The sequence below is a fragment of the Paracoccus sp. P2 genome (assembly GCF_046335115.1).
Classification (GTDB): domain Bacteria; phylum Pseudomonadota; class Alphaproteobacteria; order Rhodobacterales; family Rhodobacteraceae; genus Paracoccus; species Paracoccus pantotrophus.
On sequence record NZ_JBGOSN010000002.1, the window covers coordinates 166,044 to 220,940 of the forward strand.

The following is a 54,897-nucleotide window of genomic DNA, read 5'->3' on the forward strand; positions in this document are numbered from 1 at the left end:
GCGGCCAGCGACAGCGGCGCCTTGCCGTCCCAGCCCTGCAATTCGGGATAGATCCGCACCAGCATGGCGCGGAAATCCATGAAGGACTTGGCCTGGCCGCCGATGAACAGGAAACCGGCCTCGGCATGGTCCAGCGCATAGACCAGGTCCGCCTCCTTGAAGCGGGCGTTCAGCGTGATGGCGCAAGCCCCGATCATGCCCGCCGCGTAAAGCAGCTTGACATATTCCACCGAGTTCGGACCCAGGATGCCGATGCGCGTGCCCGGCCCCGCCCCCTGCGCCAGAAGCGCCGCGGCATAGCGTTCGGCCTCGGCCAGCATCTGCGCATAGCTCAGCCGCTCGCCGTCCAGCAGCAGCAGCGGCCGGTCGGGCCAGCGGCTTGCGGATTGCGCCAGCACCCGCGCATTGGTGTGCTGCCCCGCGGCCTCGACTTCGGCCGGGGGCGCCAGGGTGGTTTCGCTTTGCGACATGGTCTTTCCTTAAACTTGGGCCGGCGCGCCCGCCGCCCATTCGCGCGCGGCAGGGCTCAGCAGCCAGTCGAGGGCGTTTCTCAGCAGCTTGCGGAATGCCGGATGGGCGAAGGTCGCACCGTCGTTGCCGCATTGCAGCGTGACCGTGGGCGACCGGCCGGAAACCTTGGCCCAGCCGATCAGGTCGGTGCCCCGCGGCGGCGTCCAGCCGTCCGAAGTCCACATCCGCGCCGCAAGCGCATTCCTGGCAGAGTGGAACCGCGCCGGGTCGAAATCGGCCCGGGCGCGCAAAAGCGGCACCACCTCTTCCAGCATCTCGAAAAGGTAAAGCTCGTCGGTCAGTTCGAAACCATCCTCGAGCCCCCGGGTCACGGGATGCGCGCCCACCGGCTCGGCCCGGTAGGTGACGGGGAACAGGTAGCCGGAATCGGGATATGCCCGGCCCTTGTAGCACCCCGGCTGATAAAAGAACCGCGCGCCGATGGCCTCGGCATATTCGTCCCAAAGCGGCCAGCCCGCGATGGCATGGTGCAGAAACAGCAAGGGCTTGCCGCTGGTCAGCAGGGCGCGGAACCCGGCCTTGAAGCCCTCGTCCGGCTCGATCAGGTCGGGCGGGTTCGGGGTGCGGAACTGGATGCCCGGCACGTCGTAGAACAGGATCAGGTCATGGTCCTGCCCGCCGCCGCAGGCGATCAGCTGCGCGGCGGCGGGCTGTTCCACATGCGTCCAGCTGATGCCGTTGAGCGAATCGAAAAGCGCGCAAAAGGCCGTGCGATCATAGGGATGCCCCTTGGTCACGACCAAAAGCCTCACCTTGGCATCGTAACGGATCAGCATGGGCGGGGCCGTCAGAACTGGACGCGCTTGGTGAAGCCGCCGTCCACGACCAGGTTGACGCCATTGATCCAGCTTGCCGCGTCCGAGGCCAGAAAGGCGATGGCGCGGGCCACCTCATCGGCCTCGCCCATGCGGCCGTCGGGCTGCTGCGCCAGGATCGAACGGAAGAACGCCTCGTCCTGCTGGCGCACCTGGTCCCAGGAGCCGCCCTCGATCATGATCGGGCCGGGCGAGACCGTGTTCACCCGCAGCCCGCGCTTGGCATGGGCCTGCGACAGCTGCTTGCCATAGGTGATCAGCGCGGCCTTGAGCGCGTTATAGGCCATCGGGCCGATGAAGGTCTCGACCGCGGCCGTGGTCGAGATGAAGACGACATTGCCCGAGCCCTGCGCCTTGAAGGTCGGGAACAGCGCATCAAAGCCGCGCACGCAGCCCATCAGGTCGATCTCGAAGGCCTTGTACCAGCTTTTCTCGCCATCCATGCCGCCGCCGGCCGAAACGCCGGGCACGAAGATGTCGACGCCGCCCAGTTCCTCGGCGGCCTGTTGCAGCCAGGTCTTGTAGCCCTCGGCATCCTTGACGTTGGCGGTTCCCCCGATGATCCGCGTGCCGTAGGGCTTCAGTGCCTCGACGGTGGCATCGACCTCGTCCTGCTTGCGGGCGCAAAAGGCGACATCGGCGCCTTCCTGAGCCAGGATTTCCACCAGGCTGCGGCAGATGCCACGGGTCGCTCCCGTCACGATGGCGCGCTTGCCCTTCAGTCCCAGATCCATGCTTTCCTCCTTGGTTTCGCGCGCGCCACGGGCATACGCGCCAATGGGGCAGGCCGGCGCGATTCCGGCCGGTCGCCGCAGATGAAGCCAAAACTGCACCGGATCGGGCGGAATTGCAATATACAATTATGGCATTCTTTGTATAACAAATCCCAGAATCGCCTGAAACAGAGGAAGCCATGCAGGATTATGATGTCATCGTCGTGGGTGCCGGGCCGGGCGGCTATGTCGCGGCGATCCGCGCAGCGCAGCTGGGCCTGAAAACCGCCATCGTGGAGCGCGAGCATCTGGGCGGCATCTGCTCGAACTGGGGCTGCATCCCGACCAAGGCGCTGCTGAAATCGGCCGAGGCGCTGGAAACCGCCCGCCGCGCCGCCGATTACGGCGTCCGGGTCACGGGCGAGGTCGCGGCCGATCTGGCGGCGATGGTCGAACGCTCGCGCGGGGTCGCGGGCCGCATGGCCGGTGGCGTCGCCATGCTGATGCGCAAGAACCGCATCGACGTGATCTGGGGCAAGGCGCGGCTGGACGGTCCGGGCGCCGTGACGGTCGAGGCGGCCGCGCCCCATCCCCGCAACGCCGGAGCCCAGCCGCCCAAGGGCGCGCTGGGGGCCGGCCGCTATGCCGCGCGGCATGTCATCCTGGCCACCGGGGCGCGCCCGCGCGTCCTGCCGGGGCTGGAGCCCGACGGCCGGCGCGTCTGGACCTATTTCGAGGCTCTGGCCGCGACCGACCTGCCCGGCCATCTGCTGGTGGTCGGCTCGGGCGCCATCGGCATCGAGTTCGCGTCTTTCTTCGCCGCGCTTGGCGCGCCGGTGACGGTGGTCGAGGCGGCGCCGCGCATCCTGCCGGCCGAAGATGCCGAGATCGCGGATTTCGCCCGCCAGCAATTCGCCCGGCGCGGCATCGCCTTTCATACCGGCTGCACGGTGACGCAGCTTGACCGGGGCCCGGCCGGCGTAACCGCCACGCTGCGGGGCGGCAAGGGCGAGACGCGCAGCATCGAGGCCAGCCATGTCCTGGTCGCCGCGGGCGTCGAGCCCAACAGCGAGGATCTGGGTCTGGCCGAGGCCGGCGTGGCGCTGGAGCGCGGCTTCGTGCGCACCGACGCCCTGGGCCGCAGCAATGTTGCGGGCATCCATGCCATCGGCGATCTGGCCGGCGGGCCGATGCTGGCGCACAAGGCCGAGCATGAGGCGGTGATCTGCGTCGCGGCCATCGCCGGCCAGAACCCCCATGCGCTGAACCGCGACCGCATTCCCGGCTGCACCTATTGCGATCCGCAGATCGCCTCGGTCGGGTTGACCGAGGAACGGGCGCGGGCCGAGGGGCGCGACGTCGCGATCGGCAAGTTCCCGTTCCTCGCCAATGGCAAGGCCATTGCGCTTGGCGCCGACCAAGGGCTGGTCAAGGTCATCCACGACCGCAGGACCGGCGAGCTTCTGGGCGCGCATATGGTCGGGGCCGAAGTGACCGAGATGATCCAGGGCTTCGTCCTGGCCATGGAGCTGGAAGGCACGGATCGCGAACTGGCCGAGGCGGTCTTTCCGCACCCGACCCTTTCCGAGACGATGAAAGAGGCGGTTCTCGCCGCCATGGGCCGGGCGATCAACATCTGACGGCCGACAGCCGGGGCCCGGATCGTCCCGGCCCCGGCGGTTTCGTCAGGCGCCGCCGGGCACCTCGCGCCCTGCCTGCCGGGTGATGTCGCGCGCGGCGATCCAGCCGAAGGTGACGGCCGGGCCGATGGTCGCACCCGCTCCGGGATAAGAGCCGCCGAACACGTTCGACTGGTCGTTGCCCGCCGCGTAAAGCCCGGCGATGGGCCGGCCGCCCCGCCCGATCACCCGCGAATGTTCGTCGGTCTTCAGGCCCTTGTAGGTGCCGATCTCGCCCGGATAGATGCGCACCGCGTAATAGGGGCCCTTGTCCAGCGGCCCCAGCGCCGGGTTGGGGCCGTGGTTCTCGTCGCCCTGATAACGGTCATAGGCGGATTCGCCCCGGTGGAACTCGGGGTCGCGCCCCTCGGCGGCATGGCGCGAGAAATCGCGGATCGTGTGGGCCAGCGCCTCGGGGTCGATGCCCAGCTTGCGCGCCAGCGCCTCGGGCGTGGCGGCGCGCGTCAGGTAGCCGTTGCGCAGGTAACGCCCCTTGGGAATCGGGAAGGGCCGGACGAAGCCCATGCCCCAGCGGCGGATCGCCCGGTCGTCGCCGATCAGGAAGGCGCGGTCGGCGCCGCGGCTTTCGAAGGCGTCCAGCATGGCGGGCACCAGGTCGTGATAGGGCGCGCTTTCATTGGCAAAGCGCCGGCCGTCCGGCAGCACCATGATGAAGCCCGGCTTGTTGCGGTCGGTCAGGTGCGGCCAGACGCCGTTCTGGTCCACCGCCCCCGGCAGGCGCGAGGTCGGCAGCCAAGCGGCGGGCTGCAGCAGCTCGGCATTGAACTGCGCGCCGACCTCCTCGGCCATGCGGATGCCGTCGCCGACATTGGTGACGGGCGCGGGCGTCACCGGCTCCATGGTCCGGGCATGGCCGGGATATTGCCGGGCGCGGCGGTCCTTGTCGCGCGGAAAGCCCCCCGCCCCCAGCACGACGGCATGGCGCGCCAGCACCCGCACCGGCTTGCCGTCGCGCAGGATCTCGGCGCCGACGACGCGGTCGCCCTCGCGGATCAGCCGCTCTGCCGGGGCGTTCAGCCAGAACGGCACGCCCAGGTCATGCGCCGTCCGCGCCAGCCGCGCGATCAGCGCCCGGCCGCGCACGATGCGCTGCGACGATCCCTTGAGCGCCAGGTCCATGAAATGCCGCGCCATGCGGCGGATCACATAGGCCATCGCCTTGGGCGAGCGGCCCGCCGCCAGGAACTGCTTCATCTCCAGCGTCGAGCCGATGGCCAGCCCCAGGAACAGCGTCTGCGGCAGCTCGCCCTTGAGCGTCTTCATCAGCTCGCCCATCTTGGCCGCGTCGTAATCCATCGTCCCGACCGAGCGGATGCGCGAGCCGCCCTGGGCCTCGGGGTGATAGTCGGGAAACTCCATCGGATAGAATTTCACCTCGGTATGGTCTTCCAGATACTCGACCATGCGCGGGGCATGTTCCAGATAGGCCTCGATCCGGGCCTCGTCATAGCAATTGCCGGTTTCGTGGCGCAGATAGGTCCGCACCAGGTCGCCGTCGTCCTCGACCCCCAGCCGGGCGCCCAGCGCCTTGGCATGGCGGCTGCCCGGCACCCACAGCACGCCGCCCGAGGTCGCGGTGGTGCCGCCGAACTGCCCGGCCTTTTCGGTGACAAGCACCTTGAGCCCGGCCTTGGCGCAGGTCACGGCCGAGGTCAGCGCCCCCGCCCCCGAGCCGATGACCAGAACGTCGCAGGTTTCTGTCTGGGTCATCCTTGCCTCCTTCATGGATTGTCCGCCCGCTGCACGCGCCTCGCGCAGCGGCCAAGGGAAAGAAAACCGGCGGGTTCAGATCTGCGCGAAGGCGTCGCGGCAGACGATCACGCGGCCCTCGGAATCGAGATAGCCCATGTCCCCGGTCTTGAAGAAACCGCTGCGGTCCAGCACCTTGCGGCTGGCGCGCAGGTCGTCGTGATAGCGCAGCATCAGCGGCGCGCCGCGAATCCAGATCTCGCCGATCTCGTAAAGCAGCATGTCCATCGAGGTGCGGGGATCGACGATCATCACCTCGACGCCGCGCAGCGGCCGGCCGGCGGTGGCATGCGCGGTATGCGGCGGGTCGCGCGGGTCCGAGCAGATGGCGATACCCGCCAGCTCGGCGCGGACATAGCTGTTGAAGATGTGGCTGTGCGGCAGGGCGCGCTGCCAGCCGCGAACCAGCCTCGCATCGCCGCTAAGCAGGACCATGCCCGGCTGCATCTCGGGCGCGGGCGGGCTTTCGGCGAGGGGCGGCGGCAGATCGGCCAGGATCAGATGGCTTGCCGGCGCCGAAAAGGCCGGCAGGTCGCACAGCGCCGCCCCCGAAAGCAGCGCCGCCAGTTCAGCCGTCAGCCGGGCGGCATGGTTCAGCGGCAGAGGCACCGCCAGCCGCGACCCCGGCCCCATCCCATAGCGCGCGGCCAGGCCCCGCGCGGCGCAAAGCAGCGCCCGGTGGCTCAGCACCACGCCGCGCGCGGTGTCCTGCCGGCCCTCGCCGTAAAGCACGACGGCGGGATGGTCGGGCAGAACCCGCCCGGCGCGTTCGGTCAATTGCCCAAGGTCGGGCGCATCGCCCTGGGCCAGCAGCTCCTCGCAGCCCAGATGGCGCACCGCCGCAAGGTTCGTGCCGCAGCCCGCGCCCTGCGGGCGATGCACCAGCAGGCGCAGGCCCGAGCCCTGGAGCGCCATGGTCAGCCGGGCTTGCGGCAGGCTGGGCTCCAGCGGCACCACCACGCCGCCCAGCCACCAGATCGCCGCGCAAAGCGCCGTCCGCTCGGCCGAGGGCGGCATCGAGACGCCGACCCGCTGGCCGCGGCGAAGCTCGGTCGCAAGCAGACCGGCAGCAAGGCGCAGGATGCGGTCGCGCATCGCCGCATGGCTGGTCTCGGCCCCTGCCGCGACATGCGCGGGCAGGTCGCCCCAGGATGCACCCGCCAGGGCACCGCCGATCGCCGGCTCGCCCAGCCGAAAGCCCGTGCCTATCGCCCTGTCCACGCCCATGCCCCGCCTGCCGTCATACCACGTTGAAATGCTCGGGCACGCCGGCGGGCCAGACAGTGCCCCACATCTGCATGCCGCCGTCGATGGTCAGCACCTCGCCGGTGATGAAATTGCCTGCATCCGAGGACAGGTAGGCCACGCCCTCGGCAATGTCCCAGCCGTTGCCCATGCGCCGCTGCGGGTTGACGTTGCGAAAGCGCGCGGTGGCATGTTCTGGATATTTCGACAGCCCTTCCGAGGCGATGGCGCCCGGCGCGATGCAGTTCACCCGGATGTTCAGCGGTGCCCATTCCGTCGCCACCGTCCGGCTGAGATAGATCACCCCCGCCCGCGCCGCGCAGGTATGCGCGGCCTGCGGCATGCCGCGCCCGACATGGGCCACGATCGAGATGACGTTGCCGGCCTCGTCCCGGTCGCGCCAGCGTTGGGCGGCGCCCTGCATCATCCACCACGTCCCGTTCAGGTTCAGGTCGATGACCGAGTTCCAGCCCTTGCGCGAAAACTCGATGGCGTCCTGCGGGAACTGGCCGCCGGCATTGTTCACCAGCGTATCGAGCCCGCCCCATTCGCCGAAGACCCGGTCCAGCAGCGCATCGACCTGCTCGGGATCGCGAATCGACATCGAAAAGTAATCGACATGCCGGCCGGTCAGGCGCTTGACCGCCTCTTGCGCATCGGCCAGCACCTCTTCGCGCCGGCCGGCGATCATGACCCTGGCGCCCAGCCGCGCCAGCAGGAAGGTCATCGCCCGGCCCATGCCGGTGCCGCCGCCGGTGATCAGGAAGCGCTTGCCCGCGAAAAGATCGGGGGCATAGATCGTCGGGCGGCTTGCCAGTACCTCATCGGTCAGGAACCATTGAAATCCGTGCGGGCCTGCCGCCGAGGGCTGTGCCATTTCGTTCATATCCGTGTCCCATTGGCGAAATTTGCGTCCCGGCCCTGGTTGAAGGCCGCGATCCCCTCGCGGCTGTCGGCCGAGTTCATCAGCGCGGGGCCGTGCCGGTGACCCCAGTCGATCGCGGCTTGCAGCTTCTCGTCCCGCGCCACCTCGTAAAGCTGCTTGGCAAGGCGCAGGCAGTGCCAGGAATTGGCCAACACCTCCTCGGCCAGGGCGACGGCCTCGTCCAGCACCCGCTCGCCCGGCACGACGCGATTGACCAGCCCCAGCGCGGCGAATGCCTGCGCCGGATAATGGGCACCCGAAAAGATCACCTCGAAAGCCTTCTGCCGCGGCAGGATCTGCGCCAGCCGCTGCACGCCGCCGGCAAAGGCGACCATGCCGCGGCGGATCTCGGGCAGGCCGAAGACCGCGTGATCGGCGGCGACCACCAGGTCGCAGGCCAGCGCCGCCTCGCATCCGCCGGCGACGGCCGCGCCGTTGACGGCCGCGATCAGCGGCTTGGGGCAGCGCCGCTCGGTCACGCCCAGGAAGCCCGCGCCCGGAACCAGCCCGGTGCCCGAGCCGACCTGACCGGCCTCCTTCAGGTCCATGCCGGCGCAGAAGGCGCGCTCGCCGGTGCCGGTCAGCACGATGGCGCCGACGCTGTCATCGGCCTCGGCATGGCACAAAGCCTCGTGGACGCCGTAAGAGGTGGCGCGATCAGCCGCGTTGCGCAATTCGGGCCGGTCGATGCGGATGATCGCCACCGCGCCGCGCCGATCATAGCGAACGGTCGGAGGAAGGACGGGCAGGTCCGGCATGGCTCAGGCCTGCTCGGTTTCCGCAGCCGCCTCGGCCGGTTTCCAGTTCTCGTCCCAATAGGGCTGCAACAGCGGCTTGACGCGCAGCGCCTCGGGCACGCGATCGGCTCCGATGCGGCGATCGAGTTCCTCGTGCCAGTGATAGATCCGGCGTTCCTGATAGTTCAGCGGGAAATCCCGCAGCCCGCTGGACATGGCGGCGATCTGGATCTTGTCGGCGAATTGCAGGTCTTCTTCCAGGATCGCGGCGAAGTTGCGGATGCGCATGTCCCAGACCTCGGGACGCGGCCCCTCGCCCCAATGCGGCGCGAACCAGTAGACGTCGATCGACATGGTGTCGATGGTTTCCGGCCAGAAGGCCAGGACCGGGATCCCCCAGGGCGAAACCGGCGTGACCAGGTTGGGATAGGCCATCAGCGACAGGTTGGTGTCGCCGAACCAGGGATCGACGCCCTCGATCTCGGGCAGGCCGCGCACGCCGGGGTCTTTCCAGCCCTCGCGCTTGAAGGGCGTGACCATGCGGGAATGGCCGTGTTCGTAAAGCGTGATGGCCGAGCCGCGGTGGTCCAGGAACCGGTCCACGGTGTTCTGGTGGATCGACTTCAGGTGATAGACCTCGAGGAAGGCGTCGATCAGGATCTTGACGTTGCATTTCACCTGGATCGTCGACTTGTCGATCAGCGCCAGCGTGTCGGGCTTCATCTCGTCCAGCGCCTGCGCCACCGGGCCAAGATAGTCCCGAAGCGGCATCGCGTCGGCATCGAGGTTCACGAAATACAGGTTGCCGATATTCTCGCAGCGCACCTCGACCAGCGAGCGACAGCTGAGATCCAGCCCGACGAAATCCCGCCGGTCGCGCAGGTTGATCAGCTCGCCGCGCGTGTTGTAGGTCCAGCCGTGATACTTGCAGGACACGCCGCGCGACTTGCCCGAAGGTTCGGTGACGACCGGCGCGCCGCGATGGCGGCAGGTATTGTAAAAGCAGCGGACCTTCTGGTCCTCGCCGCGGATGAAGAACAGCGGCTCGCCCAGGCGCGACCACTGGATATAGGAGCCGACCTCGGGCAATTCGTCGGCATGGACGGCATAGAGCCAGGTCTTGCGCCAAAGATGCTCCATCTCCAGCGCGAAGAAGGCGGGATCGGTATAGCGCAGGCCCGGCAGGTCGGGAAATTGCGGGAAGCCTTCGGGCGGCCCCCCGCGCGCGCTTTCGTAAGCCTGCTGATCCAGGATACGCTGCTTTTCTTGCGGATTCATCGCCATTCCTCCCCAGAAGACGCTGATGCGATCAGGCCACGGGCGGAACAGCATCCGACCCGGCCGATTAATTTGTATTTTTATAGATCATTACTGCATACGCAAGAACAAAATTTGTGGATTGGAAATCGGCAGGAAGATCAGCTGGCCCGGACGCGCTCCTCGTTCATGGCGATGTAATCGGCCAGGATATCGCCCTGGACCTTGGTATGCTTGCGGAATTGTTCGGCCGCCCGCTCGACGTCCTGGGCCAGGATCGCCTCCAGAATCGCGCGGTGATCCTCCAGATTCGACTGCGACTGGCCCGGATAACCCAGCTGGAAGCGGCGATAGGGCACCAGCTTGCTGCCGAGCTTGTTGGTCATGTCGATCAGTTCCTTGTTATGCGTGCCGTCGATCACCAGCAGGTGGAACTTGCGGCTGAGCGCATAATAGCTGTCCTGGTCGCCGGCGGCGAAGGCGCGTTCGGACTGTTCATGCACCTCCTTCAGCGCCGCGCGCTCTTCCGGGGTCATCCGCCGGGCCGAGTATTTGGCGCAGATCGATTCCAGTTCGGACATCACCTCGAACTGCCGGATCAGGTCGGTGACATCGGTCATGGTGACGACCGCACCCTGGCGCGGACGCTTTTCCACGATGCCGGACTCGATCAGTTGCAGGATCGCCTCACGCACGGGGGTACGCGAGACCTCGAAGCGGCGCGCAAGCTCCTCCTCGTCCAGCGAGCTTCCCGGCGCGATGGCGCCCGAGAAGATGTCCTGTTCGAGCGCGAGTCGAACCTTCTCCGAATGCGTCATTCCGGCAGATCGTGCCATTTTTCTTCTCCTTCTCTGCCCATGAGCTTGACCCGGTCGAAACAGGCTTCCCATATACGCCAGGTGGCAGCAGATTGTATGCTTACACTTCAGCACCAGCGTATTCCAAGCCCGAGTCGCTCTGCAATACTGTTGCCGCATGGCAGGTACCGGCATCGGCTGGAAGCAGCCCTGTTTTGCACTCCGTCGGCCCGCGGCGAGGAAAATCTCGTGCCGGTGATAATTGTATATTGAAATGCGGAGAAAAATACACAACACTGTCGCCACGGAGGGGACGATCAATGCCGGACAGCTTCGATCCCGTGGGAAACAAGACCCGCTCGCGCCTGGGCGCCATCGTCCAGATGGGCTATGTCGTGCCCGATCTGGAGCGCGCGCTGGTGCATTGGACGCAGACGCTGGGCGTTGGCCCGTTCTTTGTCACCCCGCGAATCGACTATGCCGCGCTGCATTATCGCGGCCGGTCGATCCAGGTCGAGAACGCGGTGGCGCTGGCTTCCTGGGGCGGCATGCAGATCGAGATCATCCAGCAGACCGGCGGCGACGATTCGATGTTCACCGATTTCATCGCACGGCGGGGCGGCGGCCTGCATCACCTCTGCCTGCTTTCCGGGGATCTGGACGCCGATCTTGCCGCCTGGCAGGCCAGGGGCGTCGGGGTGCTGATGGGCGGGCGCACCGCGGCCGGCATTCCCTTTGCCTATCTGGACAGCGACCCGCTGGACCAGGGCCGGGTGATCGAGATCGTGCAGCCCACGGCCGGGCTGAAGAAATTCTTCGCGCGGCTGGAATCGCTGGCGGCCGATTGGGACGGCTCCCGGCCCATCCGCTATCTCTAGCCGATCGACAGACAAGGACGCCAGATGCCACGAATCACAGCCACGGACCGCGACGGAAGCGTGAAGGAGTTCGACGCAGCACCCGGAACCAGCCTGATGGAGGCCCTGCGCGATGGGGCAGGCCTCGACATCGCTGCGATCTGCGGCGGTTCCTGTTCTTGCGCGACCTGCCACATCTATGTCGCGCCCGACTGGCTCGACCGCCTGCCGGAGCAGCAGCCCGACGAACGGGAACTGCTGGAATTCATGGAAACCTATCGCGAAACATCGCGGCTGAGCTGCCAGATCCCCGTGACCGACGACCTTGCCGGGCTCGAGGTGACGCTGGCGCCCGAGGAATAGCCGCCGTCATCGCAGCAATAAGGGGCCCGGCACCAACGGGCCGGGGGGAAAGATGTCAGCAACGCTCAATTACACGGCCACCACCACGGTCGGCGATCTTCTGGTCCGGGCAACGGCACGGACGCCGGACAAGGACGCGATCCGGTTTCCCGATCAGAACCGCAGCTTTCGCCAGTTGCACCAGGCCGCCATGCTGCGGGCCCGCGAACTTTACGGCCTGGGCGTGCGGCCTGGCGACCATGTCGGGATCTTCCTGCCCAGCTGCATCGAATACCTGGAATACTACTTCGGGCTGGCCTATCTGGGCGCGGTCTCGGTGCCGATGAATGCCCGCTATCGCGAACACGAGCTGCGCTACCAGACCGTCAACGCGGATCTGGTGCATATCGTCTCGACCACACAGGTGGCCGAGGGGCTGGATTTCCGGGCGCGGCTGCACCAGGCCTTCCCGGCCCTGCGCGACGCGCCGGCAGACCAGCCGGTCAGCCTGCCCGAGGCCCCGCGCCTGCGCGGCATCACCTTGCTGACCGACGAGCCCTCGGCCGGATGCCTGCGCCAATCCGTGTCGCAGGGTTTCGCCGCCGAGGTCGAAGACGCGCTGATCGACCGGCTGCGCCGGGCCGTCACGCTGCGGCAGACGGCGCTGATGCTGTATACTTCGGGGACGACCTCGAATCCGAAAGGCTGCATGATCAGCCACGAGGCACTGGTCCGCACCGGCATGGGCCTGGCCGAGCGTTACGGGATGACCGACCAGGACGCCTTCTGGTCGCCGCTGCCCATGTTCCATGTCGGCGCGCTTTTCCCGCTATGCGCGGCCTATCATGCCGGCGCCACCTATATCGGCATGCAGCATTTCGACGCCGGCGCGGCGCTGCGGCTGGTGCGCGAGACGCGGCCGACCATCGGCTATCCCAGCTTTGCCCTGTTCCTGTCGGACATGGTCTATCACCCGGATTTCCGCGCCGAGGACATGGCATCGCTGCGGCTCATCAATTGCTCGATGGCGCTGAGCCCGGAGCCGTTCCGCGAGCTGATGCGCAAGAGCTTTCCCAACGCGGTCTTCGTCGGCACCTATGGCATGACCGAAACCGCCGGCACCGTCACCACCAGCGACCCCGCCGACAGCGAGGCCGAGCGCCTCAACCGGCTCGGCCGCCCCTTCGACGGGCTGTCCGTGCGCATCGCGCGCGAGGACGGTGCCGAGGCCGCACCGGGCGAGATCGGCGAGATCTGCGTCAAGGGCTTCTCGATCTTCACCGAATATTACGGCGATCCCGAAAAGACCGCCGAGGCCAAGCGCGACGGCTGGTTCCATACCGGCGACCTGGGCTCGATCGACGCGGCCGGCACGCTGATGTTCCACGGCCGGGCCAAGGACATGCTGAAGGTGGGCGGTGAAAACGTCGCCGCGCTGGAGATCGAGATGGTCGTGGCCCAGCATCCCGCGGTCAAGACCTGCCAGGTCGTCGGCAAGCCCGACGCGCGGCTGCAAGAGGTGCCGGTGGCCTTCGTGGAACTGGTGCCGGGGCAAAGCGTGGACCCGGCCGCGCTGATCGCCTATTGCAAGACGCGCATCGCCAGCTTCAAGGTGCCGCGCGACGTCCATTTCATCGCGGAATGGCCGATGTCCGCCAGCAAGATCCAGAAGTTCAAGCTGCGCGACATGGTGCAAGAGATGGCGGCGGATCGCTGCGCCGCCCAATAATCCATCACAAGTATTTTTACTTCGATCTACAATATTTTTATATCCATCTATGATATACATAGTATTGTGGAGGAAGCCGAGAATCCGTCACGGATCGCGAAGGAACGCGATCCGATACCGGGCGACCGTCAGGTCAACCCGCCGTTCACATTCCTGGGGAGGAAACCGTCGTGAAACTGTCCAATCTGTTCGCCACCTGCGCCGCAATGGCGTTGCTGCCCGCCATGGCCGCCCAATCCGACGAATATCACGTGGTGGTCCTGCAAGCCCTGACCGGTCCCGCCGCCTTCATCGGCACCGCCGTCGCCGACGGCATGCGCCTGGCCGAGCAGCAGATCAACGAGCAGGGCCTGCTGGGCGAGGGCAACACGCTCAAGGTCACCTATGCCGATGACGCGACCGACCGCACGCAGACCATGTCGCTGATCGCGCGCTATGCCAACGATCCCTCGATCCTGGGCATTCTGGGTCCGACCAGCGGCGCGGTCGCCATCGCCGGCGCGTCCTCGGGCAACCAATACAAGGTGCCGGTCGTCACCACGACGAACACGCCCGAGGTGCTGGACCAGGGGCCCTGGTCGTTCATCCTGACCCAGCCGCCGGAAATCACCATCCCCTATCTGGTGGATTACGCGGCCGATGTGAAAGGCGTGAAGGAATGCGCCGTCATCGGCATCCGCGACATCGAGGCCTATGTCGCGCTGCAAAAGCAGTTCGAGAAGCTGATGGCGGACAAGGGCGTCAGGATCACCACCGTCGAGCAGGTCGGCGGCACCGATTCCGACTTCTCGTCGGTCGCGACCAAGATCGCCACCTCGCAGCAGGATTGCGTCTTCGTCTCGGCCTCGGCCTCGCAGGGGGCGAACATCATCGTCCAGCTGCGCCAGGCCGGGCTGGACCCGGCGACGCCGGTCTTCGGCCACAATGCCTTCGCCTCGCCCGAGTTCTTGAACCGCGGCGGCGCGGGCGTCGAGGGGGTCACCTTCATCGCCGACTGGGTGCCGGGCGGCTATGACGATTTCACCAGAGCCTTCGCCACCGAGTTCAGCGAGAAATTCGGCCACGAGGCCGACAACTGGAACGCCGTCGGCTATGGCGGAATGCTGGTGATGGCCAACGCGCTGAAATCCATGCCCGAACCCACGCGCGAGGCGTTGCGCGACCAGCTGGGCAAGACCAGCGAGGTCCGCGTGGCCGCCGGCCAGGGCAGCTATACGCTGGACGAGAAACGCTTTCCGCATGTCGGCATGAACGTGCTGACCGTGCAGGACGGCGCCTTCGTCCAGGCTCCGCGCTGAACGCCCGCGCGCCATGGGCCGGGGCGCCGGGCGCCCTGGCCGCAACCCTTTTGGACGGACCACCGGGATGCTACTGCAACAGATACTCAATGGAACGGTGTCCGGCGCGATCTATGCCCTGTTCGCGCTTGGCTTCACGCTGATCTTCGGCGTGCAGAAACTGCTGAACCTCGCCCATGGCGCGATCTTCATGGCCGGCGCCTTCATCGCCTATTACGCGACCGCGCAGGGGCTGCCCTTCTGGTTCGCGCTGCTGCTGGTGACCGTCGCGACCGGGGCGATCTCGGTCGTGGTGGATTTCGTGGCCTTCCGGCAATTGCGCAAGGCGGGCCATGCCGAATTCGCCGCCATCGTCACCTCGATCGGGGTGGACCTGATCCTGATGAACATCGCCCAGCAGGTCTCGAACACCAAGGTGCTGAGCTTTCCCTTCGGCACCTTCCCGGTCAAGTTCTTCAGCTTCTGGGGGATGCGCATCTCGCTGTTGCAGCTGACCATCCTGGGGCTGGTTCTGGTCCTGGTGCTGGCCCTGGCCTATTACATCAACCGCACCAGCTTCGGCCGCCAGGTGCGCGCGGTGTCCAGCAACGAGCATGCCTCGGCGCTGCTGGGCATCTCGGCCAGCGCGGTCTATCGCCAGACCTTCTTCATCGCCGGGGCGCTGGCGGGGCTGGCCGGGGTGCTGATCGGGCTGTCCTTCAACTCGATCCACTTCATGATGGGCGAGCCCTTCCTGCTGCAAGCCTTCGTCGTGGTGGTGATCGGCGGGCTCGGCTCGCTTCAGGGCGCGGTGGTCGCGGCCATCCTGATCGGGATCATCCAGTCGCTGACCATCGCCTATCTGTCCAGCGAACTGTCCACCGCGATCATCTTCGCGCTGCTGTTCGTCACGCTGCTGTTCTTTCCGAACGGCCTGTTCGGACGCGCCGGCAACTATGCAGGAGGAAGCCGCAGATGATGTCCTTTTACTATTCCTATCAGCCGCTCATCGACTTCTTCCTGATCGCGGTCGGGCTGGGCTACAGCCAGCAGCTGGCGCTGCGCGCGGGCGTGTTCTCGATCGCCACCGCGGGTTTCTCGGCGCTTGGCGCCTATGCCACGGCGATCCTGGTGACGCGATACGGCGTCCCGGTGCCGGCGGCCATCCTGGTCTCGGCCGTGGTGGGCATGGCGGTCAGCTATGTGCTGTCGGTGCCGCTGGCGCGGTTGCGCGGCGCCTTCCAGGCCATCGCCACGCTGGCCTTCGTGCAGGTGGTGATCGCGCTGCTCTTGTATTTCGAAAGCTTCACCGGCGGCGCCATCGGCATCTCGGGCATCCCGCGGGTGATGAATACCGGCTGGCTGCTGCTGGCGGTGCTGGTCACGATCTACGTGATCTGGTCGATCAACCGCACCTCGGTCGGCCGGGTGTTCAACGCGCTGCGCCAGGACGATTCCGTCGCCGCCTCGCTTGGCGTGCCGATCAAGTCCTATTACGCGCTGGCCTTCGTGTTGTCGGGGCTGATCGGCGCGGTCTTCGGGGCGCTGCGTTCGCTTTACGTCTTCAACATCGAGCCGGTGGATTTCGGCTTTCACGCCATGGTGGCCAGCCTGACCGTGGTGGTGCTGGGCGGGCGCAACACGCTCCTGGGCCCCATCGCCGGGGCGCTGATCATGGCGATCCTGCCCGAACTGGCGCGCCCGCTGGCCGAGAACCGCGGCATCCTGAACGGGGTGATCCTGATTCTGGTCATCACCTTCCTGCCGAACGGCGTGGGCGATGAGCTGGTCTACTGGCTGCGCCGCCGCCTGCGCCGCGCGCCCAAAACCATGTCCAAGCGGAAGGAGGGGGCCGATGTCGTCGCTGCGGATTGAGAACGCCTGCAAGTATTTCGGCGGGCTGAAGGCCGTCGACGGCATCAACATGACCGTCCCCGCCGGCCGGATCACCGGGCTGATCGGCCCGAACGGCGCCGGCAAAAGCACCGTCGTCAACATGATCTCGGGCGTCTACAGCCTGACCAGGGGCGAGGTCTACCTGGACGACCAGCAGCTTACCCGGCTGCATGTGGACGAGGTCGCCCGCCGCGGCATCGCCCGCACCTTCCAGAACATCCGCCTGCTGCCCGAGGAAAGCGTCCTCGACAATGTCGTCATCGGCTATTTCCGCAAGCAGCAGAGCGGCGTCATGGCCAGCCTGATGGGCCTGCCCGTCGCCCTGGCCGAGACCCGCCGCCTGCGCGAGCAGGCCTGGGAGCTGCTGGACCGCTTCGGCATCCAGAAATATGCCGATTACGAGGCGGGCAGCCTGCCCTATGGCCACCAGCGCCGGGTCGAGATGGCCCGCTCGATCGCCGCGGCGCCGCGCATCGTCATGCTGGACGAACCGGTGGCCGGCATGAACGAGGTCGAATCCGCCGAAATGGCCGAGATCTTCGAGGATCTGGCCCGCTCGGGCATGGGGCTGTTGCTGATCGAGCATAACGTGGCCTTCGTCTCGCGCCTGTGCAGCCAGGTCTATGTGCTGGATTCCGGCCGCATGATCGCCGAGGGGCCGCCCGAAACCGTCACCCGCGATCCAAAGGTCATCGAGGCCTATATCGGAGGCAAGGCCGATGCTGCTTGAAGTCAGGAATCTGAGCGTCTCCTACAAGGGCATCCAGGCGCTGCGCGATGTCAGCCTGCATGTGAACCGCGGCGAGATGGTGGCGCTGGTCGGCTCGAACGGGGCGGGGAAATCGACGCTTCTGAACGCGCTGAGCCGGACCGTGGTGCCGCAAGCGGGGCAGGTCGTCTTCGACGGCAAGGATCTGGGCCGCATGGCCGCCTTCCAGGTCTCGCGCCAGGGCCTGCTGCATGTCCCCGAGGGGCGGCAGGTGCTGGCCGACATGTCGGTCTGGGAAAACCTGCAACTGGGCATGCTGGCCCTGGGCCAGCGGCCGGCGCGATACAGTCTGGACCAGGTCTACGCGCTCTTCCCGATCCTGGAGGAGCGTGCCGATCAGATCGCCGGCACGCTGTCGGGCGGCCAGCAGCAGATGCTGGCCATCGGCCGGGCGCTGATGGGGGCGCCCGAGATCCTGCTTCTGGACGAGCCGTCGCTGGGCCTGTCGCCATTGATGAGCGACCAGGTCTTTGACGCGCTGACGCGGCTCAACCGCGAGGGGCTGACCATCCTGCTGGTCGAGCAGAACGCCTATCGCGCGCTGGAATGCACGCAGAGGGCCTATGTGCTGGATCGCGGCCGGATCGTGATGGAGGGCGCATCGGAGATGCTGATGCGCGACCAGCGGGTGATCGAAAGCTATCTGGGCGCCTGAGCGGACATGGCCGAACGCATCCTGACCCTGCACCAGCTCAGCCTGCGCGACACCGACCCGGTGGCGCTGGTCCAGACCGCCGGGGCGACGGGCTTTCCCTTCGTCACGGTGTTCCTGCACCCGCCGGCGCCGCAGCTCGACATCTTTCCGCGGCTGCTGCCCGGCCCCCCGACACGGGCCTTCGTGCAGGCGCTACAGGCGGACGGCGTGCAGGTCCACAATATCGAGGCCCTGCCCTTTTCCGGCCGCACCGATCCCGCCGGCTACCTGCCGGTGCTGGACCATGCCGCCGAGATCGGGGCGCGGCGCGCCACCGTGCTGATCTATGACCGCGACCTGGCCCGCGCCTCGGACCGGCTGTCGCAGACCTGCGACGCGGCTGCCGCGCGCGGCATCGCCCTGTCCATCGAGTTCATGGCGTTTTCCTCGTTGCCCAGGGTGGGCGAGGCGGCGGATTTCGTGCGCCAGAACGGCCATGCGAACCTGAGCCTGCTGGTCGATCCGCTGCACCTGGCGCGCACCGGCGGCAGCCCGGCCCAGCTTGCCCCCCTCGCCGACACCATCGGTGCGCTGCAATTCTGCGACGCGATGCTGGCCGCGCCCGAGGACGCCTTTCGCGAGGCGGTCGAGGATCGCGCGATACCGGGCGAGGGCGAGCTGCCGCTGCAAGCCCTGCTGGACGCCACCGATCCCGGCCTGCCGCTGGATGTCGAGGTGCCGATGCTGCGGCTTGAGAAACAGGGGCTGGATCCCATCGCCCGCGCGCATCTGCTGAAACGGGCGCTGCGGCGCTATCGGCTGTGAAGGGCGCGGCCGTCAGCCGCGCCGCACCAGCACGCGGCGGCCGGAAATCCTGACCTCGACCCTGGGCAGGTCGCTGCAAAGCGAGGACAGCGCCTTGCCGGTCGAGCAGTCGAACCGGGCGCCGTGCTTGGGACAGATCACCACATTGCCTTCGACCTCGCCCTCGGACAGGCGGGCGAAGTTATGCGTGCAATTGCCGGAAAAGGCGACGATCTCGCCGTCGCGGCGGCACAGGATCACCTCGCGCCCGCCGGCGGTGACGAACCAGGGGCCGGCACTTGGCACCTGCATGACCGCGCCGACATCGACGAATTCCTCGGCATCGGCGCCCAATCCTCTCGGGATCATTCCCTGCCCTTTCCTTCTTGCCGCCAGATTTCGGGGGAAACGCCGGGCCGGTCAACCCGGCCCGGCACCTGGATCAGGCACGGCGCTGGTTGAAACGGCGCCCGACCATGGCGGCGGTGATGTTCACCTTCTGGATGTCCACCGCGCCGCCGGCGATGCCCCAGCCCCAGGAATCGCGCAGCCGGCGCTCCATCGGATATTCCTTGGAATAGCCGTAACCGCCCATCAGCTGCACGGCATTGCCGGTCACTTCGCGCGAGATCTCGTTGGCAAAGCATTTCGCCAGCGAGCTGTCCAGGATCGAGGGCATCCCGTCCTGGGCGTTCTGCGCCGCGCGATGGATCAGCAGCCGCGCCGCATCGACGCGCAACCGCATCTCGGCCAGCTTGATCTGCACCGCCTGGAAATCGACCAGCGGCCGGCCGAACTGGTGGCGCTCCTGCACATAGTCCAGCACGTCCTCGAGCGCGCCGGAGGCCTGGCCCAGCGACATGGTGGCATTGCCGCAGCGTTCCAGGTCGAAGGCTTCCATCAGCCGCTTGAAGCCGCCGCCGGGCACGACGACATGCTCCAGCGGCAGCTCGACATTGTCGAAGAACAGGTCGCTCGACGGCACGCCGCGGAACCCCATCAGCCGCTCCTGCGGGCCGAAGCTGAAGCCGGGCATGCCCTTTTCCACATAGACCGCACCGATCGAGCCCGCGCCCGGCCTGTCGTCGAAACGGGCATAGACCAGATAGCCCTCGGCATGGCCGCCGCCGGAACACCAGCGCTTCGAGCCGTTCAGCACGACCCTGTCCGATTCGATGCGGGCGCGGGTCTTCAGGTCGGTCAGCGCCGAGCCGGCATCGGGTTCGGACATGCCGATGGCGACCACCTTTTCGCCGCGGCAAACGGCGGGGATCACGCGTGCCTTCAGGCTTTCGGGCGCGAAATGCTCGATGGCGCGCACCGGGCCGACGCAGGATTCGAAGACCGGAAACGCCACGGCGGAACTGATCTTGGCGAACTCCTCGACGACCAGCAGCGCCTCAAGATTGCCCAGCCCCATGCCGCCATATTCCTCGGCCACGTTGATGCCAAGGAAACCCAGCTCGGCATAGCGCCTGACCCATTCATGCGGGACTGGCTCTGCCTTCTCCTCAAGCTCGCGGGCAAGATCCACCAGCTCGCTGCGGGCGAACTTGCGCGCCGCCTCTTGCAGGTCACGCTGGATCTCGGTCAGCCGGAAATCCATCCTCTCCTCCAAAAATACATTTAATGCTTATCTAGTATACATATGACCTATGCTTTGAACATATATAAATTGACACGCGCGCAAGAATCGACCAGTTTCCGGGTGCAAGACGAGCGGGAGAGGGCCATGCAACAAAGCCGCACCGACATCCTGAAGGCCTATCGGCAGATGCGGATGATCCGGGACTTCGAGGAAAGACTGCATATCGAGAATCGCAGCGGCGAAATCGCCGGCTTCACGCATCTGTATGCGGGACAAGAGGCGATCGCCGTCGGCATCTGCGAGCATCTGACCGACCGCGACTATATCAGCTCGACCCATCGCGGGCATGGCCATTGCATCGCCAAGGGTTGCGACCCGCGGCTGATGATGCACGAAATCTATGGCCGCGCCGACGGGCTGTGCAAGGGCCGCGGCGGCTCGATGCATATCGCCGACATCGACAAGGGCATGCTGGGCGCGAACGGCATCGTCGGCGGCGGGCCGCCCATCGCGGTCGGCGCGGCCCTGGCCTGCCAGGCGCGCGGCGACGGCAGCGTGGCGGTATCCTTCGGCGGCGGCGGCTCGTCGAACCAGGGCACGGTCTTCGAGGCGATGAACATGGCCGTCGTGCTGAAGCTGCCCAAGATCTTCGTCTTCGAACTGAACGGCTATTCCGAACATACCGGCGAAGGCTATGGCATCGGCTCGGACCTGGCCGGGCGGACGCGGGGCTTCGGCCTGCCGGTCTTCGAGGCGGATGGGTTCGACTATTTCTCGGTCCACCAGGCGATGGCGGATGCGCTGGAGCATGTGCGCGCCGGCAAGGGCCCCTGCGCCCTGATCGCCGAGGCGACGCGCTATTTCGGCCATTTCGAGGGCGATCCCCAGAACTACCGCGCCAAGGACGAGGTCAAGACCCTGCGCGAGACCCGGGACGCCCTGCTGCGTTTCCGCCGGAAAGTCACCGAGGCCAAGCTGATCGAGGCCGGCGAGCTCGATGCCATCGACGCCGAGATCGCGGCCTTCATCGAGGATTGCGTGGCCTCGGCCCGCAAGGCGCCGGCACCGGGGGCCGAGATCATGCTCTCTGACGTCTATGCCGATTACTAGGACCGCATCATGACCGTGAAAACCATGCGAGAGGCGCTGAACGAGGCGCTGTTTCAGGAGATGCGCCGCGATCCCGGCGTCATCGTCATCGGCGAGGACGTGTCGGGCGGTGCCGGCGGGTCGTCGGGCAGCCGCGATGCGGCCGGGGGCATCTTCGGCGTGACCAAGGGGCTGATGGGCGAATTCGGCGACAAGCGCGTCATCGACACGCCGATCTCGGAAAGCGCCATCATCGGCCTGGCCAATGGTGCGGCGCTGGCCGGCATGCGCCCGGTGGCCGAGCTGATGTTCGCCGATTTCGTCGGCGTCGCCATGGACCAAATCTATAACCAGATGGCCAAGTTCCGCTATATGTTCGGCGGCAAGGCCAAGGCGCCCATCGTCGTGCGCATGTCCATGGGCGCCGGCATGAACGCCGCTGCCCAGCACAGCCAGACCATCTATTCCATGCTGTCGGCCGTGCCGGGGCTGAAGGTGGTGGTGCCGTCGAACCCGGCCGATGCCAAGGGCATGCTGGCCGCGGCGATCCGCGACGACGACCCGGTGATCTTTCTGGAACACAAGGCGCTTTATTCCAGCAAGGGCGAGGTGCCGGACGGCGAATATGTGGCACCGCTGCATGGCGCAAGCCTGGTGCAATCGGGCAAGGACGCGACCGTGGTCACGCTGGGCCGCATGGTCTCCTTTGCCGCAAAGGCGGCGGCCAAGCTGGCCGGGGACGGGATCACCGTCGATCTGATCGACCTGCGCTCCACCTCGCCCATCGACGAAGAGATGATCCTGGAAAGCCTGTCGCTGACCGGGCGGCTGGTGGTCGTGGACGAATCCAACCCGGTCTGCTCGATCGCCTCGGAAATCGCCGCCATCGCGGCCGAAAAGGGCTTTGCCTCGCTGCGTACGCCGGTGGTGCGGGTCACGGCGCCACATACGCCGGTGCCCTTCGCCCGCGAATTGGAGCGCATGTATGTTCCCGGTCCCGACCGGATCGAAGCGGCCATCCGCAAAGCCGTGAAAGGAGAGTGAGCATGGCCCGGATCCATCCCGTCACCCTGCCGAAATGGGGCCTTGAAATGTCCGAGGGCCAGATCTCGCGCTGGATCGTCGCCGAGGGCGACAGCGTCGAGCCGGGCACCGAGCTGGTCGACATCGAGACCGACAAGATCGTCAACACGCTGGACACCGACAGGGGCGGCACCCTGCGCCGCATCCTGGTGCCCGAGGGCGAAACCGCCCCGGTCGGCGCGCTGATCGCCGTGCTGGCCGAGGCCGATGCCAGCGAGGCCGAGCTGGCCGAATTCATCGCCTCCTACGTGCCCGTCGATGCCTCGTTCGAACCCAAGGACGAGGGACGGGCGGAATCCGCAGGGCCCGAACCCTCCCCCGCCGCCGATGCTCCTGCGGATGCCGGCGCCGCGCCGAAGGCCTCCCCCTTGGCGCGCCGCATCGCCGAACAGGACGGCATCGACCTGGCCGGGGTCCAGGGCTCGGGCCAGGGCGGCAAGATCAAAAAGGCCGATCTGCCGTCGCGCCCTGCCGCGCTTGCCCCCGACGAAGCGGCAAGGCGGAATACGGGCGCCCATGCCAGCCCGGTCGCGGTGAATTTCGCCAATGCGCTTGGCTTCGACCTGACCGGGCTGAAACCCAGCGGCTACCGCGGCCGCATCTCGCTGGCCGATGTGCAGGCGGCGGTGCAGGCGGCCGGCCTGTGGTCGCCGCCGGCGGCTGCGATCCCCGCCGCGCCGGCTGTGACCCCGGCAGCCGCGGCGCAGGGGGGCGAGCAGCCCTTTACCGGGATGCGCAAATCCATCGCCAATGCGCTGCGCCATTCCAAGCAGACCGTGCCGCATTTCTACACCGCCATGGATGTCGAGATGGACGCGCTGATGGCCCTGCGCGGCCAGTTCAACAGCGGGCGCGAAGGGGCGAAGATCTCGGTCAACGACTTCCTGTTGCGCGCCGCCGCCCTGGCCCTGGCCGCCCATCCCGAGGTGAACATCCACGTCTCGGACAGCGGCATCACCCGCTTCGACCAGGTCGACCTGTGCGTCGCCGTGGCCATCGACGCCGGGCTGGTGACGCCGGTAATCCGCAATGCCGCGCAGCGATCCCTGACCGAGATCGCGGCCGAGGCGGGCCGGCTGATCGCCGCCGCCCGCGACCGCAGCCTGACCGCCGAGGATCTGCGCGGCGGCACCTTCACCCTGTCCAACCTGGGCATGTATGGCGTGCGCAGCTTCGACGCGATCATCAACCCGCCCCAGGGCGCGATCCTGGCGGTGGGCGCCCCCCGGCGCGAGGCGCGCGAGACCGCCGAGGGCGGGCTGCGCTTCGCCAGCGTCGCGACTCTGACGCTTTCGGCCGATCACCGCGGCATCGACGGCGCGGTCGCCGCGCGGTTCCTCTCCACCCTGAAGGCCCGGATCGAGACGCCGATGGCGCTGGTGATGTGACCCGGCCTCCCGGCGCGGCGAAGGCCCCCTTTTCGGGGGCCTTTTCCTATTCGGGGACCGGCCAATGCGCCGCGAAGGGATGGGACGCATCGTAAAGCTCAAGCAGCTCCACGACATTGCCGTCCGGGTCATGGCCATAGACCGCGTTGAAGGTCGGCCGCGGCAGGGGCGAGGAATGGAATACCACGCCCTTCTGCCGCAGCCGTTCGTATTCGGCGTCCAGATCCTGCACCGCCAGGCAAAGATGCGTCAGCCCGGCCCCGAACAGGCGCTGATGCGGGCCGCGCCGCTCCGGGGCCGGCGACTCGAACTGGAACAGCTCCAGATAGCAGTTCCGGTGCCGCAGCATCGCCAGTTGGGCGGCCGAGCCGCTGGCGCCCAGCAGCGCGTTCTGGGCTTCGGCATCGGCGGTCCAGGACTGGCGGTGGACCAGTTCGAACCCCAGCACCTCGGTATAGAAGCCGATCAGCCTTTCGATGTCATGGGTCGAGATCGCCGCGTGATGAACCCCCAGGATCACGCCTGCTGTTCCTCGGGCTGGTAATGCTGCACCCAGCCGGTCCAGCTGGGCAGCGATTCGGGATAGTCGCCGGGCATCGGCACCTCGTATCCGCGCTGGCGCAAGGGCGAGGCCAGCGCCTCGGCATAGCTCTGCGCCGGCACGTAATACAGGAACTTCAGCAGCCGCGAGGCGAAATACCATTTCCCGTCGCGGCGGCGGTATTCGTCCTCGTAGCGCAGCGAGCCGACCAGCACCTGCTGGTTGCGCACCGCCTCGGCATGGCAGAACACCTCGCCGGTGGCGCGGTCGGGGTCGGCGGGATCGAAATTGATGACCGTGTCATGGGTCCAGTGGACGGACAGGCCCAGCACCTCGAAGCGCTTGCGATACATCTGCATGATGCCCTCGAGCCCCTCGCCCTTCATGCGCCCGTCGGCGGAGCGCACCCAGGACTCCTCGCGAAACAGCGACCGCAACAGGGGCACGTCGCGGTCGTCGCAGGCTTTGCAGTAATGCGAAATCAGCGCCAGGATCTCGGCACGCGATTCCAGGCGGTCCAGCCGGATTTCCAGATCGGTCAACTTGTCTCTCCCTTATAGCGACAAAACCATTATTGCACACATTGACACGGTATTCATTATATATTTTTATATTATGTGTATAAATATGCCGCGCAGCAAGATTGGGATCCGCTGATGACCCTTGACGCGTTCCACCCTTTCAAGGCCCCGGAAAGCAACCCGCCCGCCCCCGAAGGCTGGATCGAGCTGCCTTCGCCCGGCGGATTCTGCGACACCTTCGGCCCCGTGCATGCGACGCGCGACGGGCCGGGGCAATTCGCGGTGGGCTTTCGCTGCACGGAACGCCACCTGAACCCCTCGCACTATTGCCACGGCGCGGCACTGGCGGCCTTTACCGACATGCAGGCTTACGGCGTGCAGCATCTGGTCGGCTACGAGGCAGCCGTAGTGCCCACGATCTCGATGAACATCGACTTCCTGTCCATCGTCCATCCCGGCGACTGGGTGCGCGGCGACATCGAGGTGACACGCAAGACCCGCAACCTGGTCTTTGCCCAGATGCGATGCAGCGTCGGCGACCGGCCGGTGATGAACGCCCGCGCGCTCTTCAAGGTCATGGCGATGCACGCGCTGGCCGACACCACCTATTTCGACCGCATCGGCCCCGAGATCGAGCGCCGCTTCGCGCGCATCGGCCGCTGATGGCAGGCCAGCGCCCCATCCCCGGCAGGCGATACGACCTGACCGCGGCGCTGGACGACCGGGTGCGCGCGCTTTGCGCCGCCCCGCCGCGGCAGGGCGACCTGGCGCATCCGATCCACGCCTATCTGGGCGGACTGGCAGCGATGCCGTCGCCCATCGGCGATTTCAGCCGCGACCTGGGGCTGGCCTTCGATGCCGGGCCGGTGCTGGGCGAATGCCGGCTGTCCTTTCCCGGCCGGTTGCGGGTCGGCCAAGCCTATGACGCCACGGTCGAGGTTCTGGACCTGACGCGCAAGCCCAGCCGCCGCTTTGGCCGGGCCGACCATCTGGCGCTGGCCATCACGCTGTCGGACCAGGCCGGCCCGGCCAGCCTGCTGCAATTCAAGATGATTACTCCGGCGGTGGATGATGGCTGACAGACAGAACGGCGCCGGCTGGCGCTTCGGCCCGGTCAGCGGCCCCGAGATGGCGCAATGGTGCGCTCTTCTGCGCGACGACAACGCCATCCACCTGCGGCGCGAGGCCGCCGAGGCGGCGGGCTTCGGCCCCCGGCGCGTCAATCCCGGCCCGGCCAACCTGGCCTATGTCATCAGCGCCGCCATGGCCGCCCATCCGCAGGCCGAGTTCGCCGAGATCGCCGCCTTCTTCGCCGGCAACGTCTTCGAGGGCGACCGGCTTGCCGTCGCCCTGGCCCCCGGGCCCGGCGGCACACTTTACGCCGAGGGGCGCGCCGCGCCGGTCCTGCGGGTCCAGTTCACCTTCAAGGAGCATGACTGATGTCGGATATCCTGACGGCCAGCGGCACGACGGTCTGGCGCCTGATCGCCGGGCGCGCCCATGACCGGCCCGAGGCGCCGGCGCTGATCGAGGGCGGCCGGGTGCTGAGCTATGCGGACATGATCGCCGCCGCCGACTGCATCGCCGCTGACCTGGCGGCGCGGGGCGTGACGCGGGGCGACCGCGTGGCCATCCTGTCCGAGAACTGCATCGAATACGGCCTGACGCAGCTGGCCTGCGCCAAGCTGGGGGCGATGGTTGCCTGCCTGAACTGGCGGCTGGTCGCGCCGGAACTGGCCTGGTGCATCGAGCTGGTGCAGCCGCGGCTGGTGCTTTGCTCGGCCCGCCACCGCGACCTGGCCCGCGCCGCCTGCCCCGACCGCCAGGCCCTGGATCTGCGCAGCCTGGGATGCGCGGGCGAGGCCCCGGATCAGGCCCGACCCGAGGACGGGTTCATCATCATCTATACCTCCGGCACCACCGGCCGGCCCAAGGCCGCCGTCATCAGCCAGCGGGCACAGATCGCGCGCATGTGCGCCTTTCGGCTGGACCTGGGACTGGCGCGCGAGGACGGCTATATCTCGTGGGCGCCGATGTTCCACATGGGCGGCACCGAGCATCTGTTCTCGACCCTGCTGATCGGCGGCGCCGTCACCGTGATGGACGGGTTCGACGCCGACCGGATCATCGACACGCTGGAGCAGCAGCGCATCGGCTGGCTGATGACCGTGCCCGCCACCACCGAGCTGCTGCTGGCCCGGCTGCGGACGCGCCGGCCCCGGATCAAGGGCGTGCGCGTGGTCGGCGCCATGGCCGACATGACGCCGGCCGCGGTCATCGACGAGGTGACGCGGCTTTTGGACGCGCCCTATCTCAACTCCTTCGGCGCGACCGAGACCGGGATGCCGCCGCTCTCCGGCGACCTGATCCGGCCCGGAGAGATGCCGCGCAGCCTTGCCAAGAAGCTCAGCGTGCTGACCGAGCTGCGCCTTGTCGGCCCGGACGGCCGCGACGTGGCCGAGGGCGAGACCGGCGAAGCCTGGGTCAGGGGCCCGACGCTGTTCAGCGGCTACTGGAATGCCGACCAGGTCAACCGCGAGACTTTCAGCGGCGGCTGGTTCCACATGGGCGACCTGTTCCGCCGCACGCCCGCGGGCTATGAATTTGCCGGGCGCTCGAAATATCTCATCAAGTCCGGGGGCGAGAACATCTATCCGGCCGAGATCGAGCGGGTGATCCTGGCCGATCCGCGCGTCGCCGACGCCATCGTGGTGCGCCGCCCCGATCCGCATTGGGGCGAGGTGCCGGTGGCGGTGGTGGCGCGCTGCGACGACAGCCTGGACGAGGCCGGGGTGATCGCGCTGTGCCGCGCCAGCCTCGCTGGCTACAAGCGCCCCAAGGGGGTGGTCTTCGTCCCGGTCGAACAGTTCCCGCGCAGCACCAGCGGCAAGATCATCCGCGAGGCGGTCGAGGCCATGGTGCAGGAGGCCACGGCCTGAGCGGCCGCGGCGCCCTGCTTCATTCCACGAAACGCCCCGGCGCCTGGTGATAGGCGGGCGGGACCACCGCGACGTCAAGCCCGCTGTCGATCACCAGCACCTGCCCGGTGATGCCGCGGGCCGAGGTGCCGGCCAGATAGGCGAAGGCATCGGCAATATCCTCGGCCGTGCAGACATAGGGGATGGGATTGCGTGCCAGGGCCCGGTCATAGGCCGCCTGCTCGCCGCCGCTGAGGCTGCTGGTCATGCCCGTCACCACGTTGCCCGGCGCCAGCGCATTCACCCGGATCGCGCGCGGCGCCAGTTCCACCGCGCTCGAGCGCGTCAGACCCACCACCGCGTGCTTGGCGGTGGTATAGGAATGGTTGGCCCAGGCCCCGACCCCGGCCAGGCTGGCGGTGTTCAGGATCGCCCCGCCCTGATCGCCCATGGCGTTCGCGGCATGCTTGGTGCCATGGAAAACACCGCTGACCATGACCTCCAGCACGCGGTTGAAATCGCGCGCGGCGGTCTCTCCGATCGGGCCGATGGCGCCCAGGATGCCGGCATTGTTGATCATGCAATCCAGCCGGCCATGCCGGTCCAGCGCCGTCTGCACCAGCGCCTCGACCTGATGCTCATCCGCCACGTCGCAGGCCAGGGCGGTCGCGCCAAGCTCCTGGGCCAGGGCCTGCACGCCCTCGGGTCGCAGGTCGCCCAGGACCAGCCTCCAGCCGTCGCGGTGAAAGCGCCGCGCGGTCGCCGCGCCCAGGCCCGAGCCCGCGCCGGTGATCACGGCGACCTTGTCCATCTGGTCATTCATCTTGCAGCAGCGCCTCCAACTCGCCGATCTGGGTTTCGTTCAGCCGCAACTCGGCGGCCTTTGCGTTCGCCATCACCTGTTCGGGCTTGGTCGCCCCGGCCATGACCGAGGCCACGACGGGCTTCGAAAGCAGCCAGGCAAAGGCGACCTCGGTCAGGACCAGCCCGTTGCGGTCGCACCAATCGGCGATGCGGTCCACGCGGGCCAGGTTCTCGGGCGTCAGGTAACGGTCGGCCAGCCGCGCGATCTTGCCGAAACGCCCCTCGCCCGGATCGCCGCCGCGGTATTTCCCGGTCAGCAGCCCCGAGGCCAGCGGGAAATAGGGCAAAAGCCCCATTCCCAGCGCCTTCAGGCAGGGGATCGTCGTCGCCTCGGCCCCGCGCCGGATCAGCGAATATTCCGCCTGGAGCGAGATGAAATGCTGCACGCCCAGTTCCCGCGCCAGATGGTGGGCATGGGCGATTTCCCAATCCGCCATGTTCGAGGTGCCGATATAGCGGACCTTGCCCTGCGCGATCAGCCGGTCCAGCGCATCGAGCGTTTCCTCGATGGGGGTGGTCGGGTCCGATTCATGCAGCTGGTACAGGTCGATCCAGTCGGTGCCCAGCCGGCGCAGGCTGTCCTCGACGCAGCGGATGAGATAGGAGCGGTCGGCGCCGCGGCTGCCATCGGCCATTTCCATGCCGAACTTGGTCGCCACCACGGCCTTGCCGCGCCGCGGGCCCAGGGCGCGGCCCAGGAACTCCTCGGACCCTCCGGAACGGCCATAGATATTGGCGGTGTCGAAAAAGGTGATCCCGGCATCCAGCGCCGCATCGACCACCCGGCGCGATTGCGCCTCGTCCGTGGTCCAGTTGAAATTGTTGCAGCCCAGCCCGACCGCCGAGACGGTCAGGCCCGAACGGCCCAGCTTGCGATAGTCCATGCTCGCACCTTTCTAGAGATCGCGGATCACGTCGCGCCCGTCCCAGCCGACCGAGGGCAGGCGCATGCGGTCGAACATCTGCCGCCGCTCGGGTTTCAGATCGACCAGTTCGATCATCGGCGCATCGGGATCGGCGGGGTCGCACAGATAGCACATGCGCGACAGCGCCTGATGCCCCTCGATGGCGCGGATCATGCCGCGCGCCTCGGCCGCTGCCAGCTGCGCCTCGAAATCGTCGCAGAGAAAGCCGAAATGCTGAAGCCCGGCGCCGCGCCGTTCCAGAAAATCGCGATAGGGCGAGGCTGCATCGGTCGGCTCGATCAATTCGATCTGCACCGGGCCGGTATAGCCCATCAGCACCCGCTTGTGGACCTGGGCCGAGACCGGCTCGCCCCAGATCTTCAGCACCTGAAACGGGATCGGCACCGGATAGACGAAGAAGGGCCCGACCCCCATGCGCCCGGCCCAGTCATGGGCGGCGGCATCGGCATCGGGAACCACATATCCGTGCTGGAACAGGGTTCCGTAATGGCGGCTCATTGCTTTTCCTCCTTGGTGGTTGCCGCGATCCGCGCCGCGGCGGCGCTACGGCCGCTCGTCCCGGCCCGGCCCCAGCGTGGCGAAGGAAAAGGGGTGGCCGTCATCCATCACCTCCAGCAGTTCCAGCACATTGCCATCGGGATCGTGGCCATAGACCGAGACATGCGTCGGCCGGCGCTGCGGGACCGAGCGAAAGCGGATGCCCGCCGCCTCGAGCCGGGCGACCTCGGCCGCAAGGTCGCGGACATGCAGGCAAAGATGGGTGATGCCGTGGTCCTGGATGCCGCGCTCGGGGCGGCTGGGAACGGGGCTGGAAAACTCGAAAAGCTCCAGGAAGCAGTTGCCGGCGCGCAGCTTGGCCTGCCGCGCCGCCGATCCGCCGAGGCCCATGATCGTGTCGGGCAGCGCCGTGCCCGGCCCCCACTCCATGCGCGAGGCGACGGTGAAGCCGAGCAGGTTGCAATAGAAATCCAGCGCCCGGTCCAGGTCCGGGGTCGAGATGGCGGCGTGGTGGATGCCCAGGATCACGGCCGCACCTCGGCCGCCGCATTGCTGCCCGCCACCCGGCCGAAGACGATGGCATTGCCGATCGAGGCGCCGCCGCCGGCATAGCAGGGGCCGAACATGCCGCCCGTCGTCTCTCCGGCGGCGTAAAGGCCGGCAATCGGCCGGTCGGCCTGGTCCAGCACCCGCGCCTCGGGGTCGATCCGCAGCCCGGTGCCGGTCCAGCAGACGATGGCCGGCCGGATGCGCGCGCCATAGAAGGGCGGGGTCGCAATCGGCTTCAGATGCTCGGCCGGCTTGAAGAAATGCGCGTCCCGCCCGGTTTCGGCAGCGCGGTTGGCGGCGGCGACGGTGGTGGCCAGCGTCGCCGCGTCGATGCCAAGCTGCGCCGCCAGATCCTCCAGCCTGTCGGCCTGCGCGATCTGCCCGCGGGCGGCGAAATGCGCCAGCCGGTCGGCGGACCAGTTCGGGGCGGTGGCCGAGCGGGCCTCGCGCCGCGCCGCCTCGTCGAAGATCGCGAAGCATTCGCGCGCGGTCTGTTCGTTCAGCAGTTCGGACAGGATGGAATATTCGCAGGATTCGTCGACGAAGCGGCGCCCCTCATGCGTGACATGGATCAGCCAGGGCGGCAGATAGGTCTCCAGCTCCTTTTCCCAGCCCGGCGTCATCAGCAGCAGGCCGCGGTCGGGCCGGGTGATGCCGGCGCCCAGGCGGCGGCCGATGCGGATGCCGTCGCCCTGGGAATGGGCCGAGCCGATATACCAGGACAGCTCGCCCTGCGCCGCAGCGGTGGGGTAAAGCTCGGCCAGCAACTGCCGGTTGGCGCCGAAGCCGCCGGTGGCCAGCACCACCGCCCCCGCCGTCACCCGGTCGCCCTCGACCAGGATGCCGGCGACGCGGCCGTCCTCGACCAGCAGCTCCTGCACCCGGCTGCGCAGCGCCATGTCCACGGCAAGGCCGCTCAGCGAGCCCTCCAGCACCTCGGCGATCTCGGCGCCGTGGCCGCGGGCGCGATGGCCGCGCCGGATCTTGTCCACGCCCGAGCAATACAGGTTCTCCTCGGGGAAATCGACGCCCAGCCCGACCAGCCATTCGAAGGCCGGCGTCGCGTCATGGCACAGCCGCCGGACCAGCGCCGGGTCGAGCTTGTATTGGTTGATATGCAGGTAATAGCGGTAAAGCGCCTCGGGCGTGTCCTCGATCCCCGCCCGGCGCTGGAGCGAGGTGCCCGCCGCATAGAACACGCCCCCCGACAGCGCGGTCGAGCCGCCCGCCTTGTCGCCCGCCTCGACCACCAGCACGCGGGCGCCGGCCCGGGCCGCCATATGCGCCGCCGCAAGCCCGGCCCCGCCGGCGCCCACCACGATGACGTCGTAATCCCTGTCCATCACGCTGCTCCCTTCATCCCCGGTGCGACGCCCTGGGCCATGTCCTCCAGGACCATGGCGGCGCATCTCTCGCCGATCATGATCGAGGGCGCGTTGGTGTTCCCGGCCGGCAGCCGCGGCATGATCGAGGCATCCGCCACATACAGCCCGGCGATGCCATGCACGCGCAGCCGGTGATCGACGACGCCGCCCGCGGCCAGGGGCAGCATGGCGCAGGAGCCCACGGGATGCAGGTTCGCGATGCCGTTGCCGCGCAGCCAGTCGATGATCTCGGCCTGGGTCCGCAGTTCGGGGCCGGGGCGGATCTCCTCGGCCATATAGCGGGCCAGCGCCGGCTGGCCGGCGATGTGGCGCGTGATGCGGACGGCATTGGCCATGGCCATCCGGTCCAGCTCGTCGCGAAAGAAATTGTGCCGGATCACCGGATCGGCAAAGGGGTCGGCCGAGCGCAGCCGCACCTCGCCGGTCGCCACCGGGTCCAGATGCACCGGGCTCATGGTGAAGCCGGGAAAGTCGTGGACCCGCATTCCCCGCCTGTCGCGCGAGGCGACCGACCAGATATTGGTGTTGATCTGCAGATTGGGCCGGTCCCTGGTCTCGTCCGTGCGGGTAAAGATGCCGGCAAAGATGCCGTTCGCGGCCAGCGGCCCGCGCCGGGCCAGCACATATTGCGCCCCGGCGATGGCCTTGCGCAGCGGGCTGCGCGCCAGTTCGTTGATCGTCACCGGCTCGCGGCAGCGAAAGATTAGCGAGCAATAGAAATGGTCGCGCAGGTTGGCGCCGACGCCGGGCAGGTCGTGCAGCACCTCGATGCCGTGCCCGCGCAGATGATCGGCCGGCCCGATCCCCGAAAGCTGCAAGAGCTGGGGCGAGCCGAAGGCCCCGCCGCAGACCACCACCCCATGCCGCGCCCGCGCGCGCAGGATGCGCCCGCCTTGGCGGTATTCGATGCCGACGGCCCTGCGGCCCTGGAACAGCAGCCGGGTGGCATGGGCGCCGGTATCGACGCGCAGGTTGCGGCCCGCCGCCGAGAGATAAGCGCGGGCCGAGTTGCAGCGCCGCCGGTTGCGCGTGGTGGTCTGGAACAGCCCCGCCCCCTCTTGCCGGGCGCCGTTGAAATCGGGGTTTGCGGGGATGCCGGCCTGTTTCGCGGCCTCGATGATCGCCAGCGCCACCGGCGACGGGTCGGGCTGGTCCGAGACGGCCAGCGGCCCGCCGGTGCCGTGATAGGCGTCGGGGCCGCGGGCCTGGTCCTCGGCCTTCTTGAACCAGGGCAGCACCTCCTGCCAGCTCCAGCCGGGATTGCCCAGCTGCGCCCAGGTGTCGTAATCGGTCGGATGGCCGCGGATATACAGCATGCCGTTGATCGAACTGGTGCCGCCCAGAACCTTGCCGCGCGGGTTGTACATCGGCCGCCCGTTCAGTTCCGGCTCGGGCTCGGATTCGAACATCCAGTTCACCTTGGGATTGGTGAACAGCATGGGATAGCCCATCGGCACCTTGATCCAGAAGGCGCTGTCGCGGGGGCCCGCCTCCAGCAGCAGGACACGGTATTTCCCCGATTCCGCCAGCCGCCCGGCCACCGCGCAGCCTGCCGAACCGGCGCCCGAGACGATGAAGTCGAACTCGCTGTCGAAACGCATCGCGTCCTCCTTGGCGCAGCGGCGCGCCCTTGCCTGGGCGCGCGCCTGCGGTGCCTTACAGATCCTCGGGACGCACGAAGCTGCCGTCCTTGACGGTCAGGATGCCCATGCCGAAGGTCGCGGCCCGTTCCGGGGTGAAATTGTAGACGCCCTGCCCCACGATCACCGGCACGTCCTTGATGCCGGCCAGGGCATCGCGCAGCTCCTCGCGCGTCGCATCCGGACCGGCGCGGCGCAGCGCATCGGCAAAGACCATCATCGTCGAATAGCCCTGCGGCACCCAGTTGTCGGCCTCGACCCCGTGCCTGGTCTTGTAGGCTTCGGCAAAGGCGCGGGAAGGCTCGTCGAAGCCGCCCGGCGTCCATTCGCCGATCACGGTCACGCCCTCGACCGCGCTGCCGCCGGTGTTGAGGAACTCGGGCGAGGCCAGCGATTGCAGGCCGAAGATCTGCACCTCGGGGTCAAGGCCCGCCTGCTTGAACTGCATGATGACATTGGCGCCAAGCGCGGCCGGGGTGGCGATGAACAGGCAATCGGCATCGCTTTGCGCCACCTTCACCGCCAGCGCCGAAAAGTCGATGTCGGACAGCTTGACCCCATCGAGCTGCGCCTTCACCCCATGCTCCCTGACCCGCTCCATGAACACATTCGCCATGGCGACATAGGCTTCGTTGTCCAGAACGGTGATGACCGCGCAATTCTGCACGCCGCGCCTCTCGGCCGCATAATCGGCGATCGGCGGCGTGGCGATCCCGGCCGGCTGCGAAAACGGGAAGGACCAGGGCCCGGCCAGCGGCACGGCATCGTTGTTCGACTGCATATAGGCCAGGATGCCCAGATCGTTGGCCGCGGCCGCAGCCGCCGGGGCGATGGCGCCGGTGGTCGGGCCGATGATGGCGATGGTTTCCGAATCGGCGGCGCGCCGGCCGATCAGACCCAGCGCCTGACCACGGTCGCCGGCGTCGTCGTCCAGCGTATACCGGATCGTGACCCCCTCGCCCGCCAGGCCCTTGGCGTTGATTTCCTCGATGGCCATGACCGCGCCATCGGCGATGCCGCGGCCGATGAAGGCCGGGCTGCCGGTCAGCGACTGGATGATCGCCACCTTGACCTCCTTGGCCATGGCCATCGGCGCGAAGGCGGCAGAGACGGCAAGCGCGGTGCCCATCAGGATTCTCGGTGACATTCGTTCTCCCTCCCTGGGGCGCCCGGCGTCGTGATCCGGCTGCCCCTGTTGAAACCGGCGCCCGACACGGCCGCACCGGGGAAGCGGCGGGCAGTGGTTGATTCGTGCCTGCCAGCAAAAGAACACAAATTTATAGTTGTTGTATACAAAAATATGTGTCTATGAATTATGGATCGGGAGAATCCGCAGAACCCCGACCGGGAAGGGAGAGGCTCGTGTTCCTGCAACAACTCGTCAACGGCCTGGTGATCGGCGGGGTCTATGCGCTGTTCGCGCTTGGCTTCACGCTGATCTTCGGCATCCACAAGATCATGAACCTGGCCCATGGCGGGATCTTCATGACCGGGGCCTTCATCGGCCTTTACTCGGTCCAGGCCGGGCTGCCCCTGTGGCTGGCCTTCATCCTGGCGATGGTCGGCGCCGGTCTCGTCTCGGTCATCATCGAGGTCACGGCCTTTCGCCGCCTGCGCCAAAGCGGCGAGGTCGAGTTCAGCGCCCTGATCTCCTCGATCGGCGCGAACCTGGTGCTGGTCTCCATCGCGCAGATCCTGTCCAAGACCCAGGTGCTGCGCTTTCCCTTCGACACTTTCCCGGTGGTGATCTTCAAGCTCTGGGGGCTGCGGGTCTCGGCGCTGCAGCTGGCCATGGCGGTGCTGGCGATCCTGCTGGTAGCGGGGCTTTCCTGGTATCTCTACCGGACCGGCTTTGGCCGCCAGGTCCGCGCCGTGGCGCAGAACGAGCGCGCGGCGCTGCTGGCAGGCATCCGGCCCAGCGTCATCTATTTCCAGACCTTCATGCTGTCGGGCATGCTGGCAGGGGCGGCGGGGGTGCTGGTCGGGCTGGCCTTCAACTCGATCCATTTCATGATGGGCGACCCGTTCCTGCTGCGCGGCTTCGTCGTGGTGATCCTGGGCGGGCTGGGTTCGGTCGCGGGGGCGCTGGTCGCCTCGCTGGGCTTCGGGGTGCTGCAAACGCTGAGCGTCGCCTATCTGTCGTCGCGGCTGTCCGACATCATCATCTTCGGCCTGCTCTTTGCGGTGCTGCTGCTGCGCCCCAACGGCCTTTTCGGGCAGGACGAGGCCGGCGTGCTGAGGGGGCGGCGCTGATGGACATGCTGCTGAGCTTTCGTCCGCTGTTCGACCTGTTCCTGATCCACCTGGGCTTTGCCTATTCGCAATATATCGTGCTGCGCGCCGGCGCCTTTTCCATCGGCAATGTCGGCCTGTCGGCCATCGGCGCCTATACCGCGGCCATCCTGACGGTGAATTACGGCCTGCCGCTGCCGGTGACGCTGCTGGCCGGCACCTTTGCCGGGCTGGCCTTCGGCGCGCTGCTGGCGATCCCGCTGGCGCGGCTGCGCGGGGTCTACCAGGCCATCGCCTCGCTCGCCTTCGTGCAGATCGTGCTGTCGGCCAATCTTTACGCCGAGAACATCACCGGCGGCGCCATGGGCTTTTCCGGCATCCCCAAGCTGGTCGGCACCGGGACGCTGCTGGTCTGTGCCTTGGCGACGATCTACGTGATGCTGGCGATCTCGCGCTCGCGGCTGGGCCGGGCCTTCGACGCCGTGCGCGAGGACGAGGGCATGGCGGTGTCGCTGGGCATCAACGCCGCGCGCACCCAGGCCGTCGCCTATATGATCTCGGGCCTGCTCGCCGGGCTTTTCGGCAGTCTCGAGGCGCTGCATTCCTATGCGGTCGAGCCGAACCAGTTCGGCTTTCACCTGATCATCGTCGTGCTGTCCTATGTCGTGCTGGGCGGCCGGCGCAGCATCTGGGGGCCGCTGGTGGGCGTCGCCCTGCTGATTGCGCTGCCCGAGATCTCGCGTCCGCTCGCCGATGCGCGGATCATGATCTATGGCCTGATCCTGATGGCGGTGATGAACTTCATGCCGCGCGGCATCGTCGACACGCTGGTCGCCCGCCGCCGCAGCCGCGCCGCCACCCCCGAGGTCCGCCAGGCAGAGGTGAAGGGATGACCGATCTTGTCCTTGAGCATGTCCACAAGAATTTCGGCGGCGTCATCGCCGCGAAGGATGTCAGCATGCGGGTGCCGGCGGGGCGGATCACCGGGCTGATCGGGCCGAACGGGGCCGGCAAGACCACGCTGATCAACCTGATCACCGGCATGCTGTCGCTCAGTTCGGGCAAGGTGCTGTTCGGCGACCGCGACATCTCGGCCGAGCCGGCCGACAAGGTGGCGCGCGCCGGCATGGGCCGCACCTTCCAGAACATCCGCCTGCAGAAAGAGGCCAGCGTGCTGGCCAATGTCATGGTCGGCTTTCACCGGCACGAGACCTGCTCGCTGATCGCGGCGATCCTGGGCCTGCCCTCGTCGCGGCGCGAGGATGCGCTGCTGCGGCAAAGGGCGATGGCGCTGCTCGGGCGGTTCGGCATGGCCGGGCATGCGGACAGCCCCGCGGGCAGCCTGGCCTATGGCCACCAGCGCAAGGTCGAAATGATGCGGGCGCTGGCCACCGATCCCGAGTTGATCCTGCTGGACGAGCCGGTCGCCGGCATGAACGATGTCGAGGCGCTGCAACTGGGCCGGATCTTTCGCGAGCTTGCCGACGAGGGCAAGGCGATCCTGCTGATCGAACACAACATGCGCTTCGTGCAGGAGCTTTGCGACCATGTCTATGTGCTGGACGGCGGCCGGCTGATCGCCGAGGGCAAGCCCCGCGAGGTGGTCGCCGACCCCGCCGTCATCACCGCCTATCTGGGAGAGGAATGATGCTGCTGACGGTGACGGACCTCCATGCCTCCTACAGCGGCATCCGCGCGCTGGCCGGCGTTTCGCTGAACGTCGCCGAGGGCGAGATGGTGGCGCTGATCGGGCCGAACGGCGCCGGGAAATCGACGCTGCTGAACTGCATCAGCGGCATCGTCCAGCCCGGCGCCGGCCAGATCCGGGTCGAGGGGGTCGAGCTGGCGCGCAAGCCCGCCTGGGCCATCGCGCGCAGGGGCATCCTGCAATCGCCCGAGGGGCGGCAGGTGCTGCCCGACATGTCGGTGCTGGAGAACCTGCAGGTCGGCGCCAATGCCCTGCACGGCCGCCGGCCGACCCATGACATCGAGGCGGTGTTCCGGCTGTTCCCGATCTTGCGGGAACGGCAGGAGCAGCTGGCCGGCTCGCTTTCGGGGGGCCAGCAGCAGATGCTGGCCATCGGCCGTGCGCTGATGGGCGGGCCGCGCCTGCTGCTTCTGGACGAGCCCAGCCTGGGGCTTGCCCCGGTCATCGTGCAGCAGGTCTTCGAGGCGCTGGCGCAGCTGCGCCGCGACGGCATGACGATCCTGCTGGTAGAGCAGAACGCGCGCAAGGCCCTGCAGGTCTCGGACCGCGCCTATGTTATCGAACAGGGCCGTGTCGTGACCCAGGGGCCCAGCCGCAGGCTGGCACAGGACGACGGCGTGATCGCGCATTACCTGGGCACCGGCGGGCATTGACCCGCCCTGCCCTTCCGGTGCCCTATGCGGCGGCGGTTTCGGTTTCCAGCGCCCGGCGCGCGCGCATGTGTTCGGCCGGCAGGTTCACCGTCTCGACGCAGACCAGCCTTTCGCCGCGATAGCTGCGCACCAGGAGCCGCGTCGGATCGGACGAGGGCTCGACCTCGGTCCGGTCGGCGCCATCGCGCAATCCGGCGATTTGCAGCTTGTGCGGACCCTGGTCGCTCCAGAACCAGGGCGTCCTGGCAAAGGGCACGGGCTGGCCCGCCAGCCGCTCGGCCAGGCATTTCGCCTGATCCACGGCGGCCTGCACCGATTCCAGCCGCAGATGCGGCCCGCCCGGCCCCTGCGCCACGGCGGCGCAATCGCCGATCGCCGAGATGGCCGGGTCCGCGGTCGCCAGGAAGCAATCGGCGAGGATGCCGTTTTCCACCGCAAGCCCGGCCTCGCGCGCCAGCTCCGCATTGGGCACCACCCCGGTCGCCATCAGCACCGCATCCGCGGCAATCGTCCGGCCATCCGCCAGCTCCACCGCGCCGGCGGCACCGTCCGGCCGCGCCAGGATGCGCCGGACCGCGACGTCCAGGTGGATCTCGACCCCCGCATCGCGATGCGCGCGCAGGAAATGGTCCGATACCGCCGGCGAAACCGCCCGCGCCATCAACCGCCCGGCCGCCTCAAGCAGCGTGACCCGCAGCCCGGCGGCACCGAACGCCGCCGCCGCCTCGAGCCCGATGAAGCCGCCGCCGACGATCACCACATGCCGCGCGGTGGCGGCCAGGCCGCGCATCCGGTCGGCATCGTCCAGGCCGCGCAGCGCCACCACCCCCGGCAGGTCCGCACCCTCGATAGGGGGAAGCCGGTTGCGGGCGCCGGTGGCCAGAACCAGGTGCCCATAGCCCAGTCGCCGGCCGTCCGACAGGACGACGGCCTGTCGGGCGCGCTCGATCCTTTCCACCCGGCTGGAGGTCAGCACGGCGATGTCGTTCATCTCATAGAACTCGGCCTTGCGCAGCAGCAGGCGCTGGGGCTCGCCCTCGTTGAAATAGGTCTTGGACAGCGGCGGGCGGCTGTAGGGCAGGAACGGCTCGTCCCCCACAAGGACGATGGGACCGGGATAGTCCTTCTGCCGCAGGCTGATCGCCAACTGGCAGGCGGCCTGCCCCGCCCCGACGATGACGACTGCATGGTGATGGCTTCGCTGCATGGGGCCTCCGCTGGAAAAGGCGATCCCGGCGGGCCGCGCCGGGAAAGCATCTTCGCCGACAAGAACCGATCCGCGAGAGCATCTCAAGATAAAAATACTAAATAGCAGTTTATGTATGCAATTCTGCGCCAAGATTCCAGGCTGCTGCCTGACAAACACGGGAAATCTAACCGCACGGTGTAGCCCGCGCGGGGAAAAGCCCCGTATGCCCTCAGGCGCACCCAAATTAAAAATATATTTGACTGGTGAAATAAATATCATAAATGTGCCAAAAAATACAAGGGAGGAATCGATGAAACGAATGATCGCCGCCGCCGGCGCGGCCCTGATTGCGCTTGCGACGCCGGCAATTGCCGAGCAGCCGACCGTGGTCATCATGCAGTCCCTGACCGGCCCGGCCGCCTTCATGGGCGCCGGCGTGTCCGAGGGCATGGCCATGGCCTTTGCCGAGGCGAACGAAAAGGCCGAGTTCGGCGCCGGCAAGTCCGTCCGCGTCCTGGTCGAGGACGATGCCTCGGACCGCACCCAGGCGTTGACCCTGATCACCCGCCACGCCAACGCCCCGGAGGTCAGGATGATCCTGGGCCCGACCAGCGGCGCCGTCGCCATCGCCGGGGCCGAGCTGGGCAACCGGCTGGAACTGCCCATCGTCACCCTGACCAACAACCTGGACATCCCCGCCGCCGGACCCTGGGGCTTCATCAGCACGCAACCGCCGCGGCAGATGATGTCCTACCTAGCCGATTTCGCCGCCGACACCCGCAAGGTCGAAAGATGCTCGACCGTCTCGATCAAGGAGATCGAGGTCTATGTCGCCCTGCGCGCGGCCTTCGAGGATCTGGTCCGCGAAAAGGGCGTCGCCGTCCTGTCCAGCGAATCGGTGTCCTCCTCGGACATCGACTTCTCGACCCTGGCGACCAAGATCGCCGGGCAGGACATCGACTGCCTGTTCATCTCGGCCATGGCGGCTCAGGGCGGCAATATCGTGCGCCAGCTTCGCGAAGCCGGTCTAGACGAGAAGGTCGAGATCTTTGGCATGAACACCTTTTCCTCGCCCGAGTTCACCCAGACCGGCGGCGGCGCGACCGAGGGCGTCTACATGCTGTCCGACTGGGTGCCGGGCGGGTTCAACGACTTCTCGGTCGCCTTCGCGCAGAACTTCCAGGCCCATGCCGGCCGGGCGCCGGACAATTGGGCGGCGCTTGGCTATACCATCGGCCGCGTGGCCATCGAGGCGATGAAGGCCGCCGGACCCGAAAGCGGACGCGACGCCATCCGCGATGCGCTGAGCGCGACCAGGGACGTGGCCTCGGTGATCGGCAGCGGCTCCTACAGCTATGTCGACGACCGCTCGCCGGTCAGTGGCAGCAACGTGGTGCAGATCAGGAACGGCACCGCCGTGCTTTATACCGAATGACCCCCGGCAGGGCGCGGCAAGACAGCCGCGCCCCACCCAGATGGAGTGATCGCGATGGTGGCCGAGCCCCAGCATTTCCCGCATATCTTCCGCCCCCTTCGCATCGGGGGCATACAGCTTTCCAACCGGATCATGGCGCCGCCGCATGGCCGCATCATCGCCGATCCGCTGGCCTCGCCGAAAGAGGCCGAGCGCTTTTCCGGCTATTGGCTCGAACGGGTCCGCAACGGCCTTTGCTGGGTCGACGGCGTCAATACCTTCATCGACAACCGCATGGTGCCGCGCGGCTATGCGCCCTCGGGACTGGGCGCGACCCTGCGCGGCAGCGTCCACAACCCGCAGTATCGCGACCGCATGGCGCGCCTGGCCCAGGACATCCACGCCCATGGCGCCGTGGTGACGGCGCAGGTCATCAACCAGGGCGCCATGCCGCATTCCGCCTCGGGCGTGCTGGCCAATTACACCAACAATGCCGGCACCCACACCCTGACCGGCCCCGAGATCGCCCGCATGATCGAGGATTACGTCCTGGTCGCCCGCACCGTGCGCGATTGCGGGCTGGACGGGATCGAACTGCACGCCAATCACGAGGACGTGCTGCAACTGTTCCTGTCACCCGCAACCAACCACCGGCAGGACGAATACGGCGGCAGCGCCGAAGGCCGGCTGAAACTGCTGACCGACGTGCTTGCCGCCATCCGCGCCGAGGTGGGGCGGGATCTGACCCTCGGCATCCGCTTTAACATGCACGAGCTTTTCGAAGGCGGCTACGATCTGGACGAGGGCATCGCCATCGCCCGCGCCGTCGAGGCGACCGGGCATATCGACTTCTTCCACGGCGTCATCGGCAACAACTGGGGCGCGCCCAGCTATATCCAGCCGCATCTCTACGGCGTCGCGCAATGGTCCGAGATGGCCGGCCGCTATCGCGCCGCCCTGTCCGTGCCCGTGGTCTATAGCGGCCGCGTCGATTCCCCCGAGGCGGCCGAGGCCGTGCTGGCCCGCGGCCATGCCGACGTGGTGGGCGTCGCGCGCGGCTTTTTCGCCGACCCCGCCTTCGTCGCCAAGGCGCGCCAGGGCCGCAGCGCGCAGATCGTGCCCTGCATCGGCTGCAACGACTGCCTGCACGCGGTCTCGGTCGAGAAGCTGCCCTTCGGCTGCGCGGTCAATCCCCGCGCGGGTCGCGAGGCCGACCCGCCCCTCGCCCGCGCCGCCCAGCCGCGCCGGATCATCGTCGTCGGCGCCGGCCCGGCCGGGATGGAGGCCGCCGCGGTCGCCGCCGAACGCGGTCACGCGGTGGTGCTGCTGGAGCGGGAGGAAGCGCCGGGCGGGCAGATGCGGCTGGCCGCTGCCGTGCCCGAGAACCGGCAATTCCTGGCCTATATCGACCGCCAGCACGACCGGCTGCGCGCCGCCGGTGTGGACATCCGCCTGGGAACCGAGGCCAACCCGCAGGCGATCACGGCGCTTTCGCCCGACGTGCTGCTGCTGGCCACCGGCTCGCGCCCGCGCCGCCATGCCGTTCCGGGCGCCGAACTGCCTTTCGTGATCGAGGGTCGCGACCTGCTGGCGGGGCGGGCGCAGGTCGGCCGCCGCGCGCTGGTCGTCGCCCGCGAGGATCACATGCAGCCCCTGACCGTGGCCTCGGCGCTGGTCGAGCGCGGCGTGCATGTCCGGCTGCTGTATCAGACGCCGGCGGTCGCGCCGCTGGTGGGGAAATATTCCATCGGCGCGATCATGGCCCGGCTGACCGCCGCCGGCGCCGAGCTGCGCGTCATGGAGCGCGTCACCGCCATCGCGCCCGGCCGCGTGGCGACGCGCAATGTCTATTCCGGCGCCGAGGCGCTGCATGAGGGTTTCGACAGCGTGGTGCTTGCCTGCGGGGCCGAGCCCGAGACCGCGCTGGCCGAGGCCTTGCAGGCGCAGGGGATCATCGCGCCCCTGCTTCTGGGCGACGCCTATGTGCCGGACCGCATCCTTGCGGCGACGCGGGAAGCCTATGAGATCGCCTCGCGGTTGTAAGGAACGCGGCGGCCGCGAGGGGTTCGCGGCCGCCCGGCATGTCTGCCGGGCCTAGGGCTGGTAGCCGAAGGTTTCGAAATCGCGGGCGTAATGGTCGCGCACGCGGATGCGGTCGGCGGGGCTCCATTCGATCTCCAGCGGATCCGAGCGCAATTCGTGGGGGTTCTGCTGGGACGGGGTCACGCCCAGCCGCTCGGCCACGGCCGCCAGGGGGCTGGAGAGCCCGTCCTCGAGCTTGAAGACCTCGACATCCTTGCCGAGGAATTCCCATTGCGGGCGCAGGTGGTTGTCGAGGTGGAACTTGGCGCGGCGCTGCTGGTCCAGGTTTTCCTCGATCCAGGGCGAAAAGGCGGGCAGGCCCTTCCAGAAACTGTCCTTGGCCAGCTGTGCCCGCATCCGGTATTCGCTTTCGATCCGGTGATAGGGGTTGCGCACGATGGTAAAGGCGTAGTCGAAGAAGCCCTCGCCCAGCAGCGCCTCGATATCCTGCGCGCGATAATGCTGCGGCGTGCAGCGGCTGGCATGGGGAATGCCCATGGAAAACAGCCGCAGGGGGGCGATGCCCTTCATCCAGCTCTCGACCGAGGTGCCCCCCGCCTTCGGGATATGGATGAAGAGGATACGCTTGCCGTTATGCTGGATGAAGGGCATATGAAATATCCCGCAATCCTATCACGCAACTATTATTGGAATTCGTAACATTGATAGTCTTTTTGGTAAAAAGCCTTAATTTTCTCCGAAGCATTTGCGGATAAAGCTTCGACGGGTATCTTCGGCCCCCCGTTCTGCGCATGAGGCAAATCCAAAGGCATATTGGCGCGTTCGCTAAGGTCTTGCCGCAAGTTATCCAGCTCATCCATTTGGTATATCCGCGAATATATCTTAGAATTTTCCCCAAGGAAAGTCGCCTGCGGATCGGTGTGATGAGCAATCGAAGGAGAATAATGACGATAGATTTCCAATCTCTCTACAAAATCCTCCAAACTGGGATTCGGCATGGCCCCGGCGATTATTGCTTCAGAAGAAAGCCTCTTTTCGCTGAGTTCCTTGTGGAAACATACTCGGTTGGAATAACATGAAACAAACCTCCTGACAGGGTCGCGTACAACGCAAATCACATGGTGATCCCTGATCCTCTCCTGAATATTTTTCCTAAACGGAACCGTCGGATAATATCCGTGAATATGAAATTTTACGCTATTTCGAATGGTCGGAACGAAATCATGCTCATTTCGATACGGTAAAACATCGCCTTCAAAGAGGTGCAAGCCACCTTTGGAGAAGGAATATATGCAACCTTGATCTTGTCAACAATAATAGCCATTATCAGTCTTACTCCATTTTCACCAGGCATCGGGCCATTCATTAGATTACAGTATTGTAACCGTTCTCCTGATAGAATTCCTTCAACTCGGCATGGCATACTTGGATGGCCGTATTTGCCGCGTCCCAGTCGTGCTCGATCATGATCTTCACCGGATCCTTCCAACCGTCCCGCACATCCTGATAGGGCAGTTTATAGAGATCGCAGAATTCTGTGATGCGCGAATCATAGACCAGATAATAACAGGGTTTACCCTGCAACAGGGCCACCATGTTCCCATGGAAACGGAAGCCAATGATTGCATCCAGTTCGGCAGCAAGGGAAAGCCATTCCTCTATGCTCTTGACGCTGACCATGTGGCGGACAAGATCCTGCGGCGCCAGTTCCTTTTCGCCGGCGATGTTCTTGATCACGGCACTGGCGGCCTCCATGCGCTCGATCATCGGCAGTTTTTCATCCGCGACCTTAAATTCGGTCATCACGCCCTGCTCGAACAACGACAGCTTGGCGCATTCGCCAATCCCATACAGAATCGCATCGACATGGGCGCGTCGCGCCTCCTTGGGGGCAACGCAGAAGATATTGTCTGACAGCCCGCTGTGAAGCGATACACCCAAGGCGCATTTCTTAGTCGACAGGCGTTCTGGAAGGGAAATCTGCGGACATTTCAACGTATAGAAAAGCGAAGGACAGCCTGTTACCCGGATGTTGGATGCGCCCAGCCGATCCAGAACCGCGGCGGTGAAATCGCCCCTGACCGAAATGCTCTTGGAACGCTCGTTCAGACGGGCGACGAAACCTTTGGCTCCCTCGTTCTGGTCTAGGAACGTGACATCCTGCGTCGGATTTTGCGCCCCCAATCCGACGATCGCCAGAGGCGCGTCAATGCTGTCCAGCGTCTTGTTGACGGCATCGAAATCCATATTATTATGCAAATAGGTCGAACCGCGGATCAAGGCCCTATCAACCGACTGCGTCAGCAAGTTGCCGAAGCTCAGGCGAACGGTGTCTCCTAGGGCAACCTCGCGCAGAATGGCCGCACAAACCAGCATGTCGCCATAATTGGGCTTCCACTTCGAAGTCCGCATGTCCGCCCAAGTCGTCAGATTCTTATCGGACGAATGGTTGAAATGGACAAGAGCTGTTTTCATGTGTTGAACATTTCCTATTTGGTTTTTCAAGACGCGAGAAGACCGGCTTAGCGGCTTAGCAGCTGATCGAGCCGTCCGGCAAAGGGTCGGATCATGCTCCCCCAATCCCGCCCCTCCATATCCGCCCGGGCGCGCGCGGACAGGCGCAGGACCAGGTCAGGATCTGCGGCCAGCCGGGCCAGCGCGGAAAGCGCCTCGGCAACGGTCTCGTCCTGCGACAGCACCACGCCGTTCTCCCAAGGAAGCAAGACCTCGGTCACGGCCCCTGCATCCGTCGCGATGGGGATCACCCCCGAACGCATCGCCTCCAGGATCGTCAGCGGCAGCCCTTCGTAATAGGAGGGCAGGATGAAGACATCTGCCCATTCGAAGGCTTCCGCAAGCCCCTCCGGCGTGGTCAACGGGGGCTCCAGCATATTACCGATGTCTAGCGGGATCTCGACCGACATGTCGGCCATGACAGACTTGCCGATCAATCGCCATTCTAACGGCAAGCGCATGACCTTCGCCATCTCTACAATAGAGACCAGCCGCTCCACCCCTTTTTGATGATCTAGGCGGCCAAGGTATATTACGCGAAGTGGTGCATTGGCTGCCCGGTTTGCACGCCGGTCCGCAATCCGCTCTTCCGCGCCTTCCGGAAGGTCAAAGCTCGGGGCATTTGGAAGCGGTATGATCTTATCCGCTGGCATCCCCATGGCATGGCACCAGTCGGCAAGTTGGTGGGAGCATGGCAGAATCAGATCATAAGCGTGCTCAAAGGCCAATCCCAGATAGGTACTTCCATTATGGCGCCGGAACGGGCTAAGATCGCTCAGATGAAGTGAAACGGCTGTTTTCACACCCAAACGCTTCAACGGGCCCATTACGCCGGAGATTGCGCCCCCGTGGAAGTTGATCAGCAGGTCCAGCCAAGCGAACATTGCCGTTGCGTCGCCTTGGTTTCCGAAACGAGACCAGTCTGGCACACCAGTTCCGATATAGGACGACGAGGCGGGTTCCCAGATCTTGAAATCGGGATCCGCCAAGAAGGTCACGCTTTCAAAAGTTTCACGCCATTCTTGGCTGAAATTGCAGCTACTGGAATCAAGGACGAACAGGTGGGGAATCCATCCTTCCGCCTTCATCGCCTTGGCGACATTCAACGCTACGCGTTCAACGCCGCCGAACTCAACCAACGGCAAGGCAAAGCCTACATGACGACCATCAGTCGCCACACGCGGATAAGCCGCTGTTGATCTGGTCGGTGCGCGGGGGATCTCATGAGTCCTGGAGCGCCACGAAATTCCCGGAACGCGCCAGTCCCATTGCTGCGACAGCGCATCCCGGAAGGGCGAAGCCTGGTAACGTGCAGCCAGCGCCACCAGATCATGTGCGGCTGCGGTGTAAAAATCATCCCGCTCGTCAAGCAAGGCGTCCGGCAGTTGTAAGCGCAGCACCGTACTTGGAACATTGCATGGACGCGCAGCCAAGCCAGCGACCCAAGCAATCGAGCTGTCACGAACGACTTCGTTGAACAGGCCGGGGCGGACCATCACCATTGCAGCATGAAGTTCCGTCGACCCCTGCGCTTCTTGTTCGCTCCAGCCGATGCGGTCGGCTTCACGCGGCTCGATCTCCAACGCAGCGAAGCAATGCTGGGTCAGGCGGCGCTCCATCGTCCACAACACGCCATGCAGCAGGCGGCCGCGGCGCAGTTGCTCCAGCACCGACGAATGCGTCATCACCAGGATCGGCGGCATGTGATGCTGGCTGTTGTCGGTCTGCGTGCGCCACCATTGCTGCTCGAACTCGGCCACGGTCAGGACGCGGCCGTCGAGGGCGTCGGGATCGACCGTCAGCAGCACCTCGTGGCGGTCGGTCAGGAAGATGGCATAGCGCGGCGCCTCTTTCTGCTCCAGTTCCAGCAGCCCGCGCGGGCTGAACAGGCGCTTGTGCTTCTTGCGCATCTCGCTGCGGATCGCTTCGGCATCGCGCTCGGAATCGGCCAGCATGCTCTCGGCGCGCTTGCGATAGAGAAAGCCGAAATTGTCGATGTTGCGGCCGCGGAAGCCCGCCTCGGCGGCGGTCAGGAAGAAATCCCAATCCTCGAAGCCGGATTTGAACGAGGTGTCGAAATAGACCCCGGCATCAAAGACCTCGCGCCGGATCAGGCTGCCGGCCTCGCAGATGTTCATCACAGTATGGATCAGCAGAGAATAGTCGCCGCCGTAATCCCCGGCCCAGCTGAGGCCGAACATGTCGATATTGGGATAGATCCAGCCGGCGTCGGGATGCTGCGCCAGCGCCGCCATGGCATTGGCCATGGCGTCGGGACGCAGCCGGTTGTCGGCGTCCAGCATGTAGATCGCCTCGACCGAAGCCCATGTCGCCAGCGCATGACGAATGCCATGGTTGCGCGCATCGCTGAGCCCGCCATTGGGCTTGCGCAGGTAGGTGATCCGGTCGGGATAGCTCAGCGCATATTCCCGGCAGACCAGGTCGGTCTCGCGATGCGGGCAGCCGTCGTTGACCAGGACCAGCTGGATCGGGAAGTCCGCCCGCTGGGCCAGGACGCTTTCGATCGCCTCGGCCAGCAGCACCGAATGGCGAAAGATCGGCACGACCACCGCCAGCCGCGGCATCTGAACCGGCACCGTGTCCGCGTCCTGGGGGCGCAGGAGAATCTGTTGCATCCTCTTCCCCCTCAGAACTGCAGGCAGATGTTCGAGAAGGTAGACCAGCCGTAATGGTTGCTGGAATGCCCGCGCGGCAGGCGCGTCATCAGATAGAGGTCATGCGGCCTGTCCAGCGATTCGGGCAGCAGAACATGCGCCTGGCCCTCTTCCTCGGGCTGCAGCCTGATCCAGCCGGAACTCAGGGCCGGGTCGAAGACCGGCAGGCGGCCGGGCTGGTGCGGGCGCTGGTCCTGCGGCAGCAGCGCCAGCTGGTATTCGACCGGCGGCGCCTCGGCATGGCGGGTCAGGAGCGAGGCGAACACCTGCCGCACGCCCGGCAGGGCCAGCCCCGCCAGGATACCGCATGCGGTCTGGTCGGGCAGCACATGGACCAGCAGCGCCTCGCCGGACTGGAACAGCGGCACGGTATCGTGCAGCGTTTCCAGGTTGATCGCGGTCGCCAGCGTGTCCCGCTCGACCCGGCGCAGGCGGTTCTTGCCGCCGACCTGGATAAAGGCGTTCGCCGGGACCGGCGCCCTTGCCCCGGCGATCCAGCGCCAGATCTGCAAGGCCGGCAGGGTCTCGACCGGCTGGCCGTCGACCTCGGGATGGAAACGCGGCTCGGGATGCTGCACCGCGCTGGCCAGCCGGATGGTATCCCTGCCCTGATAGACGACGTTCAGCATCAGGCTGATCGTGTCCGGCCCCAGCGCGCGGTCCAGCGAAAAGCGCAGCCAGCCCTGGGTCAGCCGCGCGGCCGGCACTTCCCAGATCGCCAGGGTTTCGTTGGTGTCGGGGCTCAGCAGGCTGACGTTCAACACCCCTTCCGACGGGGGCGTCTCGTTGCTGATCTGGACCGCGATGTCGCTCAGCCCGACGCTGGAACCCGGCAGCCGCTGCACCAGCCGCGAGCCGTTGCGCAGGGTGATCGGCAATTGCCCCGAGACCGGCGACAGCGTGGTCTCCAGCTTGCGATGCTGCGGTCCGTGCCGATAGACGAACTGCTCGAGGTTCTGGAAGCTGGCCTGGATCTCCTCGTGCTGCTGGCGCAGCAGGCCCAGTTCGCGCATGAACCGGGTCGAGCGCTGCGCGCCTTGCTGCTGGGCCTTGGTCATCTGCACGACCAGCCATTCCAGCACCTTGGCGCGCGCATCCGCGGTATCGGCCATCTCCAGCGGGATTTCCGCCGGAGCATCGACATCCAGCTTGCTGCGCCACAGGCTGGCCAGCTTTGCCAGATGGCCCTTGCCGCTGTCCGACAGGGGCAGGCGGCCGATGACCCGCAGGGCCACCTGGTCGAGCGGCAGGACTTGCCCGCCGTCGTCGTTGAATTCGACATTGTCCGGCGTCCCGGAGGCGACGATCAGGGAGACCGGAAGCGAGAGCGCGGAAACCCCGTTAAAGTCTTCGGGCGCCACGAGAATGGAGGCAAATTGTTTGGACATGGGAATGGCGATCACAGTGGGATGAGGAGGGGGGAGGGGGCAAAAGGCCAACTTAGTAAACTAAACTCATCGGTTCTTGCGACATTTGAGCCCGAATGGCAACCGGGCACGAACTATCGCCAGGGCGGTATGCTTTCCGGTTGTATTAAGGCCGCTTTGTGACGGGCTTGCAAAGCGTTTTGCCATCTTGCTGCGCCGCCGGGGCAGGCAAAGCGCAAAGAACCGCTCATTCGGGCGGCGGGCTGCCGCCGGATTGGCCTGCGCCCGGCCCGCCCATCGCGATTCCCCCGGCGAATCACCGCCGGCAGGCATGTTTGCGCCGGCTTTTGCCCTCGCCCCGACACATGCTATAGACCTCGGGCGGCGTTGCTGACATGAGCCGTGGCGCGTGGCGATCTGCCGCGCAGCCCAGAGACGGGCCGGTCCCTCCGCAGCCGCGGCGGGGCAACGGGGATGAGGGAAGATGAAGATACTGCTTGTGGGCGCGGGACTGTCGGGCGCGGTGATCGGGCGCCAGTTGGCCGAGGCCGGCCATGACTGCCGCATCATCGACAGCCGCCCGCATATCGGCGGCAATTGCCATACCGAGCGCGACCCCGAGACCGGCGTCATGCTGCATCTTTACGGCCCGCATATCTTCCATACCGACGACGAGGGGGTCTGGGACTATATCAACCGCTTCGCCGAATTCGTGCCGTTCCAGAACCGGGTCAAGACCACCTCGCAGGGCGCGGTCTATTCGCTGCCGGTGAACCTGCACACGATCAACCAGTTCTTCGGCAAGACCCTGCGCCCGGACGAGGCGCGCGCCTTCATCGAAAGCCGCGCCGACCGCTCGATCGCCGAGCCGCAGAGCTTCGAGGAACAGGCGCTGCGCTTCGTCGGCCCCGAACTCTACGAGGCGTTCTTCAAGGGCTATACCGAAAAGCAATGGGGCTGCTCGCCGCGCGAATTGCCGGCCTCGATCCTCAAGCGCCTGCCGCTGCGCTTCAACTATGACGACAATTACTTCTTCCACCGGTTCCAGGGCATGCCGCGCGCCGGCTATACGGCGATGGTGGCGGCGATCCTGGACCATCCGCGCATCTCGGTCGAGCTGGAGACCCCCTATCGCCCCGAGATGGCGGCCCAGGCCGATCACCTGTTCTGGTCGGGGCCGCTGGACGGTTTCTTCGACTACAGGGCACCTCTAAAAATTGCCCTGACCTTGGCGCTGCGATATCGTGACATGGTGAACCGGCATATAGGGGATGCAGCGATGACGCAGATGGGTTTCTTTGNTCAGGACCTGGTCAGCGAGATGATGGAGGCCCGCGACGAGCGCCGCCTGCTGCGCTTCCAGAAGCAGATGGCGGGATACAAGCTGCTCATCATCGATGAACTGGGCTTCGTGCCGCTGTCGAAGACCGGCGCCGAGCTGCTGTTCAAACTGATCTCGCAACGCTACGAGCGCGGATCGACCCTGATCACCAGCAACCTGCCCTTCGATGAATGGACCGAAACCTTCGGTTCCGAGCGCCTCACCGGCGCGCTGCTCGACTGGCTGACCCACCACGTCACAGCAAGGTCGAACAGTTTGGGATTTTGTGCTGCGGCGTTACGCTTGAGCGTATTGACCCATCTGACTCTACCCAGGTCAAGCCGTCAAGGCGACTGCCTGCCGTATTGGTGCTTCCATCGTCGGCGTAGCCCCGGCGCTTGTTTCGGATCAGCGCCAAGGCCGGCTGTTACGCCTTGGGTCTGTCACCCTTTCCCGACGTTTTCAGCGAGCCAGGCCTTGATGAGGGACTGATAGGGCATGTCGCGCTTGTTCGCGGCGACCTTGATCCGGTCGAGCAGGGCGACGGGCAGGCGCAGCGAGATCGAGGTCGAGGTGGGCTTGAGGTTGGGCATGGTCACCCGCTCGGCCTCGCTCCAGTCCAGATGCTCGGCCGAGTCGTGGCTTTCCCAGAAGGTGCGCTCTTCCGCCTCGGTCTCGAAGTCCGGGATCGGCTTATGCTTCCTTGCCATAGGCGTCTCGCTCCTTTCGGCTCATGTCGCGGGCGGAGATCACCCGCAAGAGGCTTTCCCCGCCGCGCAGGGTGAAGGTGATGTGCAGCCTTCGCCCATCGTCGGTATGGCCAAGGGCGTGGAAACGAGCCTCGCCCCCGCTGTGTTTTCTGTCGGCCAGAACCAGAAGCGGATCGTTGAAGAAGACCTGCTCCGCTTCCGACTGGCTGACCTCGTGCTTGTCGGCGTTCTTCCGGGCATTGCCATCGTCCCAGTCGAAGCCCTTGATCCGAGTCCAGTCGATCATGATTGTATATTGGAGGAATATACGCGTTTGTCCAGTGCCACCGTCTTGCCCGCCATCATGCTTACGACGGTCGTCGCCACCCGCTCCGCCGCTGCCGCGAGATACTGCCCGTCGAGATGGGCATAGCGCTCCGTGCTGGCAGGGTTGGCATGGCCGAGTAGCTTCCCGGCAATGGTCAGGCTCTGGCCCTGCATGATGGCGTGGCTGGCATAGGTATGGCGCAGATCGTGCAGCCGGATGTCCTTGGGCAGGCCCGCCCGCCAGCGGATGACGGACCACTGATGGTCGATCTTGCCGATGGGGGCGTTCGGCAGGCGTGACGACGGGAAGACGAAGGGCGAGACCGCGCCCTTCTTCCGTTTCGCAAGCAACCGGATCGCGGGCGAGGACAGCAGCACCTCGCGCGGCCCGGTCTTGGTCGCGGCAAGGTGGAGCCGATCCGGCAGAACCTCGGACCAACGCAGCCGAAGGATCTCCCCGGAACGGCAGCCGGTCAGCAGGATCAGCCGGAGGGCATCGGCCGCGTCGCGGTGCGACGGCGGGCAGGATCTCAGAGCCTTGCCGAGCGCGGTGATCTGGTCGCTGGACAGCAGCCGCCCACGCGCCTTGCGCCGGTTCTTGCGGATCGGCGCGCAGGGGTTAGGTGCATCCTTCGGGATCAGCCTGGCGGATCGCGCGAAGTTCAGCATCGTGACCAGCAGACCGAGCGCCTGATTGGCGCCACCGGGCCGGGTGCGGGAATAGGTGTGGAACCATTGCGCGATCTCCGGCGTGGTCAACCGCAGCACAGGGCGCTTGCCGAATGCGGGGCGAAGCTGGGTGTCGAGATAGACGCGGCAGGAGGCCAGCGTCTCGGGCTTGTAGATGCCCTGTTTGACCGAGAGGAAGGCGTCGGCCAGGGCGTCGAAGGTCAGCGCCTTGGCCGAGGGGGGCGGGGGGGGGGGTGCCTCCCCCGCGATGAGCTTCAAGGCCTGGGCACGGGCATCGGCCAGGTCGATCCGGTCCACCGCGCCGATGGTGATGCGGCGATTGCCCATGCGCAGGGTCCAGGATTTCGCGCCCGAGGGCTGCACCCTCAAGCCGAGGCCTGGCACATGGGCGTCGTGCAGGGTGTATTCGCGCTTGCCCGGACGGNTGCGGCGATTGCCCATGCGCAGGGTCCAGGATTTCGCGCCCGAGGGCTGCACCCTCAAGCCGAGGCCTGGCACATGGGCGTCGTGCAGGGTGTATTCGCGCTTGCCCGGACGGGCATTGCGGATCACCGCCGGGGTGAAGAGGCTGAGGACGGTCATTTGCATGCCTCCTTCCTGATACGCGCGAGATCGGCCTTCACCGCCTTCCAGAACAGTTTCGGGTCCAGCCCGTATTTTTCGCAAAAGGCCGGGATCAGCAGGCGGGAGCGTTTGTACTCCCGCAGCAGATGCGGCGGGATGGCGGGGGAACTCGCCGGCGGCTTGGCGGGTCTGCTCGCCTTGACGAGCTTGGCGGGCTGGCGGCCCTTCCGGGAGAGGGTATCGTTCAGATGCTTGCCGACGCTCGCCGCCGCCCTGCGCAGCGTGTCGTCGGCCAGTTGCGTGTAGCCCTCGGTGATCGCCAGATCGCTGTGATCGAGCAGCCCGGCGACGGTGCGCAAGGGCTCGCCCGCGCTGACGGCGGTGGTCGCGAAACTGTGGCGCAGATCGTGCAGGCGCAGGGTCGGCATCCTGATCTCGATCCTGATCTCGCGCCATAGCGTAGCGAGTGATGCGGTGTTGACCGGCCTGTCATCCTGCCCGAACACCAGATCGCCGGTGCGGGGCAGGGAAGCCAGGAGATCGAGGGCAGGCGTCCCGAGCCAGATCGAGCGCGGCCCGGCCTTGGCATCGGGCAAGGCGGCGCGTGGCCCGTCGATCCAATCCCAACGCAGGGCCGTCGCTTCGCCGCGCCGGCATCCCGTCAGGGCGAGGAAACGGATCAGCGCCACGAGCATGGGCGCCTGCTTCTCCCGCGCGTCGAGGGCACGGCCGAGCCGGGCATAGTCCCTGGCGCGCAGCACCGTGGCGGTGAAGCCGGATTTCTTGCGCCGCATCCCGGCGCAGGGATTGCTGCCCGGCGGCCGCACCGCGACCAGTTCCGCGTGGCGCATCATGCCGGAGAGAACCGCCAGCACCCGGTTGCGCCCGCCGGGGGAGCGAGGCAGGGCCGCGAACCAGTCCGCGATATCCTCGGCGGTCAGTGCCGCGACGAGCTTCTCACCGAGATGGGGCAGGATATGACCCTTGATGCCGTAGCGATGCCCAACCAGCGTTGAAGGTTTCCACTGGCCCGCGCAATCCGCCAGCCATCTTTCCGCGAACGCGGCCACGGTCGTATCGGGGCTGATCGCTGCCGCGGCCCGTTCGGCGCGCAGCGCATCGAGGACGGCGGTGGCCGCTTGTCGGGCGGCTTCCCGCGTCAGGGACGATGCCGTGCCGAGGGTGCGCCGGGTGCTGCGCCCGCCGATCCGGGCCTGGACGATCCAGCTTTCCTTACCGAAGCGGTTGCGCAGGCCTAGGGCGGGAAACTCATCGTCCCATGCGATGGCATCGGCAAGGGGTTCATTGTCACGCCCCGGAGGCACGGGCGGGTGTTTCGGGGCAGCGGCAGTCTGCGATCGGGCCATGTTGGTCACTCCCGCTTTCCGTCAGGACGAAATCCACGCAGTCCCCGGAAAGCGCTCAGGACAAGGTGGAAAGCGCTTTCCCATTCGACTGTGCGAGTTGTCCTGACCTGCCGGGATTCATGCTAACCGCTTGCGCCGGCTGGCTGATCCCGGCTTCCTGCCGCAAGGTGTGACTCTGCCACGAGGTGGCGGTTTCCGTCACACCTGATGCACCAAGTGAATTGGTGCCGCACAGAAGCACAGCGATAAAGACACGTCTCCAAGCAGCTTGGCGAGCGAAGTAGGTTAAGATCATGATGAGCCCGTTTACTCAGAGATTGTTGATAAGATCCGGGCGAAAGCCTGCCCAGTGCGTGTCGCCGGCGACGACGACAGGC

The 54,897-nt window shown here is 66.6% G+C and carries 54 protein-coding genes and 2 pseudogenes (2 of these 56 running past the window's edge); 25 read left to right on the forward strand and 31 right to left on the reverse strand.

Annotation, left to right across the window (positions count from 1 at the left end):
- The 3 genes in view from ACDP63_RS01965 to ACDP63_RS01975 are tightly spaced (at most 11 nt apart) and all read right to left on the reverse strand, a layout consistent with a single transcriptional unit that may run on beyond the window.
- Positions 1 to 470 carry the 5' portion of a class I adenylate-forming enzyme family protein gene (locus tag ACDP63_RS01965; protein ID WP_409927652.1) on the reverse strand. The gene continues 1,243 nt to the left of window position 1, outside the view, so 470 of the gene's 1,713 nt are visible here — the first part of the coding sequence; the start codon lies at positions 468 to 470; the stop codon falls past the left edge of the window.
- A gap of 9 nt (positions 471 to 479) precedes the next feature.
- Entirely contained in the window at positions 480 to 1,307 is an 828-nt protein-coding gene (locus ACDP63_RS01970) for a ThuA domain-containing protein (protein WP_147429408.1), read from the reverse strand.
- Between the two features lie 11 nt (positions 1,308 to 1,318).
- Positions 1,319 to 2,080, reverse strand: a complete 762-nt coding sequence (locus ACDP63_RS01975) for an SDR family NAD(P)-dependent oxidoreductase (protein WP_024844845.1) — start codon at positions 2,078 to 2,080, stop codon at positions 1,319 to 1,321.
- 179 nt (positions 2,081 to 2,259) lie between these two features.
- Between ACDP63_RS01975 and lpdA the strand changes: the two genes are divergently transcribed.
- Complete coding sequence (lpdA, locus tag ACDP63_RS01980) at positions 2,260 to 3,699, forward strand: dihydrolipoyl dehydrogenase (protein WP_409927653.1); 1,440 nt, start codon at positions 2,260 to 2,262, stop codon at positions 3,697 to 3,699.
- Positions 3,700 to 3,744: 45 nt separating this feature from the next.
- Here lpdA and ACDP63_RS01985 read toward each other — a convergent pair whose 3' ends face one another.
- The 6 genes from ACDP63_RS01985 to ACDP63_RS02010 form a co-directional block, all read right to left on the reverse strand.
- A complete protein-coding gene (locus tag ACDP63_RS01985; RefSeq protein ID WP_409927654.1) occupies positions 3,745 to 5,469 on the reverse strand; it encodes an FAD-dependent oxidoreductase in 1,725 nt (574 codons plus the stop codon).
- 75 nt (positions 5,470 to 5,544) lie between these two features.
- Positions 5,545 to 6,729, reverse strand: a complete 1,185-nt coding sequence (locus ACDP63_RS01990; protein ID WP_409927655.1) for an AMP-binding protein — start codon at positions 6,727 to 6,729, stop codon at positions 5,545 to 5,547.
- A gap of 19 nt (positions 6,730 to 6,748) precedes the next feature.
- The gene (locus ACDP63_RS01995) at positions 6,749 to 7,639 is read right to left on the reverse strand and encodes an SDR family oxidoreductase (protein WP_024844841.1); all 891 of its coding nucleotides are present in this window, start codon (positions 7,637 to 7,639) and stop codon (positions 6,749 to 6,751) included.
- Positions 7,636 to 8,436 carry an enoyl-CoA hydratase/isomerase family protein gene (locus ACDP63_RS02000; RefSeq protein ID WP_409927656.1) on the reverse strand — a complete coding sequence of 267 codons (801 nt, stop codon included), beginning with the start codon at positions 8,434 to 8,436 and terminating at the stop codon, positions 7,636 to 7,638. Before ACDP63_RS02000 ends, ACDP63_RS01995 begins: the two co-directional genes overlap by 4 nt.
- A 3-nt stretch (positions 8,437 to 8,439) precedes the next feature.
- On the reverse strand, positions 8,440 to 9,693 hold the full coding sequence (locus tag ACDP63_RS02005; RefSeq protein ID WP_123130438.1) for an aromatic ring-hydroxylating oxygenase subunit alpha: 1,254 nt from the start codon (positions 9,691 to 9,693) through the stop codon (positions 8,440 to 8,442).
- Between the two features lie 140 nt (positions 9,694 to 9,833).
- Complete coding sequence (locus ACDP63_RS02010) at positions 9,834 to 10,508, reverse strand: GntR family transcriptional regulator (RefSeq protein WP_024844838.1); 675 nt, start codon at positions 10,506 to 10,508, stop codon at positions 9,834 to 9,836.
- A gap of 281 nt (positions 10,509 to 10,789) precedes the next feature.
- Here ACDP63_RS02010 and ACDP63_RS02015 point away from each other — a divergent pair, with 281 nt between their 5' ends.
- The 9 genes from ACDP63_RS02015 (at position 10,790) to ACDP63_RS02055 (ending at position 18,798) form a co-directional block, all read left to right on the forward strand.
- Entirely contained in the window at positions 10,790 to 11,347 is a 558-nt protein-coding gene (locus ACDP63_RS02015) for a VOC family protein (protein ID WP_024844837.1), read from the forward strand.
- A gap of 24 nt (positions 11,348 to 11,371) precedes the next feature.
- Positions 11,372 to 11,689, forward strand: a complete 318-nt coding sequence (locus ACDP63_RS02020) for a 2Fe-2S iron-sulfur cluster-binding protein (RefSeq protein WP_024844836.1) — start codon at positions 11,372 to 11,374, stop codon at positions 11,687 to 11,689.
- A gap of 52 nt (positions 11,690 to 11,741) precedes the next feature.
- Positions 11,742 to 13,397, forward strand: a complete 1,656-nt coding sequence (locus ACDP63_RS02025) for a class I adenylate-forming enzyme family protein (protein ID WP_024844835.1) — start codon at positions 11,742 to 11,744, stop codon at positions 13,395 to 13,397.
- A gap of 170 nt (positions 13,398 to 13,567) precedes the next feature.
- Complete coding sequence (locus ACDP63_RS02030) at positions 13,568 to 14,695, forward strand: ABC transporter substrate-binding protein (protein ID WP_409927657.1); 1,128 nt, start codon at positions 13,568 to 13,570, stop codon at positions 14,693 to 14,695.
- A 67-nt stretch (positions 14,696 to 14,762) separates the two neighbouring features.
- The gene (locus ACDP63_RS02035; RefSeq protein WP_409927658.1) at positions 14,763 to 15,653 is read left to right on the forward strand and encodes a branched-chain amino acid ABC transporter permease; all 891 of its coding nucleotides are present in this window, start codon (positions 14,763 to 14,765) and stop codon (positions 15,651 to 15,653) included.
- The gene (locus ACDP63_RS02040) at positions 15,650 to 16,549 is read left to right on the forward strand and encodes a branched-chain amino acid ABC transporter permease (RefSeq protein WP_024844832.1); all 900 of its coding nucleotides are present in this window, start codon (positions 15,650 to 15,652) and stop codon (positions 16,547 to 16,549) included. Before ACDP63_RS02035 ends, ACDP63_RS02040 begins: the two co-directional genes overlap by 4 nt.
- The gene (locus ACDP63_RS02045) at positions 16,530 to 17,300 is read left to right on the forward strand and encodes an ABC transporter ATP-binding protein (protein ID WP_024844831.1); all 771 of its coding nucleotides are present in this window, start codon (positions 16,530 to 16,532) and stop codon (positions 17,298 to 17,300) included. The genes ACDP63_RS02040 and ACDP63_RS02045 overlap by 20 nt, the downstream gene beginning before the upstream one ends.
- Positions 17,290 to 17,994 carry an ABC transporter ATP-binding protein gene (locus ACDP63_RS02050; RefSeq protein WP_036747717.1) on the forward strand — a complete coding sequence of 235 codons (705 nt, stop codon included), beginning with the start codon at positions 17,290 to 17,292 and terminating at the stop codon, positions 17,992 to 17,994. The genes ACDP63_RS02045 and ACDP63_RS02050 overlap by 11 nt, the downstream gene beginning before the upstream one ends.
- A gap of 6 nt (positions 17,995 to 18,000) precedes the next feature.
- Complete coding sequence (locus ACDP63_RS02055) at positions 18,001 to 18,798, forward strand: sugar phosphate isomerase/epimerase family protein (protein WP_024844829.1); 798 nt, start codon at positions 18,001 to 18,003, stop codon at positions 18,796 to 18,798.
- A gap of 12 nt (positions 18,799 to 18,810) precedes the next feature.
- On the opposite strand, the gene ACDP63_RS02060 is transcribed toward ACDP63_RS02055, so the two are convergent.
- Positions 18,811 to 19,146 carry a Rieske (2Fe-2S) protein gene (locus tag ACDP63_RS02060; protein ID WP_036747715.1) on the reverse strand — a complete coding sequence of 112 codons (336 nt, stop codon included), beginning with the start codon at positions 19,144 to 19,146 and terminating at the stop codon, positions 18,811 to 18,813.
- A gap of 73 nt (positions 19,147 to 19,219) precedes the next feature.
- The gene (locus ACDP63_RS02065; RefSeq protein WP_024844827.1) at positions 19,220 to 20,383 is read right to left on the reverse strand and encodes an acyl-CoA dehydrogenase family protein; all 1,164 of its coding nucleotides are present in this window, start codon (positions 20,381 to 20,383) and stop codon (positions 19,220 to 19,222) included.
- Between the two features lie 126 nt (positions 20,384 to 20,509).
- Between ACDP63_RS02065 and ACDP63_RS02070 the strand changes: the two genes are divergently transcribed.
- The 3 genes from ACDP63_RS02070 to ACDP63_RS02080 are packed head-to-tail and all read left to right on the forward strand — an operon-like array spanning position 20,510 to position 23,925.
- Complete coding sequence (locus ACDP63_RS02070; RefSeq protein ID WP_024844826.1) at positions 20,510 to 21,475, forward strand: thiamine pyrophosphate-dependent dehydrogenase E1 component subunit alpha; 966 nt, start codon at positions 20,510 to 20,512, stop codon at positions 21,473 to 21,475.
- Between the two features lie 9 nt (positions 21,476 to 21,484).
- Positions 21,485 to 22,498, forward strand: coding sequence for an alpha-ketoacid dehydrogenase subunit beta (locus ACDP63_RS02075; RefSeq protein ID WP_409927659.1), 1,014 nt, complete (start codon positions 21,485 to 21,487; stop codon positions 22,496 to 22,498).
- Between the two features lie 2 nt (positions 22,499 to 22,500).
- On the forward strand, positions 22,501 to 23,925 hold the full coding sequence (locus tag ACDP63_RS02080; RefSeq protein WP_409927660.1) for a 2-oxo acid dehydrogenase subunit E2: 1,425 nt from the start codon (positions 22,501 to 22,503) through the stop codon (positions 23,923 to 23,925).
- A gap of 46 nt (positions 23,926 to 23,971) precedes the next feature.
- Here the strand turns inward: ACDP63_RS02080 and ACDP63_RS02085 are convergent, their stop codons facing one another.
- Positions 23,972 to 24,445 (reverse strand): VOC family protein, encoded by a 474-nt coding sequence (locus tag ACDP63_RS02085; RefSeq protein WP_024844823.1) that lies wholly within the window; start codon positions 24,443 to 24,445, stop codon positions 23,972 to 23,974.
- On the reverse strand, positions 24,442 to 25,008 hold the full coding sequence (locus ACDP63_RS02090; protein WP_024844822.1) for a nuclear transport factor 2 family protein: 567 nt from the start codon (positions 25,006 to 25,008) through the stop codon (positions 24,442 to 24,444). The genes ACDP63_RS02085 and ACDP63_RS02090 overlap by 4 nt, the downstream gene beginning before the upstream one ends.
- Before the next feature lie 114 nt (positions 25,009 to 25,122).
- On the opposite strand from ACDP63_RS02090, the gene ACDP63_RS02095 reads away from it, so the two are divergent.
- Genes ACDP63_RS02095 through ACDP63_RS02110 form a run of 4 tightly spaced genes read left to right on the forward strand, consistent with a single transcriptional unit; the run spans position 25,123 to position 27,926 of the window.
- Positions 25,123 to 25,650 (forward strand): PaaI family thioesterase, encoded by a 528-nt coding sequence (locus tag ACDP63_RS02095; RefSeq protein WP_147429397.1) that lies wholly within the window; start codon positions 25,123 to 25,125, stop codon positions 25,648 to 25,650.
- Positions 25,650 to 26,066: a hypothetical protein gene (locus ACDP63_RS02100; RefSeq protein WP_024844820.1), complete on the forward strand. Its 417-nt coding sequence runs from the start codon at positions 25,650 to 25,652 to the stop codon at positions 26,064 to 26,066. The genes ACDP63_RS02095 and ACDP63_RS02100 overlap by 1 nt, the downstream gene beginning before the upstream one ends.
- Entirely contained in the window at positions 26,059 to 26,427 is a 369-nt protein-coding gene (locus ACDP63_RS02105; RefSeq protein ID WP_024844819.1) for a MaoC/PaaZ C-terminal domain-containing protein, read from the forward strand. Before ACDP63_RS02100 ends, ACDP63_RS02105 begins: the two co-directional genes overlap by 8 nt.
- A complete protein-coding gene (locus tag ACDP63_RS02110) occupies positions 26,427 to 27,926 on the forward strand; it encodes a class I adenylate-forming enzyme family protein (protein ID WP_036747711.1) in 1,500 nt (499 codons plus the stop codon). The genes ACDP63_RS02105 and ACDP63_RS02110 overlap by 1 nt, the downstream gene beginning before the upstream one ends.
- Before the next feature lie 19 nt (positions 27,927 to 27,945).
- Here the strand turns inward: ACDP63_RS02110 and ACDP63_RS02115 are convergent, their stop codons facing one another.
- The 7 genes from ACDP63_RS02115 to ACDP63_RS02145 are packed head-to-tail and all read right to left on the reverse strand — an operon-like array spanning position 27,946 to position 34,914.
- On the reverse strand, positions 27,946 to 28,716 hold the full coding sequence (locus ACDP63_RS02115) for an SDR family NAD(P)-dependent oxidoreductase (RefSeq protein WP_051481116.1): 771 nt from the start codon (positions 28,714 to 28,716) through the stop codon (positions 27,946 to 27,948).
- A gap of 4 nt (positions 28,717 to 28,720) precedes the next feature.
- A complete protein-coding gene (locus ACDP63_RS02120; protein ID WP_409927661.1) occupies positions 28,721 to 29,653 on the reverse strand; it encodes an aldo/keto reductase in 933 nt (310 codons plus the stop codon).
- A 12-nt stretch (positions 29,654 to 29,665) separates the two neighbouring features.
- Complete coding sequence (locus tag ACDP63_RS02125; RefSeq protein ID WP_024844815.1) at positions 29,666 to 30,193, reverse strand: VOC family protein; 528 nt, start codon at positions 30,191 to 30,193, stop codon at positions 29,666 to 29,668.
- Between the two features lie 45 nt (positions 30,194 to 30,238).
- A complete protein-coding gene (locus tag ACDP63_RS02130; RefSeq protein ID WP_024844814.1) occupies positions 30,239 to 30,721 on the reverse strand; it encodes a VOC family protein in 483 nt (160 codons plus the stop codon).
- Complete coding sequence (locus tag ACDP63_RS02135; protein WP_024844813.1) at positions 30,718 to 32,085, reverse strand: FAD-dependent oxidoreductase; 1,368 nt, start codon at positions 32,083 to 32,085, stop codon at positions 30,718 to 30,720. The genes ACDP63_RS02130 and ACDP63_RS02135 overlap by 4 nt, the downstream gene beginning before the upstream one ends.
- Positions 32,085 to 33,728, reverse strand: a complete 1,644-nt coding sequence (locus ACDP63_RS02140; protein ID WP_024844812.1) for a GMC family oxidoreductase — start codon at positions 33,726 to 33,728, stop codon at positions 32,085 to 32,087. The genes ACDP63_RS02135 and ACDP63_RS02140 overlap by 1 nt, the downstream gene beginning before the upstream one ends.
- Before the next feature lie 55 nt (positions 33,729 to 33,783).
- Entirely contained in the window at positions 33,784 to 34,914 is a 1,131-nt protein-coding gene (locus tag ACDP63_RS02145; protein WP_409927662.1) for an ABC transporter substrate-binding protein, read from the reverse strand.
- A 215-nt stretch (positions 34,915 to 35,129) separates the two neighbouring features.
- On the opposite strand from ACDP63_RS02145, the gene ACDP63_RS02150 reads away from it, so the two are divergent.
- From ACDP63_RS02150 to ACDP63_RS02165, 4 genes are read left to right on the forward strand one after another with little or no spacing between them, the layout of a single operon-like run.
- A complete protein-coding gene (locus ACDP63_RS02150; RefSeq protein ID WP_024844810.1) occupies positions 35,130 to 36,020 on the forward strand; it encodes a branched-chain amino acid ABC transporter permease in 891 nt (296 codons plus the stop codon).
- On the forward strand, positions 36,020 to 36,892 hold the full coding sequence (locus ACDP63_RS02155) for a branched-chain amino acid ABC transporter permease (protein WP_114669084.1): 873 nt from the start codon (positions 36,020 to 36,022) through the stop codon (positions 36,890 to 36,892). Before ACDP63_RS02150 ends, ACDP63_RS02155 begins: the two co-directional genes overlap by 1 nt.
- Positions 36,889 to 37,647: an ABC transporter ATP-binding protein gene (locus ACDP63_RS02160; RefSeq protein ID WP_024844809.1), complete on the forward strand. Its 759-nt coding sequence runs from the start codon at positions 36,889 to 36,891 to the stop codon at positions 37,645 to 37,647. Before ACDP63_RS02155 ends, ACDP63_RS02160 begins: the two co-directional genes overlap by 4 nt.
- A gap of 2 nt (positions 37,648 to 37,649) precedes the next feature.
- The gene (locus ACDP63_RS02165) at positions 37,650 to 38,360 is read left to right on the forward strand and encodes an ABC transporter ATP-binding protein (protein ID WP_024844808.1); all 711 of its coding nucleotides are present in this window, start codon (positions 37,650 to 37,652) and stop codon (positions 38,358 to 38,360) included.
- Positions 38,361 to 38,382: 22 nt separating this feature from the next.
- On the opposite strand, the gene ACDP63_RS02170 is transcribed toward ACDP63_RS02165, so the two are convergent.
- Entirely contained in the window at positions 38,383 to 39,567 is a 1,185-nt protein-coding gene (locus tag ACDP63_RS02170; protein WP_024844807.1) for an NAD(P)/FAD-dependent oxidoreductase, read from the reverse strand.
- 292 nt (positions 39,568 to 39,859) lie between these two features.
- On the opposite strand from ACDP63_RS02170, the gene ACDP63_RS02175 reads away from it, so the two are divergent.
- Both ACDP63_RS02175 and ACDP63_RS02180 read left to right on the forward strand, forming a co-directional pair.
- Positions 39,860 to 40,984 (forward strand): ABC transporter substrate-binding protein, encoded by a 1,125-nt coding sequence (locus ACDP63_RS02175; RefSeq protein ID WP_409927663.1) that lies wholly within the window; start codon positions 39,860 to 39,862, stop codon positions 40,982 to 40,984.
- Between the two features lie 54 nt (positions 40,985 to 41,038).
- Positions 41,039 to 43,006 (forward strand): FAD-dependent oxidoreductase, encoded by a 1,968-nt coding sequence (locus ACDP63_RS02180; protein ID WP_409927664.1) that lies wholly within the window; start codon positions 41,039 to 41,041, stop codon positions 43,004 to 43,006.
- A 51-nt stretch (positions 43,007 to 43,057) separates the two neighbouring features.
- Here ACDP63_RS02180 and ACDP63_RS02185 read toward each other — a convergent pair whose 3' ends face one another.
- The 5 genes from ACDP63_RS02185 to ACDP63_RS02205 all read right to left on the reverse strand — a co-directional run bounded on the left by ACDP63_RS02185 (position 43,058) and on the right by ACDP63_RS02205 (position 49,583).
- Positions 43,058 to 43,657, reverse strand: coding sequence for a sulfotransferase family 2 domain-containing protein (locus ACDP63_RS02185; RefSeq protein WP_409927665.1), 600 nt, complete (start codon positions 43,655 to 43,657; stop codon positions 43,058 to 43,060).
- Positions 43,658 to 43,689: 32 nt separating this feature from the next.
- Positions 43,690 to 44,274, reverse strand: coding sequence for a sulfotransferase family 2 domain-containing protein (locus tag ACDP63_RS02190; RefSeq protein ID WP_409927666.1), 585 nt, complete (start codon positions 44,272 to 44,274; stop codon positions 43,690 to 43,692).
- A 97-nt stretch (positions 44,275 to 44,371) separates the two neighbouring features.
- A complete protein-coding gene (locus tag ACDP63_RS02195) occupies positions 44,372 to 45,481 on the reverse strand; it encodes a polysaccharide pyruvyl transferase family protein (protein ID WP_409927667.1) in 1,110 nt (369 codons plus the stop codon).
- A 47-nt stretch (positions 45,482 to 45,528) separates the two neighbouring features.
- A complete protein-coding gene (locus ACDP63_RS02200) occupies positions 45,529 to 48,156 on the reverse strand; it encodes a glycosyltransferase (protein ID WP_409927668.1) in 2,628 nt (875 codons plus the stop codon).
- A gap of 11 nt (positions 48,157 to 48,167) precedes the next feature.
- Complete coding sequence (locus tag ACDP63_RS02205; protein ID WP_409927669.1) at positions 48,168 to 49,583, reverse strand: DUF6212 domain-containing protein; 1,416 nt, start codon at positions 49,581 to 49,583, stop codon at positions 48,168 to 48,170.
- A gap of 463 nt (positions 49,584 to 50,046) precedes the next feature.
- Here ACDP63_RS02205 and ACDP63_RS02210 point away from each other — a divergent pair.
- Both ACDP63_RS02210 and ACDP63_RS02215 read left to right on the forward strand, forming a co-directional pair.
- Positions 50,047 to 50,757 (forward strand): annotated as a pseudogene (locus tag ACDP63_RS02210) (UDP-galactopyranose mutase); the annotation flags it as partial.
- Positions 50,758 to 50,871: 114 nt separating this feature from the next.
- Positions 50,872 to 51,375 (forward strand): annotated as a pseudogene (locus ACDP63_RS02215) (ATP-binding protein); the annotation flags it as partial.
- On the opposite strand, the gene ACDP63_RS02220 reads toward ACDP63_RS02215, so the two are convergent.
- From ACDP63_RS02220 to nrdH, 5 genes are all read right to left on the reverse strand, one after another.
- Positions 51,327 to 51,593, reverse strand: coding sequence for a BrnA antitoxin family protein (locus ACDP63_RS02220; RefSeq protein WP_116171256.1), 267 nt, complete (start codon positions 51,591 to 51,593; stop codon positions 51,327 to 51,329). The pseudogene ACDP63_RS02215 and the gene ACDP63_RS02220 sit on opposite strands and share 49 nt — an antisense overlap.
- Positions 51,577 to 51,879 (reverse strand): BrnT family toxin, encoded by a 303-nt coding sequence (locus ACDP63_RS02225; RefSeq protein ID WP_116171255.1) that lies wholly within the window; start codon positions 51,877 to 51,879, stop codon positions 51,577 to 51,579. Before ACDP63_RS02225 ends, ACDP63_RS02220 begins: the two co-directional genes overlap by 17 nt.
- Positions 51,876 to 53,171, reverse strand: a complete 1,296-nt coding sequence (locus tag ACDP63_RS02230; RefSeq protein ID WP_409927670.1) for a tyrosine-type recombinase/integrase — start codon at positions 53,169 to 53,171, stop codon at positions 51,876 to 51,878. Before ACDP63_RS02230 ends, ACDP63_RS02225 begins: the two co-directional genes overlap by 4 nt.
- Positions 53,168 to 54,520: a tyrosine-type recombinase/integrase gene (locus ACDP63_RS02235; protein ID WP_409927675.1), complete on the reverse strand. Its 1,353-nt coding sequence runs from the start codon at positions 54,518 to 54,520 to the stop codon at positions 53,168 to 53,170. The genes ACDP63_RS02230 and ACDP63_RS02235 overlap by 4 nt, the downstream gene beginning before the upstream one ends.
- A gap of 310 nt (positions 54,521 to 54,830) precedes the next feature.
- Positions 54,831 to 54,897: the 3' end of a glutaredoxin-like protein NrdH gene (nrdH, locus tag ACDP63_RS02240; RefSeq protein ID WP_116171252.1), read on the reverse strand. Its footprint extends 152 nt past the window's final position; the window shows 67 of its 219 coding nt (coding positions 153–219); its start codon lies off the right edge, out of view; the stop codon is at positions 54,831 to 54,833.

What these genes read in the sequence shown, in the direction of transcription:
- ACDP63_RS02180 (WP_409927664.1), top strand. Translation starts at nt 41,039, where the DNA reads ATGGTGGCCGAGCCCCAGCATTTCCCGCATATCTTCCGCCCCCTTCGC.
- ACDP63_RS02135 (WP_024844813.1), bottom strand. Translation starts at nt 32,085, where the DNA reads ATGGACAGGGATTACGACGTCATCGTGGTGGGCGCCGGCGGGGCCGGG.
- ACDP63_RS02055 (WP_024844829.1), top strand. Translation starts at nt 18,001, where the DNA reads ATGGCCGAACGCATCCTGACCCTGCACCAGCTCAGCCTGCGCGACACC.
- ACDP63_RS01995 (WP_024844841.1), bottom strand. Translation starts at nt 7,639, where the DNA reads ATGAACGAAATGGCACAGCCCTCGGCGGCAGGCCCGCACGGATTTCAA.
- ACDP63_RS02020 (WP_024844836.1), top strand. Translation starts at nt 11,372, where the DNA reads ATGCCACGAATCACAGCCACGGACCGCGACGGAAGCGTGAAGGAGTTC.
- ACDP63_RS02105 (WP_024844819.1), top strand. Translation starts at nt 26,059, where the DNA reads ATGGCTGACAGACAGAACGGCGCCGGCTGGCGCTTCGGCCCGGTCAGC.
- ACDP63_RS02195 (WP_409927667.1), bottom strand. Translation starts at nt 45,481, where the DNA reads ATGAAAACAGCTCTTGTCCATTTCAACCATTCGTCCGATAAGAATCTG.
- ACDP63_RS02160 (WP_024844809.1), top strand. Translation starts at nt 36,889, where the DNA reads ATGACCGATCTTGTCCTTGAGCATGTCCACAAGAATTTCGGCGGCGTC.
- ACDP63_RS02120 (WP_409927661.1), bottom strand. Translation starts at nt 29,653, where the DNA reads ATGGACTATCGCAAGCTGGGCCGTTCGGGCCTGACCGTCTCGGCGGTC.
- ACDP63_RS02045 (WP_024844831.1), top strand. Translation starts at nt 16,530, where the DNA reads ATGTCGTCGCTGCGGATTGAGAACGCCTGCAAGTATTTCGGCGGGCTG.
- lpdA (WP_409927653.1), top strand. Translation starts at nt 2,260, where the DNA reads ATGCAGGATTATGATGTCATCGTCGTGGGTGCCGGGCCGGGCGGCTAT.
- ACDP63_RS02060 (WP_036747715.1), bottom strand. Translation starts at nt 19,146, where the DNA reads ATGATCCCGAGAGGATTGGGCGCCGATGCCGAGGAATTCGTCGATGTC.
- ACDP63_RS02155 (WP_114669084.1), top strand. Translation starts at nt 36,020, where the DNA reads ATGGACATGCTGCTGAGCTTTCGTCCGCTGTTCGACCTGTTCCTGATC.
- ACDP63_RS02075 (WP_409927659.1), top strand. Translation starts at nt 21,485, where the DNA reads ATGACCGTGAAAACCATGCGAGAGGCGCTGAACGAGGCGCTGTTTCAG.
- ACDP63_RS01985 (WP_409927654.1), bottom strand. Translation starts at nt 5,469, where the DNA reads ATGACCCAGACAGAAACCTGCGACGTTCTGGTCATCGGCTCGGGGGCG.
- ACDP63_RS02140 (WP_024844812.1), bottom strand. Translation starts at nt 33,728, where the DNA reads ATGCGTTTCGACAGCGAGTTCGACTTCATCGTCTCGGGCGCCGGTTCG.
- ACDP63_RS02015 (WP_024844837.1), top strand. Translation starts at nt 10,790, where the DNA reads ATGCCGGACAGCTTCGATCCCGTGGGAAACAAGACCCGCTCGCGCCTG.
- ACDP63_RS02225 (WP_116171255.1), bottom strand. Translation starts at nt 51,879, where the DNA reads ATGATCGACTGGACTCGGATCAAGGGCTTCGACTGGGACGATGGCAAT.
- ACDP63_RS02050 (WP_036747717.1), top strand. Translation starts at nt 17,290, where the DNA reads ATGCTGCTTGAAGTCAGGAATCTGAGCGTCTCCTACAAGGGCATCCAG.
- ACDP63_RS02080 (WP_409927660.1), top strand. Translation starts at nt 22,501, where the DNA reads ATGGCCCGGATCCATCCCGTCACCCTGCCGAAATGGGGCCTTGAAATG.
- ACDP63_RS02115 (WP_051481116.1), bottom strand. Translation starts at nt 28,716, where the DNA reads ATGGACAAGGTCGCCGTGATCACCGGCGCGGGCTCGGGCCTGGGCGCG.
- ACDP63_RS02065 (WP_024844827.1), bottom strand. Translation starts at nt 20,383, where the DNA reads ATGGATTTCCGGCTGACCGAGATCCAGCGTGACCTGCAAGAGGCGGCG.
- ACDP63_RS02185 (WP_409927665.1), bottom strand. Translation starts at nt 43,657, where the DNA reads ATGCCCTTCATCCAGCATAACGGCAAGCGTATCCTCTTCATCCATATC.
- ACDP63_RS02010 (WP_024844838.1), bottom strand. Translation starts at nt 10,508, where the DNA reads ATGGCACGATCTGCCGGAATGACGCATTCGGAGAAGGTTCGACTCGCG.
- ACDP63_RS02095 (WP_147429397.1), top strand. Translation starts at nt 25,123, where the DNA reads ATGACCCTTGACGCGTTCCACCCTTTCAAGGCCCCGGAAAGCAACCCG.
- ACDP63_RS02125 (WP_024844815.1), bottom strand. Translation starts at nt 30,193, where the DNA reads ATGAGCCGCCATTACGGAACCCTGTTCCAGCACGGATATGTGGTTCCC.
- ACDP63_RS02170 (WP_024844807.1), bottom strand. Translation starts at nt 39,567, where the DNA reads ATGCAGCGAAGCCATCACCATGCAGTCGTCATCGTCGGGGCGGGGCAG.
- ACDP63_RS02205 (WP_409927669.1), bottom strand. Translation starts at nt 49,583, where the DNA reads ATGTCCAAACAATTTGCCTCCATTCTCGTGGCGCCCGAAGACTTTAAC.
- ACDP63_RS02025 (WP_024844835.1), top strand. Translation starts at nt 11,742, where the DNA reads ATGTCAGCAACGCTCAATTACACGGCCACCACCACGGTCGGCGATCTT.
- ACDP63_RS02220 (WP_116171256.1), bottom strand. Translation starts at nt 51,593, where the DNA reads ATGGCAAGGAAGCATAAGCCGATCCCGGACTTCGAGACCGAGGCGGAA.
- ACDP63_RS02070 (WP_024844826.1), top strand. Translation starts at nt 20,510, where the DNA reads ATGCAACAAAGCCGCACCGACATCCTGAAGGCCTATCGGCAGATGCGG.
- ACDP63_RS02100 (WP_024844820.1), top strand. Translation starts at nt 25,650, where the DNA reads ATGGCAGGCCAGCGCCCCATCCCCGGCAGGCGATACGACCTGACCGCG.
- ACDP63_RS02145 (WP_409927662.1), bottom strand. Translation starts at nt 34,914, where the DNA reads ATGTCACCGAGAATCCTGATGGGCACCGCGCTTGCCGTCTCTGCCGCC.
- ACDP63_RS01975 (WP_024844845.1), bottom strand. Translation starts at nt 2,080, where the DNA reads ATGGATCTGGGACTGAAGGGCAAGCGCGCCATCGTGACGGGAGCGACC.
- ACDP63_RS02200 (WP_409927668.1), bottom strand. Translation starts at nt 48,156, where the DNA reads ATGCAACAGATTCTCCTGCGCCCCCAGGACGCGGACACGGTGCCGGTT.
- ACDP63_RS02040 (WP_024844832.1), top strand. Translation starts at nt 15,650, where the DNA reads ATGATGTCCTTTTACTATTCCTATCAGCCGCTCATCGACTTCTTCCTG.
- ACDP63_RS02110 (WP_036747711.1), top strand. Translation starts at nt 26,427, where the DNA reads ATGTCGGATATCCTGACGGCCAGCGGCACGACGGTCTGGCGCCTGATC.
- ACDP63_RS02000 (WP_409927656.1), bottom strand. Translation starts at nt 8,436, where the DNA reads ATGCCGGACCTGCCCGTCCTTCCTCCGACCGTTCGCTATGATCGGCGC.
- ACDP63_RS02235 (WP_409927675.1), bottom strand. Translation starts at nt 54,520, where the DNA reads ATGGCCCGATCGCAGACTGCCGCTGCCCCGAAACACCCGCCCGTGCCT.
- ACDP63_RS02035 (WP_409927658.1), top strand. Translation starts at nt 14,763, where the DNA reads ATGCTACTGCAACAGATACTCAATGGAACGGTGTCCGGCGCGATCTAT.
- ACDP63_RS02175 (WP_409927663.1), top strand. Translation starts at nt 39,860, where the DNA reads ATGAAACGAATGATCGCCGCCGCCGGCGCGGCCCTGATTGCGCTTGCG.
- ACDP63_RS01970 (WP_147429408.1), bottom strand. Translation starts at nt 1,307, where the DNA reads ATGCTGATCCGTTACGATGCCAAGGTGAGGCTTTTGGTCGTGACCAAG.
- ACDP63_RS02005 (WP_123130438.1), bottom strand. Translation starts at nt 9,693, where the DNA reads ATGAATCCGCAAGAAAAGCAGCGTATCCTGGATCAGCAGGCTTACGAA.